Below are 56,727 nucleotides of genomic sequence, written 5' to 3'. Positions count from 1 at the left end.
CACCGTCACCCAGACGGGCTGGTAGGCGGGCCGGCGCACGAACACCTCCGTCGTCACGAGCCGCCGGGGCGCCAGCCAGCACGCGATGGCATCCAGGAAGGTGTCGGGCCCGGCCGCCTCCGGCGGATCCGGCTCGTAGCGGGGAATGGCCACCACCGTCACGGAGCCCGGCGCGTCGCCCGGCTCGTTGGGCGACAGCAGGGGATGGAAGGCCGGCAGCACCTCCACGCGCCCTACGGCAATGCCCGGCGTGCGCAGCGTCACCGCCTCGAAGTCCTGCGCCGTCACCAGCCGGTCGCGGTGCTGGAGGAAGCGCGAGATGTGCTTCTCCCCCTCGCTCACCCCTTCCGCGTCCGCGCCGCCCCAGGTGGGCAGCGCGTTCTCCACCTGCACGCCCGGCGGGAGCGAAGGGCCGCTGGTGATGGCGCCCGGCCCCACGTTGCCCGCGCGCCCCTCGCCGTGGTCGTAGTCCACGCGCAGCGTGGCCTCGAGCGGCGGACGCATGCCGTGCGCACCGTCACCGAAGCGCAGCTCGCCGGCCTCCGCGTCCACGGTGAAGACCTTCACCGGCGCGCGGACCTGCTGCTTCGAGCCCGGCGGCAGGCGCGGATCCGGCACCGCGACCTCCGGCCCCGCGCTCATCAGGTCGTCCGTCTCCGTCCAGTCCGGGTCCACCGTGCCGTTGGCCGCGATGACGGTGAGCCGCACGGAGCCCGGCACCACGGGTACACGCGCGAGCTTCACCACCTGGTCCGGCTCGCCCGTGCCCGTGGGCAGCAGCTCGCCCGTCACCCGCTCGCGCTGCGTCACCGGCGCGGCGTTGATGCCCGTCCACAAGAGCTGCGTGGCCGCGGGCGCGGAGCTGGTGATGCGCAGCCACGTGAGCACGCGCCCGGCCTGCTCCTCGTTGTCCAGCGCGGGCGGGAAGTCGCGCGTGCCCGCCTCCAGCGGATCCAGGTTCGACCACAGCGACAGCTCCGCCTCGGTGGCGGGTAGCGGGATGTCCACCACCACCGGCGCGGAGGGCACCTCGGCCGTGGCCAGCGTGCGCCAGCTCGCGTTGCGCAGCGCGGGGTCCTCCGGCAGCACGCCGCCCGGAGGCAGGCGCGGCAGCTGGAACTGGAGCACCGCGGCGCCCGTGGGCGTCGCCTGTCCGCCCGGAGGCAGTCTCCGCCCGTGGGCCGTCTCCGCGGGCACGATGCCCAGCGTCAGCACCTTGCCTTGAATGGCCTCGCGGGCGCGCTTCAGCGCCTTCGGCAGCTTCTTGTCGGCGGGGCGCAAGAGCAGCGCCACCCAGAGGGACTGGTCCAACGCGACCGTGCCCAGGTCCAGGGGCTCGGTGCCCCGGGGAGAGAAGGGCGTCGTCTCATAGAACTGGAGCGCGTCCAGCGGCGCGGGCGGCGGCTGGGTGGCGGTGAACGACGCGTAGAGCTGCTCGTAGTACGCCTTGACGCGGTCCTCGGGCGCGACGCGCCGCTTGTAGAAGAAGGCCGCCTCCACGGGCAGGACATCCAGCCCGCGCTCGGTGCGGAAGGGCACCTGGCCGGCTCGCACCTCCACGCCCTCCGTGAGGGTGAGGGCCTGGGGCGTGCCGCCGCGCTCGTTCTTCAGCACCACCATGCCCCGCGCGGAGGACGCGGGCTGGAGGGGGACGCCCAACAGCTGGAGGAACTTCTTCCGGTTGCGCTCCGGAATCTGGTTGGCGCGGTAGAGCAGGCTCTCCGTGAGGAAGGCGAACAGCTCCAGCAGCGTGACGCCCGGGTCGGACTTGTTGAAGTTGGTCCACTCGGGGTTGTGCAGCGGGATGCGCGCGAGCGCTTCATCCAGCAGCTGCTGGTACTTGCGGTCGTCGATGGGCGGGAGTGTGAGTGGCACGGTGGCTTACCCCGCGAGCGTGACGCCCAGGCTGATGCGCTCGCGCGCCCCGGTGGCGACGAGCTTGTAGGTGATGGTGGCGGTGGCGGTCCGGGCATCCCGGGGGTCCTCCTCCACGCTGACGGACTCAACGGCGATTCTCGGCTCCCACTGCGCGAGCGCGCGGGTGATGCGCTCCGCCATCTGGTGCCGTGTCGTCACGGTGTTCGGCTCGAAGAGGTACTGGCCCAGGCTGCCGCCGAACTCGGGCAGCAGGATGCGCTCGCGCTGCTGCGTGGTGAGGATGACCTGGATGGACTCGCGCACGTTGCGCTCGCCCTCGGACCACTGGAGGCGTCCGTCGGGGCCCACGCGGGGAGGGAAGCTCAGTCCCCGGCCCAGCAGTTTTCCGGCGTCCATGCGGCTAGCCCTCCTTCGCCTTCGGCAGGCAGATCTTCAGGAAGGGCATCCACCAGAAGATGATGTTGAGCAGGCTGAGGAAGATCATCAGCACCATGAAGGCGCACAGCGTGATGATGGGGATGGAGAACATGCACAGCTCGCCCAGGTTGAAGGACGTGCCCGCGTCGAGCTCCCCGTCCATCGTCTTCTTCAAGTCCCCCACGCGGGACATCTGCTTGCGCAGCCCGGACGACAGCGCGAAGCCGACGTTCTTCTTGAACTTGCGCAGGCCCCGGATGCTCGTGTCCACCGGCAGCACGATGCGCACCGGGCGGCCCGGCGCGTCCGGGTCGAAGAAGGGCGCCAGCCGGAAATCCTCCGTGGGCGCGCTCACCACGGGCGGGCACAGCGGCCCGCAGCCCGGCCGCAGGTACACGCACCGCAGCACGTAGCGCGTCTCGCCCGGGTCCTGGAGCTTGCCCACCGGCACCGGCTCCGATGGCAGCGTGTACGTGCCCGTCACCACCGCCTTCAGCAGCGCGGCGCGCAGCGCACCCGCCGTCACCGGCGAGCCGCGCAGGTTGAACGTGAGCCCCGCCGTCTGTCCTTGGGCCACCTGCGCGCGGTGCTCCCACGCGGAGAGGATGGCCTCGCGCCACGTCGCCGTCGTGCCGCCGGCCACGGGCTGGCCCTTGAGCAGCGTGTACAGGTCGCCGGTGGCGCCCGAAGGCGTGGTGTCGCCGGGCAGCGCGCTCCAGAAGCCAGGCAGCCGCGTGGACAGCAGCGACGCGAAGTCCAGCAGCAGGTATCGCGACACCTCCTGCTGCTTCGCCTCCTGCTCGTCGACGTCCGCCTGCGGGGTGCCGCCGGGCAGGGGCTTCCACAGCTTGAGCTGCTCGTAGGGGCCCGACACCTGCTGCTCGGCCTCGGACTTCAGCGCCTCCTGCGGATCCGCGGCCTCGAAGGAGCCCGCCGCCTCGAAGGTGGCCTGGCTGGAGGTGGGGACGAGCCCCACGGCCATGCGGCGGCGCTTGCCGTCCACGGTGAAGTTCACCGGGAACAGGGGCAGCAGCTCTTCTCCCGAGGCCAGCAAGGCGGACTGCGCGGAGGTGAGCGGAGCCCAGACGCGCCGCTGCTTCTTCGCGTCGGCCGGGTCCAGCACCCAGGCCTCCTCGGTGTTGCCCGCGCCCCGGCGGCGCATCACGAAGCCGGCCTTCTCCCCGCGCGCCGGATCCACGACGTGGTCGGGCAGGCCGGGCAGGCGGCACACGAGGCTCGCGGCCACGAGGTAGAAGCGGCCGTGCGCGGGCTGGTACAGCTTGAGCGGCGTGTTCGCCGGGTCCGCGGGTTCGCCCGGGAAGCGCTCGCGGTGGCTCTCGTACTTCGCCAGCAGGTCGCGCAGGTCCGGCCGCGCCTCGCCCTGGAGCCGCTCCGCCAATTCCTCCATGAAGCGGTCGGACTCGAACTGGAGGAGGCCGGGCGCCTGCATGCGCGACGCGTCCGTGCCCGCGCTCCCCCAGAGCGTGGACGCCGTCACCCACTGCACGGGATGGGGCAGGGTCGTGGCCATCACCACACGTTCCCCGCGCCCGGGGTGTACGAGGCGCTGACCACGCTGTTGGTGATGATGGTGTCCGCCTGCACCACGCCGCTGAACTTGGACATGCCCGCGTTGACGGTGAGCATGCCGGCGGAGATTTCGGCGGTGCTGGCGTTGACGGTGACCTTCGCGGACGCCGTCACCGTGACGCCGCTCGCCTCCAGCTTCACCGAGTTGCCGTTGCTGTCCTTCACCTCCACGGAGCCGGGCCCGTCCTTCAGCGTCACCGTCTGTCCGCCGGGCGTCTTCAGCTCCAGCGTCTCCTGGCCGTCGGTGTCATCCAGCGTGATGACGACGCCGTTGCGCGAGTGGATGACCTTCTTCGCGTTCTTCGCGTCCATGGACTCCGGCGGCGCGTCCTTGCCGTTCCACAGCGCGCCCACGACGTAGGGACGGCGAACGTCCCCGGCCTCGAAGCCGACGAGCACCTCGTCGTCCTGGTCCGGGATGAACCAGGTGCCGCGCCCGCCGCCCGCCATCAGCGTCGCCACGCGCGCCCACGCCTCGTAACGGTCGCTGCCCGCATCCGGCGCCCAGGGCAGCGCCACCTTCACGCGGCCCTGGCGCTCCGGGTCCTGGTTGTCCACGACCTTCGCCGGATAGAGGCCATAGAAGCGACCCCCCAGCCCGGAGGAGGAGCGCTCGTCGGTGAGCAGGTCCCAGGGGGAGTTCATGACGCCTTCCCCAGGCCGGGCCGCTCGGCGACGAACTCCGTGCGCAGCCCCTTGGCGCGGTCGAAGAGGTGCTTCACCTCCACCAGCGTGTACTTGCCGCTGAAGAGGGGGCCCACGCCCACGAACTCCACGCGGCCCCCCACGCGCAGCTTCGCGTCCGTCTGCGCGGTGCCCCGTCCCACGACGAAGCGGCGGGCCTGCTGCCGGAAGCACGCCTCCGCGTGGGCCCGGGCCTCGTCGCTGCTCAAGGGCACGGTGTGCACCACGGTCTCCTTGCGCTCCCCCAGCTTGGAGGACGTCAGCAGGCTCGCGCCGCTCTCGTCGCTGCCCAGCTCCGCGCCGAGCGCGGACGGTCCCGCCTCGCTCGCCAGCACGTCCTTGGCCTGCACGTCCCAGCCGCTCACCTTCACCGACGAGCGCTGCGTGGCCAGGTCCGCCGTCACCACCAGCTCGCGCAGCTCGTTGCCCAGCCCCAGCTTGTGGGCTTGAGCGCTCGCGCGCGCCGGACGCTGCTGCACGTGCAGCGTGCGCCCCTGCATCCACAGCTCCGCGTCCACCGCGCGGCACCGCTCGCGCAGGAAGGCCAGGTCGCTCTGGTTCACCTGCGCCAGCACCTTGTGCTTGGGGCCCGTCACCTTCACGTTGGGGGTGAGGCCGTGCTTGCCCGCGAGCTGCTCCATCACCTGCTGGTCCGTCACGTCCACGTACGTCGCCGTCCGCCGCGTCATCCGCAGGTCCTGGAGCCGGTCCTCCACCAGCACGGTGAGGGCGGGCGGGGTGCTCTCCAGGAAGGCGCCCTCCAGCGCGGTGATGCGGCCCTCGAAGAGGACGTCGGTGCCCAGGCGGACCTCGAAGGCCTTGCCGAAGTCGATGAGCTTCCGGTCGAAGTAGAGGAAGTCCGTGCCGCCGTCGCGCGGGCCCAGGTTGCCGAACATCACCTCGCACCGGTACAGGCCCTGCACCGTCTCCTCGATGCACAGCTCCAGCAGCCCGAGCCCGAGCGCGGCCTGCTCCTGTCCGTCCACCTTGAAGGTGGGCTGGGCGGTGCGCAGCTTCGTGACGGTTCCGTCGGCCATGGGTGGGTGCGTTCCAGGTCAGTGGGCGCGCACGCGCGACGCGCGCTCGCGGTGACGGGCCAGGGCACGGGCCAGGTCGGACGCCTGCTGCACGCCGGACGTGGAGGGCGCTTCGCCTCCGGCGCCCGAGCCCGAAGACGCGGGCGCGGCCGGTGCCGGCGCGGGGGTGATGTCCAGCTCGTTGATGACCACGGCCATGGTGTGTGTGCCTCCCCGGTGACGGTTACCGCTTCACTCCGATGTTCACGCCCACCTGCAGGTCGATGAGCTGCCCCGCCGCCAGCTGGCGCGGGTTCTCGATGCCGTTGGCGCTCGCGATGGACTGCCAGTCCCCGCCCTTGCCCTGACCCGCCGCGAGCCCCTGCACGGTGGAGCCCTGGGGCGCGGGCGTCATGGGCGACGTGCCCGGAGGCTTGCCGCTGGGGCCGCGCGGTGCCCCAGGAGGTGGCGCGTCCGTGGGCCGGAAGACGAAGGCGGTGATCTTCTGCTGCGTCAGCCCGAAGGAGACGCTCGCGCGCAGGGGCTTGCCCTCGGGCGAGAAGAACTCCAGCGACTCCTCCAGCGACTCCATGATGCCGTCGAACTGGAAGCTGCCCCACAGGAAGCGCACGGCGGGCGGGACGAACTTGTCGCCCTCCTTCTTCGGCGTGATGAAGAAGGCGACCTTCTTGGTGAGCTGCCGCACGTCGTCCACCGCGCCGGACTGCCCCTCCGGCTGGCCCGTCACGTCGAACCAGAGCTGCACGGCGAGCTTGGTGGTGCCGGCGCCCACGAACTGGCGCGCGGGCGTGCCGCGCTGGTCGCCGCCGCCCGAGGGCGTCTGCACCTGGTTGGCGAAGCTGACCTTGAGCGTCTCCGGGTTGAACTGCACCTTCGCCCAGGTGTCGCCCTCGATTTCGTTCTCGAAGTTGGCGTCCAACTGCCGCAGCTCGGCCTTCGCCAGGGGCGTGGGTTCGGGCATTACGCGCCTCCTCCGGACAGCCGCTTGCGGGTGAGCGACTCGTAGGCGATTTGCAGCTCCTCGATGGCCACCATGCCGTCCTTGGCGTTGAGGGGCGGCGCCTTGAGCTTCACGGGCAGGCAGCGAGACAGCACGAAGCGCGCGCGCTCCTTCTGCGCGGGGCCGGGCGCGAACACGATGACCTCCGCGTTGGCGCGCAGCCGGGGCCGGCGCTGCACTTCCTCGAACCAGTCCCACAGGTCGAAGCTGGCCGTCATCCCGCGCTTGAGCGTGAGCTGCCCGAAGTTGAGCGCGCCGGTGAGGCGCACCTGCCGCCCGTTGTTGCCGCCCTCGCGGATGGTCTTCACATCCATCGTCATCTCCAGGCCATCGCACTCGGAGAACGCGGCGCTGCACGCCTTGGTGACGACGTCGGGGATCTCGATCTCCACCGCGAACGCGAACGCTGTGAAGGGGGCGATGACGGTCTCGTCCTGCGTGTTGGCCATGGCCTAGCGCGCCTCCGTGACGAGTCCGCGGTCGCCGCTCTGCACGAGCCGCACGTTGAGGAAGGTGAGGGGCAGCGACGGCGCCACCTTGATGTCCACGAAGAAGCGCCCCTGCTCCATGTGCGCGGGCGTGTTGAGCGCGTCGCCCGTCACCACCTGGAAGGCGCCCTCGCGCGTGCGGCCCGCGAAGGCGCCGCGCACGAAGAGGTCCCCGAGCAGCGCCTCGAAGCCGCGCTGCACCAGCCGGTGGAAGCTCGCGTCGTTGGGCTCAAAGACATACGCGGCGCCCAGCTTCAGCGCCGCGCGCCGCAGCAGGCTCAGGAGCCTGCGCACGTTGATGGGCCGCACCTCTGGCGTCACCGCCAGCGTGTCCGCGCTCAGCGTGAGGAAGGCGCGAGGCTCCTGGCGCACCACGTTCACCTGCGCGTCCTGCAAATCCAACAGGCGCTCGCGGGACAGCGGCGGGGTGAGCGCCACCACCGCGCGCCAGGGCTCGTTGGCCGGGGCCACCCACGCGCCGCGCTCCACCGCGCGCCGGGCCAGCACGCCGCACGCCATGCCCTCCGGCGGCATGCGCAAGGGCACCGTGGGCTGCTGCTCCTCGGAGACGAACGCCCACGGGTGGTAGAGCGCGCCGTAGCTCAGCGCGTTCTCCTCCGCGAAGCCCAGGGCCGGCACCACGTCGGACGTGCCACCCAGCGGCGACTGGAGGGAGCCCACGTGCGCGATGGCCGCGTCCTCGCGGAAGTGCTCCGGCAGTCCCAGCACCGCGAGCACGTCCCCCCGGGCGCACGCCAGCCGCAGCAACGCGCGCTGCACCGCGAGCAGCGGCTTCGGCGAGTACGCGGACACATGCTCCAGGTTCCACCGCACCCGGGGCGCCACGGGGACGGCCACGCCCGGCGCGTACGGCCCGGAGACGGGGCCCTGCTGCACGCGCACGCGGTAGTACCAGGCCCGCGAGGTGCGCCCGTACAGCGTGCGCTCCCGCGCGGGGCCTCGGTACAGCTCCACCGCGTCGCTGAAGTCCGGGCGCGTGGCCTCCTCCAGCACGTAGACGAGGTCCGTCCCGGCCACGGAGGCCCAGCGCAGCGTGAACGCCTGTCCGGCCACGGGCTTCGCCGGGTCGGCCACCAGCGGCGTGGGCGCGGCCGGCATGACGAGCGCGCAGTCGAGGAAGGTCCCCCAGGCCGGAGCCGCCGGGGCCTCACCGGGCAGCGGCTCAGGCGGGGGGGGCGTGCTCGCGCGGACCCACGGGCGGTGCACGGCGTCCGGCACCGCCACCAGCGTGACGTCCTGGCGTCCCAGCAGCGAGTGGATGCCTTTGAGCGCCCGGGGCTCGCTGCTCTGGTAGCGCAGGAAGTCCGCCTGCGCGAGCAGCGCCTCCGTGCCCGTCTCGCGCACGTCCGCGTCCAGGAACAGGTCCGCGCTGAACGTCGAGAGCCCGTCGCGCTCCAGCGCGTCTCCCGGGGGAGGCGTGCAGCCGAGCCACCCTTCGGGCACGTCCGTGAGCCCGAGCGGGAACGAGAACGCCTCGGCGTCCGGCCCCGGCTTCGGCCCCGCGAGCGGGAAGCGCGACACGGGCACGCCCTGGCGCCAGTCCTCCGGCAGCCGCACCTCGGGGGCGCGTCCGGGCAGCGCCTCCGCGTCCTCATCCCGCGCACGCTCCACGTCCGTGGGCAGCGAGGCCCAGTGGCGGGGATGCGTGGGGCACAGCCCCAGCCGGTCCAACCTCGCGGGCTGCTCCGAGTCCCGCCGCGTCCACAGGTTCAGCGTCAGCCGCTCACAGACGACGGACAGGGCGGTGGGGTTCTCCGGCGCGGCCACCAGCACCCGCGACGCCAGCCCTGACACCCGCACGGTGCCCGTGCCGGGGCTTGCGCCATGTCCCAGCTCCAGCGACTCCACCACCAGCCAGCGCTCTCCCGGCGTGGCGCCCTCCACGCGCAGCACAGTGCCGGGCGCGGGCGCGGCTTCCGGCGGCGTGTCCAGCGTGAGCGTCAGCGTGCGGCGGCTGGCCAGCGGGCCGGGGTCCTCCACGTCCGTCACGTTCAGGGACACGGGCGGCCCCTCGCCGCGCGTCCACTTCGCGGTGAAGGGGGCCGTGCCCAGCCCCACGCCCGTCTGCAACCAGCGCGCGCGGGACGTGCGCACGCGCACCTTCACCCGCCGTGGCACGGACCCGGACGCGGGCAGGGCCTGCATCGCATCCAGCGCCTCCGCGGTGTCCACCGGCACGAGCAGCGCCATCGCTCCGTTCCCGAGCGTGAGCCGCAAGAGGTCGCCCGGCGCCACGCCTCCGGGCATCGTCACCTCCAACTGCACCACCGTGCCCAGGGCGCTCCACGGGCCCAGCTCCAGCAGCTCGCGGGTGACGGTGGCCGACACCTGCACGCCGTCGGTGCTGCTGCCCTCCGAGCGCGCCCGCGCCACGCCCGGCGTCACCACCCCGGCCTCCGAACAGCGCAGCACCCCTGGGACGGGGAAGGTGTTGGCGCGCGCCTGAGCACCGGCCACGCGCACCACCCAGCAGCGCCGGCCGCCGTTGCGGAAGAAGGCCCGCACGGCGGAGGCCAGGTGCGCCCGCACCGGCTCTCCGCGCTCGGCGTCCCAGGCCAGCAGGGGCGCCTCGCCGAACACCGCCTCGAAGTCCGCCGGATCCTCCACCGCCACGGGCACGTGCAGCGGCCCGGAGGCAGCGAAGCCCACGAAGGCCGCCACGTCCATGCGCGGCAACACGTCCTCGACGGGCGGTGCCTGCACCTCGAAGCGGATGCCGGGGAGGCGTCTGGCGGCCGGGCGGCTCACGTCACTCCATCTCCAGCCGCTCGTACGCGATGGTCAGCTCTTCCATCGCCACGTCCGTGCCCTTCGCGTTGAAGGGGCCGCTCACGTGCTTGATGATGCGCGCACGCAAGAGCTTCCACGTCTGCACCACCGCCGTGTGGTCCTCGTTCTGCAACTGGATGGTGACGGTGCGCAGCGCGTTGGCGTCGCCGTTGCGCAGCTGGTCCAACCACCGGTAGAGCGTGAGCGAACCAATCACGCCCCGCTTCATGGTGACGTCCGTCGCCTTGTTCAGGCCGGTAATCTTGCGGACGCTGTTCTCCTTCTCGTTGCCGTTGCGGTACTCCGCGACGGTGACTTCCATGCCCACGTTGGAGATTTCCTGGAAGCCGGCGTCGGCTCCGTCCGTGGAACCCGTGCCCAGGTCCACCAGGAAGTTGAACTGCACATAGGGTCGCTCTCTCAGGACAGCCATTGCCTAAACCTCCCGGGGGTTACTTCCGGTCTCCGGTCCACTGGCCGATGCGGAAGATGACGAACTCGGCCGGGCGCAGCGGCGCCACGCCGATGAGGCAGACCAGCCGCCCGTTATCCAGGTCGTTCTGGGTCATGGTGCTGCGGTCGCACTTCACGAAGTACGCCTTCTCCGGCTTGTCACCGAGCAGCGCGCCCATCTGCCACTCATTGAGCAGGAAGTCCTCGATGGTGCGCCGCACGCTGGCCCAGAGCTGGTCGCCGTTCGGCTCGAACACCGACCACTGGGTGCCCTTGTCGATGGAGCGCTCCAGGTAGGCGAAGTAGCGGCGCAGGTTGACGTACTTCCACTCAGGGTCGGAGCTGGTGGTGCGCGCGCCCCACAGCCGGTAGCCGCGCCCCTCGAAGTAGCGGAAGGCGTTGATGCCCTCGGGGTTGAGCACCTCCTGCTGCGACTTGCTCAGGTTGGACTCGAAGCCCAGCGCCAGGTTCACCACCTCGTTGGCGGGGGCCTTGTACACGGCGCGGTTGGTGTCATTGCGCGCGTAGATGCCCGCCACGAAGCCGCTGGGCGGCAGGAAGATGGGCTGCCGGGTGACAGGGTCCAACACCTTCACCCACGGGTAGTAGAGCGCCGCGTAGCTGGAGTCGATCTTCGCCCGCTGCGCCCGCACCTGTCCCAGCGTCTGCCCGTTGCCGCTGTCCAGCACCGCGATGCGGTAGTGCATCCGCTGGCAGTGGCTGATGAGCAGGTTGATGATGCTGTTGGCGTCCAGCGCGTAGCCGCCCTCGTAGTTGTAGGTGGAGCCCGGCGCCGCGACGATGGAGATGTCCTCCAGGTCCTCGAACTGCACGAGCCCCGTCTTGCGCGTGGTGTTGACCACCTGCTCGCCCTGGTACTCGTCCGCCGTGGGGCGCTCGCCGTCGTTGCCACCCTGGAGCAGCAGCTCCACCGTGCGCTGCAGGTCGGTGGAGTCCGGGTTCTTCAGCGCGTCCGACACCGTGGGCGTCACCCCCGAGGGCGTGGCCTTGAGCAGGGCGCTCAGCATCCCCAGGCCGTCCCCCAGGTCCGCCCCCGGCGCGAAGACGATGGGGATGTCCCGGTTGCGCTCCAGGTCCGCGGCGTCGATGGAGAAGCGCGCGTGCAGCGAGTCCTCCGCGCCATCGCGCGCGTGTACCTTGTCCAGCGCCAGCCCGGCCCACACCTGGGACGACCCCGGTTCATCCGTGGGGAGGACGGCGACCGACACCGTGATGATGCGAAGCTGGTTGCCCGTGTCGACGAGGGTGGACAGCGACGTGGCCGTGCCCGTGGCGGGCACCAGGTCCCAGTCCTGCTTCAGCTCGTTCCAACGCGCCTGGTAGAAGGCGCCAGGATCCGGGGTGGCGGGCGCGACGGTGGTGAAGTCGCGCAGCACCACCACGTCGCGCTCCTGCAGCGAGCTGACGCGCGGCTTGCCGCCTTCGAAGGACAGCACGTTCTGCCCCGCGCGCAGCGTGAAGCGCACGCGCAGGTTGCCGGCGGAGCCCGGGTAGCGGCCGTGGACGAAGAGCTGCTTCTTGGTGTCCGCGGCCTCGCCGGCCAGCAGCCCGCGCGCGTGTCCGTCGTCATAGGACGGGTTGGTGGCGGCGAGCGCGGTGGTGGACTCGAAGCCGCCGTACTTCCTGGACGTGCCGGCCTGCTTGCGGAACACCCGGCCCACGTAGAGGCGCTTGCCACCCTCCTCGAAGAAGGCGCGCACCGCGTGCCAGGTGTAGTTGTGCAGCGTGCCCGCCGCCTTGAAGCCGAGCTGCCGGCGGCTGCCGTAGACGCGCTCGAACTCCACCATGCTGGTGACCAGGTCCGGCTGCAGGTCCACCGGCCCGTACCGCGTGGGCCCGATGAAGCCGGTGGTGGTGGTGCTCACGCCCTCGATGGACTTGGCACGGAACGAGGTCTCTTCGACGAACACACCGGGAGCGAGATATTCGGGCATCGGTCTTTTCCTAGGGGAGTGAACCCGTGGAGGTGATCCACAGCCGGGAGCGCGGCGCGTCCTGGGTCTTCAGGACGAGCTCCTGGCCGTATCGCAGCGTCGGTTCGAGCAGCTCCACGGAGCTGTCCGTGTCCGTCCAGGCCCACGAGGAGGGTTGGGACAGGGTGTCGCAGAGGTCCGGCCGCGCGGGCACGGGCGTGCGGCGCGCGTAGAAGACGCGCACCTGGAGCGCCCACGTCTGCTCCAAGAGCGGCGGCCCCGGAGGCAGCGCGTCCGGGTCCTCGATGGGACCGGGAGGGAAGTCCACCGGTTCGGGGTAGGGGAAGAAGAGGGCCAGCCGCCCTTGCGCATCCGTCACGCCGCGCGCCGGGGTGCCGCCCGCGGGCGTCGCCTCCACGCACGCCCACGCTGCGGGCGCCTGCGCGTCCGCGTCCCACAGCTCCGCGCGCAGCACGGCCAGCGGGCCTCCGGACACGCGCGTGGGGGCGGAGAACAGCGGCACGGCGGGCGGGCCGGACAGCGGCGGCGCGGGCGGCAGGCCCGGGCAGGTGAGCTGGAAGAGGCCGGGGAAGGGCAGCTCCGCGCGGAATGAGCACGGCAGGAAGCGGCCCATCGCGTCCTCCACCTCCACGGTGAAGGGCTTGCGCGCGGGGAGGGACGCCCACCACGCCGCGTCGCCCGCGTCGCCGGGGGGCACGCCCTGGCCGCCGTACTCCAGGTCGCGCAGGCCCGGCAGGTCCATGAGGACGTGCACGCCGGAGCGGTTGACGATGGACGCGCGGCGCAGGCGGGGCTGGCCCTCCGGGAACGCGCTCACCTGGAGCCCGTCGCCCACCAGCGCTCCGGTGCTCTCGTCGCGGAAGCGCACGCCCAGCGGCGTCACGCGCGACAGCACCTCCAGCCTGTGCACGGGCGGCCTCACTCCGTGCGCTTCCCGAGGTCGAGGACGCGCGTCTGCACGGGCGGGCCCTGGGGGTCGGAGATGGCGGACTCGATGAGCACCATCCGCGCGATGTACGTGACGGACACCTGGAGGTTGGGCTTGCCCACCTCCCAGACGTTGAGCAGGTCCTGGATGGAGAGGGTGTCCTGCACGAACGTCACCGTCTCGTCCGGCAGGAAGGTGTCCGTCTCCGGGCGCCCGTAGTGGTTGAGGAAGCTGGCGGTGAGGGTGGGCGTGTCCTCCAGCGTCCGCATGCTCCAACCCAGCAGCCGGTGCTGCTTGGCGGCCGTCTTCGCCCACGGCGTCAGCATGAAGCAGAGGTCCACCGGCAGCGGCCTGCGGGTGCGGCGTCCTTGCGCGTCCTCGCGGCCGGTGAGGTTGCGGCGGGTGGTGCTGGGGACGACGCGGTAGAGGAAGAGGGACACGCCCTCCTCCATCGGGGCCTTGAAGTCGTTGGCCTGGTACAGCTCGAACTTCGCGTTCTCGAACTCAGGCTTCGGACACGACTGTTCCAGCAGCGCGAGGAGCGCCTGCCCCACTGCGGAAATGGCCGCGTACGTCGCCACTGATGGAAACCCCCGCTTGCGTCGCCCGCCGCCACCCCTGCCCAAAGGGATGGACGAACCGTCCAGGGGCCACAGCAACACTCGGACCAGGGGGTAGGAGCGCGAGAACCACCGTGATTCCGGGTGCTTGGGGACTCCCCCGCGGGGAGGGGGAGGCGTGGGGTGGGCGAATCCATCCACCCTCCGCCCGCGCAACCCCTTGTGATGTCTGGGAAGGGGGCGTGGACAAAAACATCCACCCCCTGGGCGGCTTCAGCGCTCGGTGAGGCCGTGCCGGCGCATCAGCTCGAAGAAGGCGCGGCGGTGCTTGCCGCTCGCTCGGGCCGCGGCGGCGATGTTGCCGTCGTGCGCCACGAGTGACTCCTGCAAGTAGGCGCGCTCGAAGGCGTCCACCACGCGGCGCTTCGCCTCCTGGAAGGGCTCACGCGCGGAGGTGGGCACGGCGGCGGCGGGGGCCGGCTCGGGCTTGGGTTCCGGCAGCAGGGGCAGGTCCGAAATGTCCACCCGGGCCCCTCCGTGCGCGCACAGCAGGTAGCGCGCGCAGTTCTCCAGCTCGCGCACGTTGCCGGGCCACGGGTAGGTGTAGAGCCGCTCCAGCGCCGCGTCGGAGAAGGTGACGGTGGGCCGGCCGTACTCCGCCGCGTAGCGCAGGAGGAAGTGCTCCAGCAGGGGCGGGATGTCCTCCGGGCGCTCGCGCAGGGGCGGCACCTCCAGCGGCACCACGCGCAGGCGGAAGAAGAGGTCGAAGCGGAAGTGGCCCGCGCGCGCCTCCTCCAGCAGGTCCGCGTTGGTGGCGGCGATGATGCGCACGTCCGAGTGCTGCATCCGCGGCGAACCCAGCGGCCGGTACTCCTTCTGCTGGATGAAGCGCAGCAGCTTCACCTGCGCGGCGAGGGGCAGCGCGTCCACTTCGTCCAGGAAGAGCGTGCCGTGCTCGGCCTCGGCCACCAGGCCCTGCGTGCGCGTCCGCGCGCCGGTGAAGGCGCCGCTGCTGTGGCCGAAGAGCTCGTTCTCGAAGAGCTCCGCGGGCAGCGCGCCGCAGTTCACCGGGATGAAGGCATGCGCGGCCCGCTGGCTCCGCTCATGGATGCGCCGCGCGTACAGCTCCTTGCCCACGCCACTGGGCCCCTGGATGAGGACCTCCACATCATGGGTCGCCGCCGCGGAGACCATGTCCAGCAGCCGGACATGGATGCGGCTTCGCCCGAGGATGTCGACCATGCTTCACCCCCCGTGAATCCTGACGGTACGCTAGTGGTGACCCCTGGAATCACGCAATGAGGGGTCTTCCCTGTAACGCCAGCGCCAACGGTAATTCTCGGGTGGGGCCTTGAAGAGGGCCGTGCCGGGGGGCTTCAGGGGCCCGGCGTGCCTGGGGACGTGGGCACCTTCAGCTCGCCGGAGATGATGCGGGCCCGGAGCGCGTCCACCGTGCGCAGCGCCTCTGCCTTGCCCGGGAAGTCCAGCCGCACGGGGGCGAGGCCCACGCCGCCCTCCTTCAGCCCGAGCGACAGGTTGCCGCCCTTGAGGCGTCCCTGGCGCTGGTCCCGGATGGCCTCGTACACCACCAGGTCCACGCGCTTGAGGACGGCGGACAGCACCGCCTGCGGCGCCAGGTGTGACGGATCCGAGTCCACGCCAATGACATACACGGACCGTCCCGCGTCGCGCGCCTCCTTCACGGCCTGGATGGCGCCCAGCCCATCCACGCCCGCGGCGGCGAAGAGGACGTCGGTGTTCTTGAGCAGCAGGTCCTGCCCCACCTGCTTGCCCAGGGCGAAGTCGGTGAAGCTGCCGGTGTAGTTGACGAGCACCGTGGCCTTCGGGTTCGTCGCGGCCACGCCCGCGCGGAAGCCGGCCTCGTAGCGCTTCACGAGCGGGATCTCCATGCCGCCCACCATGCCCACCCGGCCCGTCTTCGTCGCGAGGCCCGCCAGGGCGCCCGCGAGGAAGCAGCCCTCCTCCTCGCGGAAGACGACGGTGCGCACGTTGGGCAGAAAGAGGGCCCGGCCCTTCGCGTCCAGCAGCGGGCTGTCCACCAGCAGGAAGGGCAGGGACGGGTTTCTCCGGGCCACCTGCTCCACGGCGTTCTCCAGCATGAAGCCCACGCCCATCGCCAGCGACACCTGCTGCTCCGCGAGCAGCTGGAGGTTGGGCTCGTAGTCCTCGGCCACGCGGCTCTGGAGGACCATGGGCGTGATGCCCAGCGGGACCAATTCCCCCGCGCGCGGGGCCAGGTCGGGCCCCATCGAGGTCAGGCGGTCGGGGGCGGAGGCCTCCTGGTAGCCCCCTTGCGTGTATTGGAGCCCCGCGGCCCACAGCTCCAGTCCGCGCAGCGCGGAGTCGTTGAAGGCGTGGTCGCCCCGGCCTCCCAAGCCCAGCACGAGGCCGATGGTGGGCTTGGAGCTGGCGCTGGAAGGCTTCGCGGGGGCGGGCGCGGAGGGGGCTTCCTTCTTGCAGCCGGTGGAGGCCGCCAGCAGGCACAGGGCGAGGCAGAGGACGCGGCGGTGCGGGCTCATGGCACCGCCACGTCTACCATGCCTTCAGGAACGGCTCCCCGAGCGGGTGTGGAGCGTCACGGGCGGCTGTGGGCTGAGTCCGTGGTCCGCACGAAGTTCCGCCGCCTCCGAGCGCGCAGGCCCTGCTGACGCAGCAGGCGCGCCACGCGCTTGCGGGCCACCCGCTGGCCCCGTGCCTTCAGCTCCGCATGCACTCGGGGCGCCCCGTACGTGCCACGACTCTCCTGGTGGATGGCGGCCACCTCGTGGCGGAGCGCGCGGTCGCGCTTCTTCCTCTCGGCCTCGGGCCGCATGACCCAGGCGTAGTAGCCGCTGCGAGAGACGCCCAGGTGACGACAGAGGCACGCCACCGGGAAGCAGGCGTCGTCCTGGACGTCTTCAGCCGCTCCGTCGTCGGCTGGCGGGTGGCGCACCGCTCGTCGGCCGGCGCCGCGCGCGCTGCGTACTCCTCGGCGAGCGCCAGGCGCGCGTGGGGGCTGGTGCCGGCCTCGAAGATGCGGCCGTATGCCGCGCACGCGTACGCGAAGGTTTCGCGCTTCTGGAAGTCGATGTCGAGGAGCCACTCGCGCCGACGTGTCTCGGGCAGCCCAACCGTGCGGCGCTTGCAATCAGGCGCACTCAATCTGGAATTCGATGGCCGAAGAAGTAGCGGACGCCTGGCTGGTATCTGTCAGCGTCTCCCCGTTCGAGAAAGTCCTCGACGATGGTCGCCGCAGTGAGGTTTTTCAGCCGGCCGGAATCGTCGAAGAACGCGCGGCAATTCAGTCCGGTGGTCGCCTCAAGGAGCATCCTTCCCATCTCGATACGGTCCGGATGTGCGCCGGTCCGCACCCGGGCAAGGAGGCGCTGGGCAACGTTTCGGATATTCAATCGCTCCCCTTCGACGAGCGCCTCTTGCTCGTAGAGTCTCTGGCTGGAAACCAGTCCCTGAAAGGTCTCCTCTATCAGACTCAGATAGTCATCTACCAGGAAGACGGGGGTGGATTCCTCGAAGGGGGGAGGCAACCCGTTGGATTCCCACAGCACTTGTGGCCCGCTCAGGATAGGTCCTGGTTCGACCTCCAACACCTGCGATATATTGTATTCGACGTCATTTTCAACCTCGCGATTCTTCAGCCGCCTGTAATGGCGAATCAAATGAGGCACACCCCAAACGCCAGCTGAGCACGACAGAATCACGCAAAAATACTGTCGGGAGTGTGGGCTGTGTTTGACTGGCTCAAGCAGGCTCTCCGCGACGGCCTCGAACTCGCGAATGACAGAATAAGGGGCTGCATAGGACAATAGGTGGGCGCAGGCATTCCATATCTCCGCATCCCGCTTCTCGCGCATCAGTCCAATAAGGCTTCGTGAAACGTCGAACCTGCCTTGTTGGAGATTCGCGAGGATGCAAGAAAGAACGCGCCAGGAGTCGTCACTTGCGAGGTGTCGCAAGTCCGCAACATCGGGAGGGGGAGTGGAGGAGAAGTGGAATGTGTCACCCGAGATGAGGAGGCTGTCGCGAAGGTGGGGAGGACGCATGGGTTTACCCGAACACTTTGGCGCGCTCGTCGTTTTTGGGGGGAAGCATGTTCTGAATTCGAGTCTGAGTGTTCTCGATTTCTAGACACTCATCTTTGAGAACTGCGGTGGGGACAAGGTTCTGTAGAGAGAAAGGACAGCCCCCTGCATCAGCTGGGGTTTTGTGGTTTACCTTGTCATTATCTGGAACTTCATGTCCCTTCGTCTTCCATTCTTTGATTGACCGATCCCGAGCACGCGCCCAGCGCGTGGGGTGCTTCGCCTCGCCTGCCAGCCCAGGCTGCAGGACCTTGAAATGGACACCGCACCCCTGGTCCGGAGGGTTGTGCACGTTGGGGCAGTTGGGGTTCTTCTGTCGGAGTTTCTGGAGCTTCTTGAAGTCGCGCTCGCACTCGTCTCCCATGCGGATGATGTTGTCCTTGACGGGAAGGCCGGACTTCGGGTCGAGATTGTTCATCCAGGGGAGCATCAGCATGCTGCCCTCCTCGATCCGCTGGAGAATGCGCTGCATGTCCGCACGTCGATTCATCCGGTATTGCGCGATACGCCCGTAGAACTCCATCTCCGGCACTGTCTCAAAGGGCTGTCCGGTCACCGGGTCCTTCTGGTTGTCGTGCAGTGGTCCGTTGCAACACGGGCAGGCGTTGAGGGTGACCTGGCCTGGACTGCTCGTGGCGCTCTGCGCGAGGTTGGGGGTAGGAACGGCGTTGTTCGCGTTGCTGCCGTGATTGGAAGTCGTGAGGTCGATATGCCTCGGGACATTCTTGCCCTCGAAATGGACATCCATCGACCAGGAGATGAAGTGGGTCTTCCCCGTCATCTGATGGGAGATGATGCCCGCTCCGAAGTTACGGGTGGCGGCCTCGTTCCCCAGCGGGGACGTCGCGTAATAGGACTGGTCTCGCAACATGATGGGCTTGCCGTTGAGGGTGACACGCTTGCTGCCCTGCTTCATGTCGCGGGAGAAGGACGTGTTCGGGTAGGGCACCGGCACCGGCCCCGCTGGCGGTGGGGGAGGGCTCATGCACACGTCCGGGAAGGCCGCCACCACCTTCCCGTCCCCGTCAGCGCAGGCCACCTCGTTGCCATTGGCGAATACCTTCATCAGGGCATCCCTCGTGGAGTGTACGTGTCAGGACCGCGCAACAGTGCCGCTGCTCTCCCCCCGGCCAGGTCGGACGTGGAGATGAGGGCCCGGGGGCCGGGCGCATACCCGTGGCGCATGGCTACAGAGGCCCAGGCCAGGGCCACCAGGCCCGAGGCCGCCCCTGTCTCCCCCAGGGACTCCGCCGAGAGCCACAGCGGCGTGGACTCCCTGCGCGTGTGCAGCAGCCGAGAGAGGGCCAGGGAGAGTTCCTTGAAGCCATAGCCCTCTCCGGAGGCGTCAGCGACGCGGAAGTCCACCTCGGCCACGTCCACACCCCCCTCGGCCAGGGCTTCCCGGTAGGCCTGCGCCAGCCCCAACCCGCGCAGCGGTTCATCCGACTGCAGCGTGGCCCGCTCCTGTCCAAAGCCGAGGCCCGCCAGTCGCAGCGGGGATGCGTCGTCGCGACGAGGACTGCGCATCACCAGGAGGCAGGCGGCGGCTTCCCCGGGAATCACTCCATCCGAGTTGTCCGGGCGCAGCAGCCTCCCCTGCCGAAGCAGTCCGTCGAGACTCGAGGCGTTGATGAAGCCATCGACCGCGGCCACCAGGCAGCCGGGAAGCCGCGGGTGACGGGCCAGCAGGAGCCGGGCTTCGGCCAGCGCCTGGAGTCCCGCCGTATTCCCCAGGGCCAGGCTTCGAGACAAGCTGCCTTCCAATCGAAGCCCGTGTGCCTGCTGAAGGTGCTCGAGTGCCCGGGGAAACACCTCCGGGACACCGCCTGGGCGCTCCGGGGTTGACGTGCCCACCAGCAAGGGCAGTTGGGCGAGCTCGACTTCCTCCAGGCCCCTCACGGCGGTTGCCACCGCCATGCCCAGCAGTCCCAGGACGCGTTCCTCACGCCGCAACTCGGGGGTGAGCGTCGACACCTCCGAAAGGACAATGGGCGCTCCGTCGTCGTCGTGGTAGCGGCTCCTCTTGAAGCGGTTCATCCGCGCACGCAGGGCGGCCCCAGCCGACTCGGCGCTCAAGCCCAGTGGGCAGGCCATGCCCGCGGCGGCGACGTACAGGGGCGCGGCGCTCATGACGGCCCTCCCGGCCGCCGCGTGCGCTGCCTCCAGGAAACCAGGGCACCCAGCCCTCGAAAGTAGGGCTTGCCGCGCAGGTATCTCACTGGCCCCTCCTTCACGCTCGGGCGTGGCAGGCCCACCTGCACCTCGCGAAGGTGGGAGAGCTTCTTGCCCAGCGGCACGGAGGCCCGCCATGTCACCACCACTTCGCGGGCATCCGCGTCGAGTACCACCGTGTCCAGGCGTGCCTCCGTGCTGACGTCGGACTCGCGGAAGCGGAAAGCCACTGGCACCTGGAGGCGCGGCAGCGTCACTGCCCAGGGGCCGGACTCGGTCAGGCCCAGGCACCGGAACACCTCACCCCCTCGCAGGGCCGGCAGTTGCTGGTCCTCGGGCGCGCACTGGAAGTAGCGCGGGTTGAAGTCCCGAGGGAGAAACGGGTAGTCCTCCGCCAGCCAGCGCTCGTCATACGTGCCGGCGTGGGCGAGGCGAGGCTGCCAACCACGGCCCACGGGCCCCAGGCCCACCGGCACCGTCTTCCCCTCCCACCTGTCGAGGAAGTGCCGGGGGTGCTCCAGGTTGGGCAGCGGCGTCCCCACCGCATCCGCGGCACGAGGGTTCTGCCGGAAGCCTCTGCCGACCGGGTTGCGCAGCTCCGCACCGTGGTGCTTCGGCTCCGGGTGGGAGGTGTCTACCCCACCGAAGGCGAGTTCATAGCGCAGGGGCATGCGGACGAAGGGTTGGGGAGGCGTGGGTTTCACGCCCATCATCCCCTTGTCCCAGTAGCGGTCCCCCGTGACGCGGAGGTCCTTGTGCCGGCCCGGCATCTCCACCCGCACCAGCATCGCTTCCGTCGCGCGCCCGTGGGGTGCGACGGCATGGCCCTGCAAGAGGAGGTCTACCAGGGGCTTCGTCAATGCGAAGTCATTCTCCCGGAGGAGGCTCGTCGTTTCGGGGGCCCCGTGGTGCTCGTCCGTGTACGCCACTGGGCGTTGCACTTCCGCCAGTTTGGGCTCGCCGCGGCTGTCCATGAGGAAGGTGCCTTTGACGGCGACGACGCAGTGCTCGCGGGCCTGGGCGTCCGTCGCCACGGTGAGGCCCGCGGACATGCCCGTGGTGTTCTCGCTGATTTGCATGGCGGTCCTCGCGTCAGCGCAGCGTGCGCTCCAGGGGCAGGAGTCTCAGTTGCTCGCAGGCCACGCGGGCCTGGGCCAATGCCGCCCACTGGCGCTGGGTGAAGGCCCGGGTAGGAATGCGGTGCTGGCCCCTGCTGCGAATGGCCAACTCGCGCGCCAGCACGTGCCGGCGCCGCATGGGGCCGTGCGTGAGGGACTCCAGTAACACGGGCCCCTCGAGAGGCTGGCCGTTCAGGTAGCGTCGTTCAGCATGGAAGCGAGGGCGAGCCTCCTTCCACCAGTACCTCACCGCACCAATGCACGGCCAGGGCAGGTCATCCTCGGGTCTGGGCACCAGGTCGGCGTCCAGGTCCTCCTGGAGTTCGGGTGACAGCGGCGCTCCTTCGGGTTGCTCTCCGGGAGGGAGGGCATGGAGGCCCTCTAGCTGGAGGCCCGTCATGGCCGAGAAGGCTTCCCCCGCCAGCCGTGCCACCAGGGGGTCCTCCAGAAGTGCGAGACAGGCCTCCATGGCTCCGAGGCGCCCGCTGAAGCCCAGGGCCCAGAGGGCATGCGGGCGCATGTCCCGCGCCCCCAACATGTCCACCAGCAGGGCCGTGTCGGTGTCGGCTCCGAAAAGGGCGAGCAGCACCATGGCCTGGGGCGTGTGGGCATTGCACGCGCGCACCGCCTGACGGCAGGCCTCCCAGGCCACCCGCGCGCCCGAGGTGAGGCCCGCCTCCATCGCCGCGGCGCGAATCCCCGGGTGCCCGGACTCCAGGAGTCCTGGGAGGAGCCGGCGCAGGGTGGCCTCGGGAAGAGGCGGGCTGGCGCGTAACGCCGCCATCCGCGCCTGCGGCTCATCGTGGAGGAAGTACTCCGCAAGCAATTCAGGAGGCGCTTCGTGGCGGAAGGCCATCGCCTCCAGAAGCTGGGCCTGAAGGGAGGCGTCATCCCGCCTCAGAAGCGGGAACAGGTGCTCACCCACGTTGGGGGCCGCAGTCAGCTCCACCGCGCGTCGGACAGCCGCCCTCGCCTCGAGCGCGTCACCGGCCATGAAGTTGAGGAGGGCCTGGACGTGTCCCTGGCCCAGCAACGCATAGGCGGCAGCGGTGATTCGCGTTGCTTCTCCGGAGTCCAGGGCGGGCCAGAGCAAGGACTCGGCGGCCTCCGCGCCGCCCAGCACCAGTCCATGCAGGTGTGCCGCCAACTGCTCCTCCTGTCTCGCCACGTCCGAGAGGGTGAAGTCCGGAGCCTCCAGGGCTCGCTCCCATTGCAGCCACCTGAAAGTTGCCTCGTCCAGGTGCTCTTCCAGCACGTCCTCCAACACCATGGCACGCCCCCTAATTGATTTGGATGGAGCCGCCCTGGAGACGGACGACGCCCTTAGCGCACGTCTCCACGTAGGTCCCCTCCAGCAGGATTCGCCCGTTGCGCAGGAGCGTCAGGCGCGCCCTGCCACACCGTAGGACGAGGCTCTCCCTGCTTTGGATGACCTGGATGTCCGCCGTGCCGTCGCCAGAGCGGTAACATGCCGCTGGATGGCTTTCTGCTTCGGACTGGCCCCCGCGTGCATCCAGAGCGACCGGCGTATGGACTTGAACCGCCATGCCCTTGATGCGCACGGTGCCCTCCGCCGAAGTCTCGACGGACGTTCCCTGCAGGGAGACCTTCCCGTTGCGCAGCAGGGTGACGGCAGCGTCCCCGCAGCGCAGCACGAGCCCGTCTCGGCCTTGGATGATGTGAGTGGGCGACTCGGCGGCCTCAACCCGCGCGCCCGGAATTGCATCCGGATGTGAGGCCCGAGGAGCAACGGGCAGCAGGGCGGTGATGATGGGAAGCCGCGGGTCTCCCTCCTCGAAGCGGAGTTCCACCGGTTGACGTGACTCGACGGCAGCCTGAATTCCCTCTGCGTCCAACCGCACGGCCTTGCGTGCCACGCGCGGGCCCACCGGATTGCTGTCGAAGTCCACCACGGGCCGGCCTTCGCCGTCCGTCCCGACGATGCGCCCCAGGCGACTCTCCCAAAGAGGTTCCAGCATCACCTCGGGGGAGGTGACGTGCAAAGGTAACAGGTGACTCATGGAGACTCCCCCCTCCTCGAAACGCAACCACAGGGCGCTGGATGGACAGCGTGAATGGGTAAAGCTTCCGGCCCTCGCGGAGGCTGAACTACCCGATGGCGCGCAGCGATTCAAACCGCCTCACTTGTCTCTACATCGCAACCCTACCGGCCCGGGCTGACTCGCAATGCATGAGGCGTGCTCGGTGGAAGGACCACACCCAAAGTACAACCGCGCTGCAAGTCCGAAGCGAGGCCAAGGTGGCCGGCTGCATGTAGACGCTCGGCACACTCCCTGCCCTCCGCCTTCGCCCATGGACATGGCGAAGCGGAGGGCGCTCGGGGAGCGCCTGAGGAGGGTGTCATGGGCCGCCCCATCGGATCGCTCGTGGGTCACCTCCTCGGATCGCAGTCCCGATCAGTCCGACCAGCCCGCGTGCTCGGGAGCGTCAAGGGTCGGCTACGCCGAAACCTGAACGGTTCTGCGCCCTTGACCCTCCCTCTGCGCGCGGGCAGAGGGCAACCGGCTGCAAGCGGCCAGCCCTGAGCGGTCAGGAGTCGCGATCCGCTTGGCCGACCCGGATGCGGTCCGTTGACCCGGCCCCTGACACTGGCCTGGCTGTGCGTGAAGAGGCCCTGCGAGCTGACCTCCGCGGAGACCGCGACGTTGGCGCGCATCGAGCAGGACGAGGAAGCTGCGCGTGTCGTCGCATTGACTCGACGCTTCTGTGAGCTCGTGCGCTCGCGAGGCGTTTCACAGGGAGCAAGGCCAACGAAGTCCTGTAGGTCCTTCGAAGCGTGGCTGGGCGAGGCTCGCGCGTGCGGAGTGCGCGCGGTGGAGACCTTTGCGGAGGGACTCGAACAGGACGGCGATGCCGTCCGGGCTGCACTGACCTCTTTCTGGAGCAATGCCCAGGCCGAGGGCCAAATCACAAAGCTCAAGCTTCTCAAGCGTCAGATGTATGGCCGCGCCAGCTTCGACCGGCTGCGTCGTCGCGTGCTGCTCACCGTCTGAACCTACGGTCCACACGAAGTGCGGGAGAGCCACCGAATCGGGCCAAGCTCACTGGCCATCCCCGCACCGCCCTGGACAGCGACGGCCCGCCGGGGACGGCGGGCCGCTGAGGCCCGGGAGGAGTGGCTACAGGGGCGTGCAGGTCCTGGTGGCCCCGCAGACCAGCTCAAGCTCGCGGTCGCAGTCCTGGTTGCCCACGCACTCCGCGTCCAGCGGGCAGTCGAAGCCGCCGCCGCCCTTCATCCCGAGCACCTTGAAGTTCGGGTCCGCGACCGTTTCGGTCAAGGCCTGGTTGCCAATCGAGCCCTTCAACTTGTGGGTGAGGGTCACGACGTTCGTTCCGGAGGCGACCGATGCCGTGAGCTCGAAGGGAGCAGTCACCCCAGTGATCGCGGTCCGGATGATCACGGCGATCTGCTCCGCTGGGGTCCCATTCACGACGTCGACAGCCTGATTGGCGCTGTTCTTGAGGCTGTTATTCCTGTCGATCTCGAAGGTGACGGGCGGGTTGATGCCGTCGCTGAGGGTGAAGGTCTCCTCGTCCTTCAGACCTGAACTCGCCGTGGTCGTGAGGGTGCCCGTGGCCTCCTTCAGCGTCGCCACCTTGCAGTCGGCACTGCAGGAGCCGCAGGCCAGCGTGTTGCCGTCGTCACACACCTCGTTGGCGGCGTTCGAGTCCTTCATGCCATCACCACAGACGTTGCCCTGGAGGTCGAGGACGGTCTGGCAGTCGTTGCTGCACCGCTTGCAGCTCGCGGTGCCATAGGGGCATGCGGTCTCGGTGGTCTTGTTGCCGTCGTCGCAGGTCTCGTTGAGCGGGTCCACCACGTTGTCGCCACAGACGTTGCCCTTGGTCGGCACGAGCGCCTTGCAGTCGTTGCGGCACACGTTGCAGTTCGCGGTGCCGTAGGCGCACGAGGTCTCGGTGTCGGTGTTTCCGTCGTCGCAGACCTCGTTCGCCGTGCTCGGGTCCTGCGTGCCATCCCCGCAGACGTTGCCCTGGAGGTCGAGAACCACCTTGCAGTCGGCCTTGCACTTCTGGCAGCTCGCGGTGCCGTAGGGGCACACGGTCTCGGTGGTCTTGTTGCCGTCGTCGCAGGCCTCGTTCGCCGGGTTCGGGTCCTGGACGTTGTCACCACATACGTTGCCCACGCGCGTCAGGCTCTCCTTGCAGTCGAACCGGCACACCTTGCAGCTCGCGGTGCCGTAGGGGCAGGCGTCTTCGGTGGCGATGTTTCCGTCGTCACAGGCCTCGTTCGCGGTGTCCACCTTGGTGTCGCCGCAGATGTTGCCCAGGAGGTTGAGGACGGTCTTGCAGGTGTTGTTGCACTTCTGGCAGCTCGCGGTGCCGTAGGGGCACGTCAGCTCAGTGACGGTGTTGCCATCGTCGCAGGCCTCGATGTTGTTCGGGCCGGAGACATTGACGTAGGTGTCTCCGCAGACGTTGGGCTTGCAGCTGTCGAGGCACTCGTCGTCGTTGCTGGAGTTGCCGTCGTCGCACAGCTCCTTCGCCGCCGTGTTGGTGACGCTGTCACCGCAGGCCACGGGCGTGCAGTCGATGTCGCAGACGGCCGAGGCCGGACCGTCGTCGCACTGCTCGTTCGCCGCGGTGTTGAGGAACTTGTCGCCGCAGGCGGCCGGGGAGCAGTCGGAGTCGCAGGTGAGCGAGTTGCCTCGCGTGTCGCACACCTCGTTTGCCATGTTGTTGGCGTAGCCGTCGCCACAGAAGGCGATGGTGCAGTCGGCGTCACAGAGGTTGTTGTTGACGGGGCCCTTGTTGTCGCACTGCTCGTTGGAGGAGGTGTTCACGACGGCATCGCCACAGGCGCTCAGCGTGCAGTTGGCGTTGCAGGCGGCGGACTCACCCCGGGTGTCGCACTGCTCTCCGGCGGTCATGTTCGTGACGCCGTCACCGCAGACGCGCACCGTGCAGTCGTGGTTGCAGGTGGCGGACTCGCCCCCGGTATCGCACTGCTCCTCGCCGTCGCGGACGCCGTTGCCGCAGCCTTCGGACGAGCGGCAGTCCGCGCTGCACCCGTCCTTGCTCACGTTGTTGCCGTCGTCGCAGATCTCACCCTTGACGGTGTCGATGACGGAGTTGCCGCACGTCTCGTCGGACTTGCAGTCGGAGCTGCACCCATCGCCGCTCAGGTTGTTGGCGTCGTCGCACTGCTCGCCCTTGGTGGTGTCCTGGTAGCCATTGCCGCAGCTCTCCAGGGAGCGACAGTCGGCGCTGCACCCATCGCCGCTGACGGTGTTGCCGTCGTCGCAGCGCTCTTCCTTGGTGGGATCGGTGTAGGCGTTACCGCACACCTCGTTGGACAGACAGTCGGCGCTGCACCCGTCGCCGCTCGTGTTGTTGCCGTCGTCGCACTTCTCGCCCACGGCCACGTCCAGGATGCCGTTGCCACACACCTCGCTGGAGAAGCAGTCGGCGCTGCACTTGTCGCCACTGACGGTGTTGCCGTCGTCACACTTCTCGCCCCGGGCGATGTCCACGATGTTGTTGCCGCACACCTCGCCGGAGGCACAGGTGCGGTTGCAGCCGTCGCCGTCGAGGATGTTGCCGTCGTCACAGGCCTCCCCGGCCTGGACGATGCCGTCGCCACAGTCCGTCGGGATGCAGACGTCCTGCTTCGCGGCGCACTGCTGGCCCGCGGGACAGACGAGCCCCGAGGGGCAGTCCACGGTCGCGGGCTCGAAGCAGGCGGAGAGGAGCAGCAGCGGCGCGGCCAGCAGCACCCACAGGCGCGCCAGGGAGGAACCGCCGGGAAGCGGGGATGCGAAGACGCGAGGCATGGGGTGACCTCTCAGAAACGGAACGTGGCCAGGGCACCGCCCGAGCCGCCGCCAAGAAGGGGGGTGACGTCCACGGTCGTCGCCTCCTCCTGGCCCGGGTCGATGCGATACGGCTGGGGTTGATTGAGGATGGCCAGCACCGCGCCGGTGATGAGTGCCGCGCCGCCCACGGCGTACCCGGCGAAGGCTCCGCGCTGCATCAGGTTGCCCTGGGAGCGCTGGTCGGCGACCTGCGTCGGCGGCACGCAGCCGCCGCACTCGGCGATGCCGGATTCAAAGGCGCGGAAGCGGTCGCGGGACTGGAGGTGGAGATAGCCGCTGCCGCCCGCCACGGCCACGCCCGCGCCCATCACCAGCCAGGGCATGGCCGCGGACCAGCGGCGCTTGTAGCGGATGAGGTCATCGGAGGTGAACAGCTTCAGGTCAAGCTTCGTGGTCTCGCCGGGCAGCAGCGTGCGGTTCTGGTCGCTGGAGACGTAGCCTTCCAGTGCCGCGACGACGCGGTGCGCGCCGGGGCGCACCAGGCCCTCGTAGCGCCCGGGTGCCACGAAGAGGGGCTTGCCGTCCATCGTCACCGTGGCGCCCGGCGCGTCGCAGGAGATGTCCACCCGCGCGAGCTGCTTCTCCACGAGGGTCTTGTAGTTGCGGGCGTACTCGAACCGCTCCTTCTCCAGCGGCTCCGGGCCGTAGCGCAGCGCCGCGATGAGGTGCTCGTGCACCTCCAGGGGCTGGTCCAGGTTCATCAGCGCCAGCGCGAGGTTGTAGTGGATGGCCGGGTGGTTCCAGCGCGCGAGCGCCAGGCGGTACTTCTCCACGGCGCGCACGAAGATGGACTCCTTGAGCAGGGCGTTGCCCTCGCTGAACTGCACGAGCGCGGCATCCTGGTCCTGCTTCGACACCCCGCCCGCCCACGGGCGCCCCGCCGTGGCCTCCAGCACGTTGCCGGCCTGCTCCTGCTTGGGCTCGGCCTGCGGCGTGGGAGGCGGGGGCATGGGGACGGACTCGGAGAGGGGCGCGTCCTGGGCGGGCTCCGGTGCGATGCCAGCCTTCGACTTGCCCCGGCGCTTCGAGGTGCCGGCCTGCTTCGAGGTGCCAGCCCGCTTCGAGGTGCCGACGCGCTTCGCGCCGCCGGACGTCTTCCCCGTGCCTGACGCCTTCGCGGTACCGGACTTCCGCACGGTGCCCGTCCGCCGCGTGGGCTGTGGATCCTGCGCGGCGGCGGGCAGGGACCACGACGTCAGCAGCACCGCCGAGACGGCGATGGCGACCCTGGACCTGTTCATCACCCTCTTCACGATGCTTCTCACTTCAGGACCTCGATGACCGGGCTGCCCAGCTGGGATTGAAGGCGCTGGACGCGTTCCTTCTCGCGGTCCAGCAGCGTGGAGAGCTTCTTCGCCGCGCGGATGGCTTCTTCGCGGGCCTCGCGCTCGGACTCCGCGCTCTCTTCGGCGCGCTTCTTGGCGAACCGGGCGCGCAGCTGCGCCTCCTGGGCGCGCTCCAGCGCGGAGCCCAGCTCGTCGTTCTTGCTGAGCAACTCCTGGTTCGCGAGCGCCACCTGCGCGTTGGCCTCCTCCGCCGCCTGCTGCGCCTTCTGACGCTCCAGCTCCTTGGCCTGCACTTCGGCCAGGCGCTGCTTCGCCTCCGTCTCCGCGCTCTGGGCCGACTCCGCCGCGGCGCGCGCGATGATCTCCGCTGCCTGGGCCGCCTGGGCCTGACGCTCGGCCTCCTGCTGCGCGTTGCGGATGACGACGAGCGCCACCACCGCGGCCACCACCAGCAGCCCCAGGAACGTCGCGCTGCCCATGAGCAACGCCCGCTTCAGCCGTTTGCCCTTCTTCGCCTGCGCGAACACCGCCGCGAGGAAGTCCTGCTGCAACCGGGGCAGCTCGCCACGGTAGCGGCGCTGGAAGCGCTGCGCCTCCTCCACCAGCTCACCGCGCCACAGCAGGTGCGGGTCCATGTTCTTGCCCTGCCACTGCCGGGCCGCGTTGCGCAGCTGCTCCAGGAAGGCCGAGTCCTCCTGGCCCTCGTCCAGCCACCGCCGCAGCGTGGGCCAGCTGTGCAGCAGCGACTCGTGGACGATCTCCACCGTCGCGCCCGTGGCGCCGCCACCGGTCTGCACCACGAGCAGGCGCGCCTGCACCAGGTGGTCGATGAGGCGCTGCATCTCCCCCGTGTCCTTCGTCAGCTCGCGCAGCTCATCCAGCGACACGATGGCGCGCGTGCGCTCCGGGGTGACGAGCCGCAGGAAGAGGGCGCGCACCAGCGTGCGCTCCTGCGGGGACAGGCTCTCCAGCACGCTGTCGGCGTGGCTCGCCAGCGCACCGGCGATGCCGCCCATGGCCTCGTAGGCGCCCTGGGTGAGCAGCCGGTTCGTCGTGTCGCGCGCCTCCCACAGCTGCGTCGCGGCGAACTGGAGCAGCGGCAGCGCGCCCTGGGTGGCGTCCAGGTGCTCCAGCATGCTGTCCACCATCGCGGGGGACTCGAACTGGTAGCCGGCCCGCTCCGCCGGCTGCACCAGCGCGTCCCGGAGGCCTTCGCGGTGGGGCGCGGTGAGGAAGTAGAGGCCCTGGCCCAGCTCCGCCATGAAGCGCTCGTCCTCCGGCACCCGGTCCAGGAAGTCCGAGCGGATGGAGAGGATGACGCGGATGGGCGACGTGGCGTCGTCCGCGATGCCGGACAGACACGCGGTGAAGGCCAGGCGCTCGCGCGCGTCCGGCACCAGCGTGTACAGCTCCTCGAACTGGTCCACGAAGAGGAGGATCCTCCGGCGCTCGTGCCGGGCGCGGCTGCGCAGCACGTTGCCCACGTAGCCGGGCTCCGCGTGCAGCCGCTCCACCAGCCGTTGCTGCTCCTGGAGGTCGTCCTCGATGGTGGTCGACGAACTCAAGAGCGGCGCGACGATGCTCGCCAGGGCCGACAGCGGGTTGCGGCCGGGGCGGATGACGAGCGCCTCCCAGGCGATGCCGGAGCGCTTGAGGACGGGCACCAGGCCCGCGCGCACGAACGACGACTTGCCCGTGCCCGAAGGGCCCACGACGGCCAGCAGCGGCCGGTCGTTGATGCGGTTCACCAGGGCCGCGATCTCCCGGGTGCGGCCGAAGAAGCGGTCCGCGTCCGCCTCCTGGAAGGAGCTGAGGCCCGCGTAGGGGCTCTCGTCCACGCGCAGCTCGCGGCTGAAGCGGCCGGGGAGGAAGGGCTCCAGCGCGCGCAGCAGCGAGGCCGCGTCCGGGAAGCGCTCCTCCTTGCGCTTGAGCAGGCAGCGGTCCACGACGGCGGCCAATTCCTGCGGCACGTCCGGCGCCATGCTGCGCAGCTTCGGCATGGGCTCATCCAGCATCCCGGTGACCATCAGCTGCGGGCCGCGCAGCGGATCCAACGGATGCTTGCCCGCGAGCATGCGGAACAGCATCAGGCCCACGGCCCAGATGTCCGTGCGGTTGTCGATGGGCACGCCGATGCCCCACTGCTCCGGGGACATGAACGCCATCGTGCCCATGATGGCGCCCTTGCGGGTGAGGTTGGACACGTCCTCGCCCAGCCCCTCCACGGAGTGCAGGCGGGGCTGCTGACCTTGGGGCATGGGCGCGGGGGCGGCCTCCGCGGGCTCGTTGCCCTGGAGCACCTTGGCGATGCCGAAGTCGAGCACCTTGATGGCGCCCGAGTCCGTGACGACGATGTTCTCCGGCTTGAGGTCGCGGTGGACGATGCCCTGCTCGTGGGCGCACGCGAGCGCCTTCACCACCGGCACCATCAGCTCCACCGCGCGCGCGGCAGGCAGGCGCTGCTTGCCGAGCACCTTGTTGAGTGGCTGGCCCTGGAGGAACTCCAGCACCATGAAGGGGCTGCCGCCCAGCTCGCCCACCTCGTAGATGATGACGATGTTCTCGTGGCTGCAGCGCGCGGTGGCGCGGGCCTCCAGGATGAAGCGCCGCGTGATGTCGGCGTCCTCGCTGTGCAGGAACTTGATGGCCACGCGGCGGCCCAGCCGCACGTCGCGCGCGAGGTAGACGGTGCCCATGCCGCCGCTGCCCAGCTCGCGGATGAGCTCGTAGTGCTGAAGGCGCAGGCCGGGCCGAGGCCCGTTGCCCGCCGCCGACGCATCACCCGTCCCGCGCTTCGACGGTCCATCCCACGTGGACGACGAGATGCCCGACGACGAGATGCCCGACGACGAGATGCCCGACGACGAGATGCCTGACGAGGTGGAGGACGTGGTGCCGGGGGGCCCTGTGGGCGACTCCACCGGGGCGGCCCCGAAGAGGGACTCCACGTCCGCCGCCTGCGTCCGGTCCGACAGGTCTCCTGCCATGCCCGCTGCCCCCACCGCGGCGGGAGTCCACTGCATGGCACCTGCTTCGTTCTTCGTCATGTCCGGCCACTCTTCCCGCGACGCGTGCACGTCCACGGGGAGCGACCCAGGCACTCAGTTCCGGTTCACGGAAGAATCCTGGGCGCGCCCCCCCGGTCGTGTCACCACGGGCCGGAATCATACACGGACACTGAAGCGCGGATAGTTCACGCCCCCCAGGCAGGCGTGTCTGGTTTGTCCTTGGTGGGCAGGCAGGCGAGCCGAGTGCTCAATGACTCTCGAACACGAGGAGTCGGTTGTTACCCGCGTCCGGGACGACGACGTGGGGCCACGCCAGCAGCAGGCCGCTGGGGCGCGAGAGGCTCCGGGCGCTCGGGGCGGAGGTGTCTGGATCGACCTGCCGCGCGGAGTTGGAGTCGGCCTGTCCCAGCACGAGGTCGGCCGGGGTGCCGTTCGTCTGGGGGAGTTGATTCCAACCCAGCACGCGGTGGTTCTGGTTGTCGGCGACGAAGAGCTGCAGGCCGGTGGAGGTGACGAAGTAGGGCGCGTTCATCCCGGACGCGGAGGTGGAGGGCTGCCGCGAGGTGAAGCCCGGCTGGCCGAGCACGACATCGGCGGGCTGTCCGTTCGTGGTGGGAAAGGTGTTCCAGAGGAGGACGCGGTGGTTCGCGAAGTCGACCACGGCGAGCCGGGTCCCATCGGTCCACACGCCGGTGGGGGTCCACAGGGTGGCGGCGGAGGGGGCGGCGTCCCGCACCCGGTCGCCGTTCGCGTCATTCGCGGTGCAGGTGGTGAAGGAGCCCTGCCCGAGCACGAGGTCCGCGGGCGCTCCGTTCGTGGTGGGGAGCGTGTTCCACACGAGGACGCGGTTGTGCCCGCTGTCCGCCACGACGAGCTTCCCGTGGCCGACGAACACGTCCTCCGGGCCCTGGAGCGTCTGGCTGTCGCAGTCGATGCGGCTGGCGCCCTCGAAGCCCGCCTGCCCGACGACGAGCGTGGGCACGCTCGCGGGGAGCGGGGCGTGGAGGAGGACGCGGCTGTTGTCCGGGTCCGTGACCGCGAGCCGGCTCCCATCGCTGGAGAGGCCCTCGGGGCCGGAGAGCCCGGCCTGTCCGGCGCCGGTGTTGGTGGTCACGAAGTCGGGCTGGCCGAGGACGATCATCGCCTCCGCGCCGCTCGTCGTGGGCACTCCGTCGAAGCCGAGGACGCGACGGTTGCCCTGATCCGACACATAGAGCCGCCCGCCCGCGAGCGCCGGGTTGCCCCAGGGGACCGCCAGGGTGGCAGGGCCCGCGGGGCCATCCCGGTTGGGCTCGTTGCTCGTGAAGTCCACCTGACCGACCACGGTCCGGGCCGCCTGGAAGCGGTCCAGCGCGTACCAGTGGACGCAGCGGACGAAGAGGTCCTCCACGTTGCCCGCCACCGTTCCCTGCTCGCGGCTCACGGAGCAGCGCTGGCCGGTGGGCAGTGAGACCACGCTGACGGCGTAGGCGCCGCCCCGGGGCAGCCGCCTCTTGAAGGCGAAGCGGCCGTTGCCGGTGACCTGGAGTGTCTCATCGCCGAGTCCCAGCGTGAGCGTCCCGGCCAGGCCCTCCACGGTGCCGCCAATCGAATACGTCCGCGCCGCGCATTGCACCAGCACGGGGCCGGCGTCCTCGCCGGTCACCCTTCCCGCGCCGTCCTCGACGGTGCACTCCTGCTCTGGGGGCGACGCGGTCACGATGACCGAGTAGTCGGTGCGGTCCTCCAGCCGGGTCTCGAACGTGAACGGCCCATCCGCAGCGAGGGTGAGCTGCTCCCGGCCGTTGAGCTGGAGGGTGAGCGTGCCATCCAGCCCGCTGAGTCTGCCTCCCACGAGGAAGGTCTGGGGAGGGGGCGAGGGCGTTGTCTCTCCGCCGCACGCGGCCATCAGCGTGAACAGACCCAGGAGACAGAGACGGTGGATGCGCATGGTCTGTCTTATGTCATGGCCATCGCATCGGTGACCACTGGACGCCTGGGCCGAGGCAGGCTGGTGTGCGTGCGACCCGTCTCCCCAGGAGGTCTCCCATGGCCGACATCCAGAAGATCGTCACGTTCTTGTGGTTCAACGACAACGCAGAGGAGGCGGCGCGCTTCTACACGTCCGTCTTCAAGGACTCGAAGATCCTGGCCCTCACGTACTACGGAGACGCGGGGCCGCGCCCGAAGGGGTCGGTCATGACGTGTGACTTCCAGCTCGCGGGGCAGCGGTTCACCGCGCTCAACGGTGGGCCGGTGTTCCCCTTCACCGAGGCCATCTCGCTGTCGGTGAACTGCGACACGCAGGAGGAGATCGACGACCTGTGGAACAAGCTCACGGCGGGCGGAGGCAAGCCGGTGGCGTGTGGCTGGCTCAAGGACCGCTTCGGGCTGTCCTGGCAGATCGTCCCCACGGTGCTGCCGGAGTTGTTGAATGCCAGGGACCCGGAGCGCTCGAACCGGGTCATGCAGGCCGTCCAGAACATGGTGAAGCTGGACCTCGCCACGCTGAAGCAGGCGGCGGACGGCCGGTAGTCCAGGCTACGCCGGCCGGGCCCCGTCGCTCCCGCGCTGGCGTGAACGCACCCACCTCCTGGAGGAGTGGAGCCCGCGCAGTACTCCTCTCAGGACCGACTGCTGACTGGCCAGGAGGAGCAGGTAGCTCCACGCCGAGCTGCCGCGGCGGTTGAGCAGGGTATGGGCGAACTGGAGCGCGCTCTGGTTCACGTAGCTGGGGACGTTCTCGAACCACTCGGCGCTGCTGCGCGCCGCGAGCTGGATGGCGAGCAGGGCCTGTCGCCGCTCTTCGTCATACGCCTTGAGCGCGGTGGGGAGGTCGGTGTGTTCGCGCAGCTGCCGCGCGAGCCCGATGGCGTCCTGGATGGCCAGCTTCGTGCCGGAGCCAATCGAGAAGTGGGTGGTGTGGGCGGCGTCGCCCATGAGCGCGATGTTGTCGTGGTACCAGCGCTCATTGCGGATGCGTTTGAAGTTCAGCCACGGCGCCTTGCCCAGCCCGCGCAGCTGGTTGAACAGGGAATGGCCCGCCAGCCGTCGTTTGAAGATGTCCTCCAGGCGCCGGAGCGTTTCGTCCGGCCCCAGCTTGCCGAAGCCCAGGGCCTCCCAGGTCGCCTGCGGACACTCGATGATGCAGGTGCTGGTCTCCGTGTTGAAGCGGTAGGCATGGAACCAGATCCACCCGGCGGGTGGCTGCTCGAACGCGAACGTGAAGGCGTCGAACACCTTGTCGGTGCCCAGCCAGATGTACTTGTTCGTTCCCTCTTCGACCTGGGTCTGGAAGTGGGGGGCGTGCTGGAGGCGGAGGCCGCTGTTGACGCCATCGCAGGCGACGATGAGGTCCGCATCCGCGTACGCGGACAGGTCCTGGACCTCGCATTGGTAGCGGATGTCGACCCCGAGTCCCCCCGCCCGGCGGGTGAGGATGTCGAGCAGCCGGTCGCGTCCCAGGCTGAAGCCATCCCCGCCCACGCGGGTGGCCAGCTCGCCGCGGAGGTACACCTCCTGCGTGTCCCAGCGGGCCGCGGCCTCCGCGATCTCCCGAGCGCTCACCGGGTCGTTCCGGTAGAGGTCGTCCACCAGGTCGTTCCAGAACACGACGCCCCAGCCATATGTCACCCCCGGGGCGTTGCGTTCGAGGACGGTGACGTCGTGCTTCTCCCGGGACAGCTTCGCCAGGATGGAGAAGTACAGCCCCGCCGGCCCACCGCCGACACAGACGATTTTCATGTCGTTCCAGGTACGGAGCCGGAGGGGAATCAGCAGTTGTTCCCAGGCGCGAAGAGACATTCGCGCCAGGACAGAAGGACGGCGGGGATGCTCCCGGGGCTGAGGGTGTGGTCGCAATCAGACACAACCACGCACGGGAGTGAACAAGTGCGTCAGTAGCCGTAGGTGCCCGTGTGCCAGAGCGCGGTGACACCATCCTTGTCATAGATGACGACGTTGCCGTCATCCTGCACGGTGAGGAAGGCGCCCGGATGCCCATAGGTGTTGCTGGACCAGACCGCGTAGCCAGCCGTTGGGACGGTCGTGGAATAGACCGCGAAGTTGCCGTCGGACTGCATGAACGCTGACTTCGCCCCCATGCCCCACGTGTTTGCCGTCCACAGGCTGGAGTAGCCGTTCCGGTAATGGACGAGGTTCCCGTCGCCCTGCAGGACGAGCGTGAACCGGCCGTCAATGGACGAAACGCCCTGCCCGAGGGTCAGGCCCTGGTTGGCGACGAGCTGGTTCGTCCCCACGCCCACGGCTTGCCAGGCGGCGGTCACGGCGGCGATGTCACTCGCGCTGTACCCGAGCTGCGCGGCGGCCTGCTCGGTGGCGATCTTGGCTTCGGCGAAATGGGTGAAGTACTTGCCGAGCAGCATCACGGTGTTGGCCCGGTGGAAGATCTGGGCCGCCTTGGCGATGCCGATTCCAGGCACGGTGATGGTGGAGCGATTGCGTGGGTGTCGCCCGCCCACGGACAGCAGGTGGAACGCCAGGTTCGGGATCCCCGAGCTGAGATGGACGTCGGTGAACTGGCTGAAGGTTGAATCAAAGTAGTCAATCGACTGACCATCTGCCTTGGGGTCGTTCATGTAGCGAAGGGCATCGCCGGGAGTGCCGGGTGTATAGATGTCCTCCGCGCACTTCCAGGTATTGGCGGTCACCACCCGGCCGTTCCGGTACCATTCGCACACACTGCCCATGATGTCGGACATCGACTCATTCAGGGCGCCCGGCTCGCCGTAATACATCAGGGTGGACGTGGCGGCAGTGAGACCATGGGTGATTTCGTGGGCCGTCACGTCCAGCGCATCGGTCATGGGGCCGAACGTCACGCCGTCGCCATCTCCATAGATCATCTGCTTCTTCGAGTTCAGCCAGCCCGCGTTCGCGTAGTTGTTTCCATAGTGGACCGAGCTCACGAGCGGGGCCCCCGCGTTGTCATAGGAGTCCCGGCCGAAGACGCTCTGGTAGCAGTCGTAGACGGTGCCGAGCATGTTGTAGTTGGTATTGACCACGGCGTCGGAGGACAGGGGGCCTCCCTCCGCCCGGATGGTGGGCCCCGGGAGCCCCGCCGCGCTCGTGGCGTGGAGGGCGTCGTGCACCTCCCGGTTCTTGAGCGTATGGATGTTCGAGATCCGCTGGACGATCGCCCCGCTCATGGCGTTGACAATCACTTCGTCATCCACCGGCCCGCCCTCCTGGCTCAAGCCCATCACGTTCACCCGGTACACGAGGTCCAGCGTGTCCCCCGAGGGCCAGTAGGCCCGGCGCGGGAGCTCCTCGACCCTGAGCTGAACAACGTGGGCGGAGTCCTTCTTCGCCAGTGTGATGGCGTCATCGGCGGAGAGCCGGGCGTCTCGCGGCGCGGGAAGGTCAGCACGCGCGTTGCCGTGAACCGCGTAGACGACGTCGCTCCGCGTGTGGAGGACGAGCACGCCGCCCACGACCTCGATGCCGTTCTTGCGCTGCTCATAGACGAAGTGCCGGTCGCCGATGTTGTCCGCCACCACCTGCTTGAAGGAAAGCTCGGTGGGGTCCACGCGGAACACCTTCTCCAGCGCGGCGAGGGTGGGGCGCAGGGCCCTGACTTCCGCCTCCTCGGTGCGCTTCTCCGCGCCCAGGCGGAGCTGGCCGAAGTTCCCATTGGCGAACGTGGGCACGTGGGCCGGGTCGGTGCTCACCACCTGGAGGTTGGAGATGACGACATCTTCATCCAATCCCTGGCAGGACGTTTGGAAGGCCAGGAGGCCTGCGAGTGCAAGACGAGGAAAGCGTTTCAGGGTTCGCATGTGAGGCCGCATCCATGGAAGGAGTGGGAAACGACAATGCGCCCATCCGCGAACGGGTGCGTCAGCGGGCAGGCCCTTGCCGGACGGAACGGTCAGGTTCCGGTCGAATCAAGGGAGCCGCCACAATGGAAATCAATGCAAACCAATCTGCGGGCTGCTCGCTTTACTCCGAAGTCTTTCCAGTCCTGCAAGCATTCACCGCCTGAGGCGGACAGGCATCAACCTGGTGACCGCCCGCCGATCTCCGGGAAGCGCTCGTAGGCCCGCAGCAGCGCGTCCAGGTGTGCGGGGTCGTCCAGGTCGAGGGGGGCATCCGTGAGCTGCACGACCCAGCCGCCCGATGCCGTGCGCCGCGAACGTGAGAGCAGGTCCGCATCACGCGCCGGGTCTGGGAATCCGATGGCCTTCGCGGTAGCGGCCGACCAGTAATTCAGCCACCCAAGGTAATAGGGAATCTCAGGCGCGCGGATGTGCTTGAAGAGCTTCAGGGCGGGCAATCCCCGGCGTGGGGATGGCGGCCCTTCCGGCGTGGGGGCAGTCTGATACGCGATGTCCACCGCAGCAGCGTAGGGCGTCGCTCGGCCCCATTGCGCACGAGCTCCTTCCGCCACTCCCTCAAGTACAGCCGCCGCTGACGCGATCACAGGTCCGTCCAGGGGCAGTTTCGCGTGCACCTCAAACTGGTCCTGACCGCCTGCGCTGAAGAGTCCCGAGTTCTCCCTTCCCCAGACGGTCACGGGGTAATTTTCGTCCCCGTTGCATACGAGCGGGAATCCTCCGTCGTCAATGTTATCCATGATCCATGCGTCACGCTGCGGCAATGCGATAGGGCGCCCGCTTTTGGAGATCTGCCACTCCAGGCGCAACCCGGGAAGCGCCTTCTCCATCCCATGAACGCTATCAATTGCGCGGCGGTCTTTGCCCGCAAGCGCAGGCGCGTAGACGATGAAGGCGAGTCTTTCTTTCTTGGTCATCGCTTGCATCCCGTAATGACAACATTCAGGGGCTGATCCACTTGGGCCAGCGCATCTTTGTGCACTTGAGTGCTTAGCCCAACGACAAAGCCATGTCCGCATGCCGCCGCAGCTTTTCGTTTCTTGTCCAGCTGTTCAATTTCTTTCTCGATCTCCCGGTTCTGGACAAAGTCATTGTACAAGTCGAATTGATGGGTCTTGATCTCCCACAGTCTGGGCACACCGACTTGCAGCGCATCGAAGCGCACGCCGCCCACGAACACGTCCATTCCAGGGTAACGGTTGGGCGGGAACGTGTCGGCGCATTCATCATGCGGGTCGTCCTCGCCCGCGTGCGGCACTGGAACAGGCTCGCAACTGGCACGGCCCGTCGGGTCCACGGGCACAGGCGGCGCTGGGGGCTGCCAGGCCTGCCCCGCGAGCGCGGGGCTTGAGGCAGCGGCCAGGAAGGAGCGGATGAAGGAGAGGACACCGCGAGTGGACTGACGCCGGGTTGTGATGCGCCTCGGCTGTGCAGGGGGCTTCACACCCGTGTGTCAGGCGCTGCACGAGGGGCTGGGCGAGCGAGGTTGCGTCCGGGCGGGAGCGGGGCCTTCCCGGCTGGCCTCAAGGATGCATTGCTGGCGCACATGGGCCGGGACCGAGCTGTTTCCCTGATGGACGACCTTCGCGCCGCCAACCCCAGCGAGCACACGCGCTGGCTGGCCGAGCCCGATGAGCCGGCCTTCCGCGAGCTGCTTCACGCGCGCTACGCGCAGACGTATTCCTACCCGTTCCTCTACGAGCCCGGCGGCGCCGTGCGGCTCTGGAGGGACGGGGCGCTGCTGAGCTTCGGCGAGTTCGACGCGCGGGGGGCGCTGCTGTGGCACACGGGCCTGTGGAGCAAGCCGGGGCGGGACTCGCTGGACTCGGGGCTCTCCGTGGCGCTGCCGAGCCGCCGCACCCTCATGGGCCGCGCCGAGCACGAGGCGCTGTGGGGCTCGCTGCTGGAGCGGCTCGGGCGCCAGGTGGGCTTCCTGCACCAGAACACCTCCACGCTGCACGTCATGGCGCAGCGCTACGCCTCGCGCTTCATGCGGGCAATGCCCATGGGCCTCGTCGTCAACTACACGCGGGGCGAGACGGTGATGGGCGTGGAGGAGGGATCGGGCGTGCCCATGCAGGCACTGGCGATGACGACGGTGCTCGCGCCCCCGCCGCCACGCCGGCGCTACCTGCCCGAGGGCCCGTGGGGGGAGTGGCTCGCGTCCATCCTGGCCGGGGTGGGGCTCGCGGAGTCGGTGGCCTTCACGCCGCTGGAGCGCCGGGCATGGAGGGAGGGCGCCGTGCTGCGTCCGCTCGACTGGAACGCGTCGCTGCGTCTGGAGCGGCGGGGCCTCGTGGGATTCAGCGCGGAGGGCACCCCGGCGCTCACGTCGGAGCGGGCGCGCGTGGACCTCATCCACCTGCCCATGGGCGAGCCCCAGCGGGTGGCCGAGGGGACGCCGGTGCTCCTCGCGGCCGGCTTTCTTCCGACGGGCATCCGCCTCCACCAGCACGAGCCGGATGAACTCGTCTTCCAATACGTGGCGGACCCGAGGGCCGCCTGCGAAGCCGTGAGCCGCGCCCGGCTGGACGGTGCGCGGGCCCGGGAACTCTTCGCGGGATGGAGGGAGCGATGCGCGCGAACTTCGTAGACACGCTGATGGCGCGGCTGGACGGCGAGGTCGCCACCCTCTGGGCCACGGTGCTGCTGCGGCTGGAGGACAGGCCCGACGTGGCGCTCCTGCGCCGGGGGCTGCGCGCGCTGGTGCGGGAGAGCGAGCGCCTCAACGTGGCCTGGAACGACGCGCGCCGCGCATGGGTGCCCGCCGTGCGCGGGGACGCGCAGGTGGACGCGGCCCTGGTGGAAGGCGCGGAGCCCCTGTCCGAGCCCGACGCCGTGGCGCGAATCATCAACACGCGGGTGGACCTCACGCGCGACGTGCCGCTGCGGCTGCACTTGCATCCCATGGTGGACGCGGCCCAGGGGCCCTGGCTGCTGGGCATCCAGTTGCACCACGCCATCGGGGACGCGAAGGCGCTGGCGCACCTGCTGGAGCGGCTGTGGTTGCTCTGCGTGGGACGCGGGTCGGAGTCGCGCCCGCTGGAGCCCTCGACGCTCACGGATGGCAAGGTGCTGCTCGCGGCGCTGCGCCAGCCGGGCGTGGTGCTGGGGCTCACGAGTCCGCGCCGGCGGCTCCTGGCGCAGCGGGGAATGGGGCTGCGCCGAAGTGGGGACACCGCCGGACACGCGCTATCGGCCACGGCGCGGCTCACGCTTCCCCAGGGCGCCACGGACCTCCAGGCGTCGGAGGTCTTCTTCTCCGCGCTGCTCGCGGGCGTGGCGCTGCGAGAGTCCCCGGCGGACGGACTCATCCGCCTGCGCATGCCGGTGGACCTGCGGCGGATGCTGGGGCTCGGGCGGACGCTGGGCAATGGCTGCTCCACGGTGCCGATTGAAATCTCCCTGAAGGAGGTCCGCGCCCGGCTGGAGGCCCCGCGCGAGCTGGCCCGCCTCCTCCGCTCCGAGGTGCAGCGGGTGCTCGATGAGGGCGTGCACTGGACGACGGCGCTGGAGTGCATGGCGGTGGCCCGGCTCGCACCGGCGCGGGTGCTGCGCAAGAACGCGCGTCCCGGGCTCATCGCCGAGCCCCGGACGAACACGCTCGTCGTCACCTACCTGGGACGGATGGACAAGCACTTCACGGAGGCGCCGCTGCGCATCCGCTCCATGCGCAGCCACACGGCCACCTGGGGCGCCACGGGCCTGGCGTTCGCGGACACGCTCAACATCAACACGGCGGCCTTCGAGGGCCTCTGGACGCGCGAGGAGTTGCGCGACTTCACGGAGCGCGTCGCCGGGTGGGCGTCCTCGGGCTTCGGCCTGCGGGCGGAGGTGCTCGCGCCATGATGGGGCTGCGCGAGGCGCCCGGGGTGTACCTGGGCTTCATCTGCCTGCACGTGCTCGCGGGGCACCTGGGCTCCAGCCTCGTCTACCGCCTGCGCTTCGGGCGCAGCCCGCTGGCCTACCGGAGCGCGGCGGCGGATTCCGCGCACACGCGCGTCACGCGGCGCATCAGTGGCGTCTCGCTGCTCTGGGCCGGCTCCGTGCTCGCGGCCGCGTTCTGGCCCGCGTGGTCCGCCATGTCCTGGGGACGGCCGCTGCTGCCCATTCCTCCGCTCGCGGGTTGGGTGCTCGGTGTCGTGGGGCTCATGGGCATGCTGTGGGCCCAGTATGGAATGGGCCCGGCGTTCCGCATCGGCGTGGACGCGGGGGAGGCCCGGCCCGAGCTGCACGAGGGGGGACTCCACCGCTACTCGCGCAACCCCATCTACGTGTTCTCCTACCTGTACCTCGTAGGGGCTTCGCTCTGGGCTCCGTCCGTGGTGACGCTGGGCGCCTGTGCGGCGCTCGGGGGGCTCTTCCATCAACTGGTGCTCCAGGAGGAGCGGTTCCTCGCGGACCGCCTCGGTGAGCCCTACGCGCGCTATTGCCAGCGCGCACCTCGCTACTTCTGACGCGCCATGCAGCCAGCCCTCTTGAGTCCCGCTGATTCGCCCGATGCCGTGCCCCCGGAGCCCGGCCTCTCCCGCGCCGAGCTGGTGGAGCTGCTCCGCATCCGTCCCCTGCGCGCGGTGGGCATGGTGGCGCTGCACCTGGGTGTCTGGGTCGCGGCGGCCGTGGCCATTGCCCACGCGGACAGCGTCTGGGTGAAGCTGCCGCTGTGGATGCTGGCGGGTGGGGCGGTGATGGGGCTCATCCAGCTCGACCACGATGCGTGGCACGACAATCTCTTCCCGAGGCCGTGGCAGAACCGCCTCTTCGGCAACGCGCTCAGCCTGCTCGTGGGCATCGCCTACGAGCCCATGCGCCATGACCACCTCGCGCACCACCGCTGGAACCGGACGCAGAAGGACCCTGACGCCTACAACGCGGGCCGCCGCTCGCTCGGGCTGAGCGCGCTCTTCTACGCCACCGTGCTGCTCGGCATCCCGCTGAGCCTCATCTACTTCAACGTCCTCTATCCGCTGCAGCACTTCTCCCGCGCGCGATTGCGCCGCCATGGCGCGGTGCTGCTCTGCTACGCGGGCTTCTACGCGGGGCTCTTCTGGCTGCTGTCGCGGCACGGGCTCGTCCCCGGCGCGGTGGAGTGCTGGCTGCTGCCGGTGCTCTTCGCCAGCCCCCTCAACGGCCTCAAGTCCATCGCGGACCACTACGCCAACACGTGGCGCGGGGACCGCTTCCACACCGCGACGACGGTGCGCGGCACGCGACTCGTCACCTTCCTCTGGAACGGGCTCAACTACCACCTGGACCACCACCTCTATCCGCGCGTGCCCGGCTACAACCTCGCGAGGCTGCACACCCACCTGCGCCCCGGGCTGCTCGCGCGCGGCGCCCCCGTCTTCGACAGCTACCTCGACGTCATGGGACGCGCGCTGCTCGCCGGGCCCACCGTCGTGGACGAGGACGTGCGGCTCGTCACCCTGGAACGAAAGCGCCCATGAACGCCCTGCGAAAGCTGTACGCGGACATCCGCTACGAGGACGGCCGCTGGCCGCTGTCCCGCTGGGACCTCAACCTGCGCTACATCGCCAAGAGCCTCCTCCACGTCCCCGAGCCGCGCCGCACCGAGGACGTCGAGCACTTCGCGCGCGTCGCCCGGCACCTCGCCTCCGGGAGCTGGAAGCCCGACGCGCCCGCGGCGCTCAACCTGTGCGCCGTGGGCGATGTCATGTGGATTCGCAGCGGCTTCCGCGAGGCCCTCTCCCCGGGCGTGCGCGCGCTGATGGCGGACGCGCACGTGGCCTTCGCCAACCTGGAGACGCCCGTGGACCCGGCGCGGCCCGTGCCCCGGCTTGTCTACGAGACGCTCCACTACAACGCGCCGCCGGGCTACCTGGACGCGTGGGAGGGCACCGCGCGCCACCGCGTGTTCTCGCTGTGCAACAACCACGCGCTGGACCAGGGCGCGCAAGGGCTGGAGCGCACGCGCCAGAGCGTGCTGGCCCGCCCGGAGCACCGCTGCGTCGGAGGCCCCCGGGCGGAGGACGCGGTGGCGGGCCTGGAGGTGGCCGGGGTGCGCCTGGGCATTGCCGCGGTGACGTATGACATCAACCACCTCGCGGGGGCGCCGCCCGAGGGCGTTCCGGTGACGCGCCTGGGCAACCCGTGGCATGCGCCCGACTGGGAGCGGCTGGGCGCCCTCATTGACGCGGCGCGCGCGGTGGGGCCGGACCTCGTGGTGCTCATGCCGCACTGGGGCTTCGAGTACGAGTACTGGCCCGAGTCCCTCCAGCGCGAGCACGCCTACCGCCTCATCGAGCGCGGGGCGGACATCCTCCTGGGCTCCTCGCCGCACGTGCTGCAGCCCGTGGAGCTGGTCTCCATCGACGGTGGGGACCCCACGTGCCCCGCGCAGGTGCGCCGGGGAGGGCCGCCGCGAGTGGGGCTCATCGCGTACTCGCTCGGCAACTTCCTGAGCATCATGCCCACGCGGGCGTGCCAGACGGGCGCGGTGCTGAAGCTCGCGCTCGCGCGGGACGCGGGGGGCCCCCTGCGCCCCGTGGACGTGCGCGCGGTGCCCACGGCGTGCGGGCGGGGCCTGGGCGGCGAGGGCTTGCTGGACGCGGGGGTCGTGGCGGTGGACGAGCTGGGCCTGGAGCGCGCGGCGCCGCACCTCGCGCACGCGCGGCGCACCCTGGGCGGACTGATTTCAACCCGGAGGGACTGAAGATGGTGTCGATGCGGGAGCAGTTGGAGGCACTCACCGTGGGCATGGCCCGGCAGGTCGCGGGCTGGCTGCCGGCCGTGACGCCCGAGCGGTACGTGGCCTTCCTGGACATGATGTACCACTACACGCTGCGCAGTGGAGACCGGCTGCGGCTCGCGGCCGAGCGCGCCACGCTCCCCGAGCTGAAGGCCTTCTTCGCGGAGCTCGCGGCGGACGAGCAGTCCCACTACCAGCTCGCGAAGGCGGACCTCGCGGCCTTCGGGCGCACGCCGTCGGACGCCACGCCCCGCGAGGTCTCCGCGTTCCACGCCTTCTGGGAAGGCATCCCGGCGGAGCGCCAGCTCTCGTTCCTCGGCGCGCTGTACGTGCTGGAGGGCGTGGCGCGGCACCTCGGGGGCGACACACGCCAGGGGTTGGGGCGGCTCGGCCTGGACAGGACGCGGGCGCGCTTCCTGCTCGTGCACCTGGACGTGGACGTGGAGCACGGCGCGCGGGCCCAGGCGCTCTGCGAGTCGCTCGGTGCGCACGGCCCCGAGCCCCTGCTGGACGGCGCGCGCCAGGCGGCGGACTTCTGGGTGGCCATCCATCGCCGGGCGCTCGCGGAGGCATAGGCCGGGCCCCCGCAGGCCAGCCAGGGTCGAGCCCCTCCCCGAGTCTGGGCTGTAACCGTCCGGCCAACGACGTGCCGGAGGGCTTGAAGGCGGACGGGTGTCGTGCTCGACGAGCGGCACGACGGATGGAGACGCGGGGCCGGCTGAAGGACGGGGTGACGCCCAGCCACTGAAGCATGGCCCGCAGCGTGGCGCCCTTCATGGGCCCGCCATTGTCCGAGTGCAGGACGAGGCCCTGGGGACGGCCTGCGGCCTGTCACCCTGAGCGTTGGAACCGCGACACGCGCGACTGGACGCCTGCGGGCCCCGTGCGCCTCAACCCCTCACCGGAAGTGCAGGAACTGAAGCGTATCGGCTGAATCCTCTCACGCGACAACGACCTTGACGCTCACCGGAAATGGCCGGAGTTTGGCGCCCGACAAGGCGCGTTGCTGTGTATTGCTAAGGGATATCCCTTGCAAAACCTGACTGGCGCACGACGCCGATGATGGTGCTCGCGTCGATGTAGCCGAGCTGCCGCGAGTCCTGGCTGCGGCCGGCGTTGTCCGCGGACACCACCACCTTGCCGGGCGGCACGCGGGTGTGCTCGTCCGCGCCGAGCGCCTCGCGGGCCCAGTCCGGCACCGCGTCTCCCGCCACCGCGGCGACGCGCTTCACCCGGTGGACCGGGTCATCCCCCTGCGCCATCGCCTCCCGCTGCTCGGGCGTCAGCAGGAAGACGATGATGTCCGAGCGCGCATGGCCGGAGCCATGCAGCCTGCGGGCCACCACCCGCTGGCCATGGTGCAGCGTGGGCGACATGCTGTTGCCCTCCACCGTCACCACCATCCACTGCCGCCGCGCCCAGACAACTCCTCCGGCACCGGCCAGCAGCACGGCACCCAACGCCAGCAGGTAACTCATGCCGCATCCTCCGTGGCCCGCGCGGCGACCCGCTCGTCCTGGTAGCCGCTGGCCTGCAGGCAGAACAGCCGCGCGTACTCGCCGCCGGCCGCCATCAGCTCGTCATGGGTGCCCTGCTCCACAACCTGCCCGTCGGAGAGCACGGCGATGAGGCCCGCGCTTCGCAGCGTGCTCAGCCGGTGGGAGATGAGCAGCCGCGCCCGGCCCGCGCCATGGCGCTGCAGCGTCTGGTGGATGCGGTACTCGGCGCCCGCGTCCAGCCCGCTGCTGGGCTCGTCCAGAATCAGCAGGTCCACGTCCTCGCGCATCAGCGAGCGCGCCAGCGCCACCCGCTGCCACTGGCCCCCGGACAGCGAGACGCCGCCCGTCCCGCCGCCCTCCTCGTCCGTGAGCGTCCGGCTCAGCAGCGTCCCGTAGCCGGAGGGCAGCGCGCAGAGCGTGTCGTCCATCTCCGCTAGCTTCGCCACCGCGCGCACCCGCGCCGCGTCCTGGAAGCGGGCGACATCCCCCAGGCCGATGTTCTCCGCCGCGGTGAAGTCGTAGGCCATGAAGTCCTGGAAGGTGACCGCCAGGCGCAGCCGCAGCGCGCGCGGGTCCAGCTCTCGCACGTCCACCCCGTCCCAGAGCAGCTGCCCCTTCTCCAAGTCATAGAAGCGGCACAGGAGCTTCACCAGCGAGCTCTTGCCCGCGCCGTTGACGCCCACGAGCCCCACCGAGCCGCCAGCGGGGATGAAGAGGTTCACCCCCTTGAGCACCCAGGGCCCGTTGGCGTCGTAGCGAAACCAGGCGTCGCGCAGCTCCACGCCCTTGCGCAAGGCCGGCACAGGCTGGAGCGGCGCGCCCTCGCGGCCGGGGAGGGCCAGCAGCTCCAGGTAGCTGCCGAAGGCCAGCACGCTGCGCCCGGCGCCTTCCAGCTGCATCACCACGCCGTTGAAGGCCGCCTGGATGCCCGCGACGGACGAGAGGAAGAGGGCCACGTCGCCGATGGCGAGCCGCCCGGCCACCGCGCCCCGCACGACGATGAAGGTGCCCACCACCGTCACCGCCGCCGTCAGCAGCGACAGCCCCACCTGCAGGACGGCGCCCCGGCGTGCCACGTTCAGCTCCTGGGAGGACGCCTTGAGCAGCGCCGCCAACATCCGGTCCAGCAGCAGCTCCCCCGCCCCGAAGAGGCGGATCTCCTTCGCGGCCCGCACGTCCACCAGCAGCGAGCTGTAGAAGCCGCGCCAGCGGTACGTCTGCACCAGCGTGCGCGACAGCTCCGCCCCCCAGCGGCTGCGCACCAGCTGCGCGGTGAGCCCCACGCCCCCCGCCAGCAGCAGCAGCAGCGCCATGGCGGGCGCCACCGTCAGCACCACCGCGCTCAGCGTCCCCACCATGACGGTGGAGCGCAGCAGCGTCTGCACCAGCTCGGTGAGCTGGTACGGCGCCTCCTGCGAGGCCTCGTGCGCCAGCTTCAGCCGGCCGTGGAAGGCGGGGTCCTCGAAGTACTTGAGGCCCTCCAGCTCGATGACCTTCCCGAACAGCGAGCGCTCCACGGCGAGGGTGACACGCCAGCGGATGGCCGACACCAGGTACTCGGTGACGTTGAGCACCGCCATGGCCGTGCCCGCGATGGCCGCCGCGCCCACGCCCAAAGCCAGGGCCCGCCCGGAGTCGGCGGCGGCGCCCTTCGCCAGCTCGTCCAGCAGGTGCTTGGTGAGCCAGCCGCCGGTGGCGGCCACCGAGCCGGTGCAGACGGTGAGCGTGAGCGAGAAGGCCGACAGCACCGGCGCGCCCCGCCACTGGAGCGCCAGGGCCGCGCCCACGGTGCGCAGGGCCCGCCGGAACAGGCCCCGGGCAACAGCCTCCCCGGTCATGGCAGGACGTCGCTCAGCCGGTTGCCGGCGGCGGCCACCTTGCCGTCCTCCACGCGCACCAGCAGGGGATAGCCGGGCGGCTCGAACGCCTTGTGGGCGGGGCCATCCACCGTGGTGAAGGCCACCTTGGCCACCCGCTTCAGCGCCTCCGCCAGCTCGCGCGTCTCGGGGTCCTGGGGGCTGCCCTCGACGAAGGCCATGAAGGGCAGCGTGGGTGGGCGCTCCAGCAACTGCTGGCGCGCCGTCGCGCAGGGCTTGCAACTGGAGGTGAAGAAGCCCACCAGCGACACCCCGGTGCGCAGGGCCTCGTCCGACAGCTGCACGCCCTCCTCGGTGAGCGCCTGGAACGGGCGGACCGGATCGCCGGGCTGGGGCAGGTTCGGGTCCTTCATCACGCCGCCCCGGGACACCATCTCCTGCAGCACCCGCAGGCGCCCGATGAGCGCGAAGGACAAGAACAGGTTCACCACCACCAGCACGGACAGCACCGCTACCACCACGGCAAGCAACGACATCAGCGCCTCGACTTCTTCAAGGCCGCCCCGGAGGCGGCCGGATGGAGAGCCCGGATGAGCAAGACAGCAGGCACGGCCTCAGCGCCTCGACTTCTTCAAGGCAGTCGGCTGGGGACCCCGGAGGAGGAAGACAAGGTCATCCCACCGTGTGACAAACACGCCGGCAAGCCCACCGACCGCGCCCGCCAGGAGCGCGGCCTCGAGCGGCGCCGGGCCGGCCTGGTGGCCCAGCGCGCCCAGCACGCCCACCGAGAGCAGCAGGCCATTGCGCACCAGGTGCCCCGGGCCCACCGGCGTGGCACTGGCGCCGAAGCACCGGCAGCTCACCGGCGCCGCGCCGCGCCATGCGCGCACCAGCCCCAGGGTGAACCCGCCCAGGAGCATCAACGCCAGCGCATAGCCCGCCGGCGCGGCGGCCAGCAGCAGCAGCACGCACAGCGCCTCGGCCAGCACCACCGCCGCTGCCAGCGGCGCGCCCGCCAGGGCCTTCGGAACCCCGAAGCTCCCGAGCGTCCGCGTGAAGTCCTTGAATGACTCGCGGCTGCGCGCCTTGCTGCCCGCGGCGAGCGCGAACACCACGGCCAGCAGCAGCCGGCAGCCCCAATCGACAGCGCTCACCACAACCTCCTCGACAGCAGGCACGGCTGGACACCCGAAAGCGTATCCAGCCGTGGACTCAATCCTTGATGACCAGACGCACGCCTATCGCGATGGGATGGAAGCGGCTGGAGTCCTACCCGTAGCAGCCACTGCCGCTGCCGGAGCGGCAGCTGCCCAAGATGCAGGCGGCGTAGCAGTTGAGCCGCTTGGTGCGGGCGGCGTTGCAGCAGCAGCCGGCCTCCGCGATGCACGCACCTGCGGACACGTCGGCCAGGAATAGCCGCAGGAAGCGCTGGCTCAAGGCGGTGAGGGTTTTCATGGTGTCTTCTCCTTGCGCGCGTTCCCGGGCAATCCAGAAACTCCCGCGCGCTCGGATCGTACAGGAGGTTTTTTCTCAGTCAATGAGACACTGGGAAAGCTGTGCTTCCGGACTTCCCCCCTCGTCTTAGCGCAGCCAGAGAAGCATGGAGGCGACGTGCAGGACGGCGAGGTCGCTGGTCACCGTCTTGTCGTAGCGGGTGGCGGCAGCCCGAAAGCGTTTGAGGTCGGGGAAGAAGCATTCGACCCGGTAGCGCAGCCGGTAGAGGGACCGGTCCAAAGGCAACGGGCGCTTGCGGCTCGGGTTCGGGTGGAGCGGCTTACCGCCCGTCGTTGTGACGGCGTGAACCTTTGTTGAAAAACCTCCTCGAGAACGCCCCAGAGCATTGCTTCGGATCTCCCTTTTCCGCCCGCTGCGTCTTGGTGCGCCCGGACGACCGATGCGTCGACGAGGGAGCCGAGCTCATCCACGTCGAGCCGAAGCGCCTGGAAGATGGCTTCCCAGCGCCCCGTTTTCGCCCATCGGTGGAAGCGGTTGTAGACGGTCTTCCAGTGGCCGAATCGCTCCGGCAGATCCCGCCACTGCACCCCGGTCTTCACGCGCCACACCCCGGCGTTGATGAAGTCACGGTCCCCTCGCTTCGAGGGAGGGCCGCTCCGGGAGCCCAGCAGGGGCTCGATGCGGCTCCACTCGGCATCGCTCAGTTCATGTCGGCGCACAGCCCGCGTTGATCATGCCTGACGCGGGCTGGCAACCTCCTGATGCCCCCGAAGCCAGGCCCAACCTCGATGTTCAATCCAGCAGGTTGAATTTTCGGACCGGAGATCAGGGACAGCCCCTAGCGTGGGCTCGGTGTCGACGTCGCGCAGGCTGAGAAAAGCAGGAAAGGAGGAGGCAAGCTCGGGAGCGTATGGTGATGTCCCCTCAATACAGGATCCCACGCAACGGTATCCATGGCGCGAGCCAGGGGCCGTGAGACTCCGGAGGCCACCCACCGCTCAGGATTGTTGGCCTTTCCATCGCGAGGAGCATGGAACTTGCGATGAGCGTCAAGGTCGCTGCCGCGCAAGAGGGCTCAGCCGACGCGTTTCAACTCCTGCACTTCCGGTGAAGGGTTGAGGCGTATGGGGCCCGCGGGCGTCCAGTCGCGCGTGTCGCGGCTCCAGCGCTCGGGGTGACGGGCGCGAGCGCGCTGGTACACCGGGTGGCGCTGGGCGAGCCGCGCGACCCCCTCGGGGCAGCCCGCCTCGCGCCAGCTTTCGCGGAGGAGGTCCGCGCCATGCGAGGACGACTCCTCCTGGGTTCCAGCCCAGCGCTTGAAGTTTTTCGAGCACGCGCAACTTCAACTCGGGCGTTCGTGTACGGCACTGCGTCCTGCCTGCTCTCGTCCCCTGGGCGTGGTCATCCCGGCCGCTCTGCCGAGGCGACACTCAGGGCTCTTGCGGTCTACGGAGCCCTTTCAATGAGAATCTTGGACACCTTGCCGTCAAGGCCGTTGAAGGAATGCCAGAAGACGTCCCGGTAGTAGCTGATGCTCTGGGTGACCGGCATCCAGGCACCAATATCCGGGTCATAATAGGGAGGGGGCGCCTCGAACGTGCTGATGCACTCCCCGCTCGTGGCCTGCTTGATGCGATAGTCCGTCCAGTCATCACTGGTCGCGCAGTTGGGGTCGTCGCAGAGGCGGATGCGCACGCCGGCAGGCCAGTAGAGGAGCTTCATCGAGCGAGCCTCGTCATTCTTCCATCCCGACACGGCGACCCGGCCAGCGGAATCGTACGGGATGCTGATGGGATTGCTTGGATCCGCACGAGGTTCGGTAAAGAGCGCGGTGCCGAAGCTATCGGAGCAATTGTTGTCCGCGTAGAACACGAGATACGGACTGTAGTGGGTGGGAAAGGGCGGAAGGTCCGGAATGATGACCCCGGTGTTCTCGGCACCGTCGTCCGTCGGAGTGCACCCCTCGCAGGTGACGTTCTGCGTCTGGGAATCCAGCGCCTCCGGGGCAGGAACAGGGGGCTCCCCGGGACCACAGGCCGTGAACAGCAGGAGCGCGCACGCAGCAGACCATTTCTTGAAAGGCATCTTCACTCCTGGGTTGGGATGGGTGAACGCGATGTCAGCCCTGGCGCCGTGGGCTTCCTGTCGCAAACACAGCTGTCATGTGGCCAGGGTGTGGCACCGACGATTCGCCCGGCTGTTGCTGTGTCCATGACGAATACGAAGCGACGGGCGTCCCCTGGTTGTCAGAGGCCGGATTTCCCCGCGGCCTGTCGAGCAACGCCGACGCGCTCGTCCGTCATGGGCACCGAGGTCCTTCCGGAAGGTACCTTCCTGCGTTTCCAGGCCCTTCTCATGGGCGAGGAGTACGGGACTTGAACCCGTGGCCCTCCCGTGACGCAGGACCCTGGATGCGGGCAGCGCGTCGCGTGCGCAACACTGGAAACACCCCCAGGGGTTCAGGCGTAGGCAACGCGGCGCTAGACCATCGCATCCGGCCCGGCTGCCGGTTAATCGTGGGGACTCGACTTCCAGGGTGGGACCCCTCAGGGACTTCATGCTCAGCACGACCCGTCACGACACCACGCCATCGCCTTCCTTGAGCGCGGTGGGGCGCGCGCTTCCGCCGCACTACGCCAGCCAGGACCAGCTCATCGGGGCGCTGCGCGACCTGTGGGCGACGAAGCACTTCAACCTGGAGCGGCTCGAGGACCTCCACCGCAACGTCCAGGTGGGCGGCCGGCACCTGGCGCTGCCCCTGGAGGAGTACCCGGCGCTCGCGACCTTCCAGCAGCGCAACGACGCGTGGATCCGCGTGGCCACGGACCTCTCGGAGACCGTCGCGCGCCAGGCGCTGGAGCGCGCGGGGCTCACGCCGAAGGACGTGGACCACGTCTTCTTCGTCACGGTGACGGGCATCGCCACCCCCAGCGTGGACGCGCGGCTGGTCAACCGGATGGGCTTGCGCGAGGACGTGAAGCGCACCCCCATCTTCGGCCTGGGCTGCGTCGCGGGCGCGGCGGGGCTGGCACGGGCGTCGGACTACCTGCGCGCGTTCCCGAAGCAGACCGCGCTGCTCATCGCCACGGAGCTGTGCTCGCTGACGCTGCAACGCGAGGACCTGTCCATTCCCAACATCATCGCCTCCGGCCTCTTCGGCGATGGCGCGGCGTGCGTGGTGCTGCGCGGCGCGGAGGCCTCCGGGGCCACGGGGCCCCGCGTGGTGGGCTCCCGCTCGGTCTTCTACCCGGACACCGAGCGGGTGATGGGCTGGGACGTGGTGGACACGGGCTTCAAGGTCGTGCTGTCCGCGAAGGTGCCGCAGCTCGTGAAGGACCACATCCGGGGCAACGTGGACGGCTTCCTCGCGGAGCACGGGCTGACCCGCAAGGACGTGCGGCACTGGGTGGCGCACACCGGCGGGCCCAAGGTGCTGGAGGGCTTCGAGTCCGCGCTGGAATTGGAAGCGGGCGCGCTGGAGCGCTCGTGGAAGTCGCTGCGCCAGGTGGGCAACCTGTCCAGCGCGTCGGTGCTCTTCGTGCTGGGCGAGACGCTGGAAGAGGCGGGCGCGAAGCCGGGCGACTGGGGTGTGGTGATGGCGATGGGACCGGGCTTCTGCGCGGAGATGGTGCTGGTGCGATGGTGACCGTGACACAGACACTGTTCCTGGGCTTCATGGCGCTGCTCATCGCGGAGCGGCTGCTGGAATTGGTCCTGTCCAAGCGCAACGCGGCGCGGGCCTTCGCGCGGGGCGGCGTGGAGACGGGGCAGGGGCACTACCGGTTCATGGTGGTGTTCCACACGCTGTTCCTCTTCGCGTGCGTGGCGGAGGTGTTCGCCCTGCACCGGCCCTTCTGGGGCGCGTGGAGCGTGGCGGCGCTGGTGGGCGCGGTGGTGGCGCAGGGGTTGAGGTACTGGGCCATCGGGACGCTGGGCGACCGGTGGAACTCGCGCATCATCGTGGTGCCGGGGCTGGCGCCGGTGACGGGCGGGCCGTACCGGTTCCTGCGGCATCCGAACTACGTGGCGGTGGTGCTGGAGCTGTTGTGCGTGCCGCTCATCCACGGAGCGTGGGTGACGGCGGTGGTCTTCACGGTGGGCAACGCGGTCCTGCTCTTCGTGCGCATCCGCGCGGAGGAGGCGGCGCTCGGCGCGATGTATTCCGAGGCGTTCGCCGACCGTCCCCGCTTCATTCCGGAGGTACGCCGTGGCTGACACCGTGACGGAGGCGATGGCGGAGATCCGCCGCATCGCCCGTGAGGAGTTGGAGTTCGAAGGCGCGGTGGAGCCCTCGCACGATCTGCTGCGCGACCTGCACCTGGACAGCCTGGGGCTGACGGTGCTCGCGGTGGGCCTGGAGAACCGCTTCCGGGTGCTGCTGTCGGAGGAGGACGCGCAGGGCGTGCGCACGGTGGAGGACCTGGCGCGGCTGGTGGCCACGCGGGTCGCGGCCCGGGCGTCGGGCTCGGAAGCGGGGGCGCACCCATGAAGGGTCCGCCCCTGCCCGCGCTGAAGCACGCCACGGTGAACGCGATGCTGAAGGCGACGTCGCACACGTCGCTGGGGCTCGTGTTCGTGGATGCCTCCGAGCGCGAGACGTCACTGCCCTGGTCCCATGTGTACCGGCGCGCGAAGCGGGCCGCGGCGGGGCTCGCGAGGCTGGGAGTGAAGCCGGGGGACCGCGTGGCCCTCCTGCTGCCCACGTCGCCCGCGTTCATGGACGCCTACTTCGGCACGCTGCTGGCGGGCGCGGTGCCGGTGCCGCTGTATCCGCCGGTGCGGCTGGGCCGGCTGGACGAATACCACCGCGCGACGGCGCGCATGCTCCAGGTGACGGGCGCGAGCGCGGTGCTGACGGATACGCGCGTGCGGCTGCTGTTGGGCCCCAGCGTGGAGCAGGCCCGGCCCCGGCTGGGCTGCCACACGGTGGACGCGGTGATGCACGGCGACGAGGACCTGGAGGTGGAGGTGAGCCCCGACGCGCTGGGGCTCATCCAGTTCTCGTCAGGTTCCACGGTGGATCCGAAGCCGGTGGCGCTGACGCATGGGGCGCTCGTGGCGCAGGTGGCGGCGCTGGAGGCAGCGATGCCGCTGGCCGCGGGCGTGACGCCGGTGGGCGTGAGCTGGCTGCCGCTGTACCACGACATGGGGCTCATCGGCTGCGTGCTCTCCGCGCTGTACTACCCGGGCAGCCTGGTGCTGATTCCGCCGGAGACGTTCCTGGTGAAGCCGGCGCTGTGGTTGCGCGCGCTGTCGCGGCACCGGGGCTTCGTGTCTCCGGCGCCGAACTTCGCCTATGGGCTGTGCCTGAAGCGGGTGAAGGACGCGGACATGCAGGGCGTGGACCTGTCCGGGTGGCTGCACGCGCTCAACGGCGCGGAGCCGGTGTCCGCGGACACGCTGCGCCGCTTCGCGGAGCGCTTCGAACGGTGGGGCTTCTCCGCGCGGGCGCTGCGGCCGGTGTACGGGCTGTCGGAGGCGTCGCTCGCGGTGACGTTCCCACCTGCGGGCCGGGGACCGCGCGAGCTGGGCGTGGATCCGAACGTGCTGGCGCGCGAAGGACAGGTGCACGATGGGACGCGGACGCTGGTGAGCGTGGGCGCGCCGGTCGCGGGCTTCGAGGTGCAGGTGCGCGGCGAGGATGGCGCGGAGCTGCCGGAGCGCCGCGTGGGGCGCGTGTTCGCGCGAGGGCCGTCGGTGATGCACGGCTACTTCGAGGACGCGGAGGCGACGGGGCGCGCGCTCACGGGCGATGGCTGGCTCGACACGGGGGACCTGGGCTTTGGCGCGGACGGAGAGCTGTACCTGACGGGCCGCGCGAAGGACCTGGTCATCATCCGGGGCGCGAACCACGCGCCACAGGCCTTCGAGGAGCCGCTGGGCGCGGTGGAGGGCGTGCGCACGGGCTGCGCGGTGGCGCTGGGCTTCACGCCCGAGGGCAGCGAGGACGAAGCGCTGCTCATCCTCGCGGAGCGCGCGGCACCGGGAAACGAGGCGTCACTGGAAGCGGACATCCGCGCGGCGGTGGTCGTGGCGACGGGCGTGCAGCCGCACACGGTGCGCATCCTGGAGCCGGGCACATTGCCGCGCACGTCCAGCGGCAAGCTGCGCCGGAACGAGGCGCTGCGGCGCTATCTGTCGGGCGAGCTGACGGCGCCGAAGAAGGTGGGCGCGGTGGGGCTCGCGGTGGAGATGGCGAAGAGCGCGCTCGCGATGGTGCGCGCGGAGCATGACTCGTGATGGGGCAGGGCGGGTGAGACGCCACGACGTGGTCGTGGTCGGTGGGGGCCCGGCGGGGCTCGCGGTGGCCATCACCGCGGCCCGGCGCGGGCTGGACACGGTGGTGCTGGAGCGCTCGTCTACACCCGTAGACAAGGCATGCGGTGAGGGCTTGATGCCCTCGGGGCTGGAGGCGCTGGAGCGACTGGGCGCGCTGTCGCATCTGGACCGGCGAGAGAGCGCGCCCTTCGTGGGCATCCGCTACGTGCAGGAGGACGGCAGCTCGGCGGAGGGGAAGTTGCCGGCGCCCGGTGGCCTGGGCGTGCGCAGGCTGGCCCTGTCCTCGGCGCTCGTCTCCCGCGCGAGAGAAGTGGGCGTGGACCTGCGCGAACACACGCAGGTCGTGTCGCATCAGCGCACGGACGCAGGGGTGACGCTGGAGACGCCCACGGGACCCGTGCAAGCGCGCTTCCTGGTGGCGGCGGACGGGCTGGCTTCACCGCTGCGCCGCGCGGAGGGCCTGGACGTGGTCCGCGAAGGTCCCCGTCGCTTCGGGCTGCGGCGGCACTTCCGTCGCGTGCCGTGGACGCCCTACGTGGAGGTGCACTTCGCCTCCGGCGTCGAGGCCTACGTGACGCCCGCCGGAGCGGAGCGCGTGGGCATCGCCTTCCTGTGGGAGGCCGGCACCGTGACGGAGCGCGTGGGCTTTGAAGCGTTGCTGGCGCGCTTCCCGAAGCTCGCGGAGAAACTCGCGGGCGTGGAGACGGACTCGCAGGTGCGCGGCGCGGGGCCCCTGGCGCGCGTGGTCCGGAGGCGGGTGGCGGACCGCTTCGCCCTCGTGGGAGATGCGGCGGGCTACGTGGACGCGGTGACGGGCGAAGGCCTCACCCTGGCCTTCACCTGCGCGGAGTCCCTGGGCGCGCTGCTCCCGGACGCCTTGGCGAAGGGCGCGGGCCGCGACACCCTGATGCCCTACGAGCGCACCTTCCAGCAGGTGTTCCGCAAGTACTCCTGGACGACGCACGGCCTGCTGATGCTCACGCGGCGCCCGCGACTGCGAAGGTCCGTGGTGCGCCTGTTGGGCCGGGCCCCGTGGCTCTTCGAGCGCATCCTCGCCACCGTGGTGACCTGACCCTCGCACCACCCGGCCCTTGTTCCACCGCCGCGCGCCGGGGACACTCCGGCCCATGGCACCTGGCCCCGCGGCTTCGCGTCCCTGGTTCGCGTTCTCCCTCGACCTGGCCCCGGCCGCGGCGAGCCGGCACCTGCACGGCCTGCCCCCCGTGCCCGACTTCCCCGAGGGCGAGCTCGCCGAGGCCCTGGACGTGGACGTCGTCTATGACGTCCACGTGCCCAACTGGAACGGCCGCGTGGCCCGCCTCGTGGACGCCCCCGGACACAGCGTCGTCGGCCGGCTGCGCCCCGTGGACCCCGAGTCCTGGCCCGTCCTGGCCCGCCTGGAGACCGCCCTCGCCCTGGCCACCGAGGAGCGCCCCGTGCAGGTGCGCACCGCCTCCGGCACCGTGGTGGACGCCCACGCCTTCACTCCCAGTGACCGCAACACCTCCACCCAGGGTCCCGTCAGCGAGGCCTTCCTCATCACCCTCGCCGTCGCCGCCGAACGCGCCCGCCTGCCTGCCGATGTCGTTGAAAAACTCCAGGCCGAGGCCCGCATCGTCCACGCCGTCCAGCACGCCCGCCCCGACGGCCACCGCCCTCCAGCCCCCTCGAAGCCCGGCATAAAGTGACAGCCGGGCTGATCCAGCCCGAAAAAAGCCCTGCCTGCTGAGAAAAAGGGAGGCGCGACGCAACCGGGCGCCGCGTCGCGCCGACGATGGGTGGAAGGGGTCCCCCCTCTTCCGACCGTCTCCCCCG

General features: G+C 70.0%; 49 protein-coding genes and 2 pseudogenes (1 of these 51 only partly in view). 14 read left to right on the top strand and 37 right to left on the bottom strand.

Annotation, left to right across the window (positions count from 1 at the left end):
* The 22 genes and pseudogenes from D7X12_RS04290 to D7X12_RS04185 form a co-directional block, all read right to left on the bottom strand.
* Window positions 1-1,875, bottom strand: partial view of a baseplate J/gp47 family protein gene (locus D7X12_RS04290; protein WP_120623989.1) — the 5' portion only. Its footprint begins 408 nt before the window's first position; the window shows 1,875 of its 2,283 coding nt (coding positions 1-1,875); it begins with the start codon at window positions 1,873-1,875; its stop codon lies off the left edge, out of view.
* Window positions 1,876-1,881: 6 nt separating this feature from the next.
* Window positions 1,882-2,274 carry a GPW/gp25 family protein gene (locus tag D7X12_RS04285; RefSeq protein ID WP_120623988.1) on the bottom strand — a complete coding sequence of 131 codons (393 nt, stop codon included), beginning with the start codon at window positions 2,272-2,274 and terminating at the stop codon, window positions 1,882-1,884.
* Window positions 2,275-2,278: 4 nt separating this feature from the next.
* On the bottom strand, window positions 2,279-3,826 hold the full coding sequence (locus D7X12_RS04280; RefSeq protein WP_120623987.1) for a hypothetical protein: 1,548 nt from the start codon (window positions 3,824-3,826) through the stop codon (window positions 2,279-2,281).
* The gene (locus D7X12_RS04275) at window positions 3,826-4,530 is read right to left on the bottom strand and encodes a phage baseplate assembly protein V (protein WP_120623986.1); all 705 of its coding nucleotides are present in this window, start codon (window positions 4,528-4,530) and stop codon (window positions 3,826-3,828) included. Before D7X12_RS04275 ends, D7X12_RS04280 begins: the two co-directional genes overlap by 1 nt.
* On the bottom strand, window positions 4,527-5,606 hold the full coding sequence (locus D7X12_RS04270; protein ID WP_120623985.1) for a phage late control D family protein: 1,080 nt from the start codon (window positions 5,604-5,606) through the stop codon (window positions 4,527-4,529). The genes D7X12_RS04275 and D7X12_RS04270 overlap by 4 nt, the downstream gene beginning before the upstream one ends.
* Window positions 5,607-5,624: 18 nt before the next feature.
* On the bottom strand, window positions 5,625-5,804 hold the full coding sequence (locus D7X12_RS04265) for a hypothetical protein (protein WP_120611816.1): 180 nt from the start codon (window positions 5,802-5,804) through the stop codon (window positions 5,625-5,627).
* Window positions 5,805-5,829: 25 nt separating this feature from the next.
* Entirely contained in the window at window positions 5,830-6,567 is a 738-nt protein-coding gene (locus D7X12_RS04260; RefSeq protein ID WP_120623984.1) for a CIS tube protein, read from the bottom strand.
* Window positions 6,567-7,055 (bottom strand): phage tail protein, encoded by a 489-nt coding sequence (locus D7X12_RS04255; protein WP_120623983.1) that lies wholly within the window; start codon window positions 7,053-7,055, stop codon window positions 6,567-6,569. Before D7X12_RS04255 ends, D7X12_RS04260 begins: the two co-directional genes overlap by 1 nt.
* Window positions 7,056-7,058: 3 nt before the next feature.
* Window positions 7,059-9,863, bottom strand: coding sequence for a hypothetical protein (locus D7X12_RS04250; protein WP_120623982.1), 2,805 nt, complete (start codon window positions 9,861-9,863; stop codon window positions 7,059-7,061).
* A gap of 1 nt (window position 9,864) precedes the next feature.
* On the bottom strand, window positions 9,865-10,317 hold the full coding sequence (locus tag D7X12_RS04245) for a phage tail protein (protein ID WP_120623981.1): 453 nt from the start codon (window positions 10,315-10,317) through the stop codon (window positions 9,865-9,867).
* A gap of 19 nt (window positions 10,318-10,336) precedes the next feature.
* Entirely contained in the window at window positions 10,337-12,292 is a 1,956-nt protein-coding gene (locus D7X12_RS04240; protein ID WP_120623980.1) for a phage tail sheath family protein, read from the bottom strand.
* Between the two features lie 10 nt (window positions 12,293-12,302).
* Window positions 12,303-13,202, bottom strand: a complete 900-nt coding sequence (locus tag D7X12_RS04235; RefSeq protein WP_147443517.1) for a hypothetical protein — start codon at window positions 13,200-13,202, stop codon at window positions 12,303-12,305.
* Between the two features lie 8 nt (window positions 13,203-13,210).
* On the bottom strand, window positions 13,211-13,801 hold the full coding sequence (locus tag D7X12_RS04230; RefSeq protein ID WP_158619957.1) for a Pvc16 family protein: 591 nt from the start codon (window positions 13,799-13,801) through the stop codon (window positions 13,211-13,213).
* Window positions 13,802-14,053: 252 nt separating this feature from the next.
* Window positions 14,054-15,022: a sigma-54 interaction domain-containing protein gene (locus tag D7X12_RS04225; RefSeq protein ID WP_120623977.1), complete on the bottom strand. Its 969-nt coding sequence runs from the start codon at window positions 15,020-15,022 to the stop codon at window positions 14,054-14,056.
* Between the two features lie 134 nt (window positions 15,023-15,156).
* Complete coding sequence (locus D7X12_RS04220; protein WP_120623976.1) at window positions 15,157-16,320, bottom strand: BMP family lipoprotein; 1,164 nt, start codon at window positions 16,318-16,320, stop codon at window positions 15,157-15,159.
* A gap of 59 nt (window positions 16,321-16,379) precedes the next feature.
* Window positions 16,380-16,682: pseudogene (locus D7X12_RS04215) on the bottom strand (IS3 family transposase); the annotation flags it as partial.
* A 256-nt stretch (window positions 16,683-16,938) separates the two neighbouring features.
* The gene (locus D7X12_RS42265; RefSeq protein ID WP_147443516.1) at window positions 16,939-17,652 is read right to left on the bottom strand and encodes a hypothetical protein; all 714 of its coding nucleotides are present in this window, start codon (window positions 17,650-17,652) and stop codon (window positions 16,939-16,941) included.
* Window positions 17,653-17,845: 193 nt separating this feature from the next.
* Window positions 17,846-18,946, bottom strand: a complete 1,101-nt coding sequence (locus D7X12_RS04205; RefSeq protein ID WP_120623973.1) for a PAAR-like domain-containing protein — start codon at window positions 18,944-18,946, stop codon at window positions 17,846-17,848.
* Window positions 18,946-20,010 (bottom strand): hypothetical protein, encoded by a 1,065-nt coding sequence (locus tag D7X12_RS04200; RefSeq protein WP_120623972.1) that lies wholly within the window; start codon window positions 20,008-20,010, stop codon window positions 18,946-18,948. Before D7X12_RS04200 ends, D7X12_RS04205 begins: the two co-directional genes overlap by 1 nt.
* The gene (locus tag D7X12_RS04195) at window positions 20,007-21,131 is read right to left on the bottom strand and encodes a DUF2169 family type VI secretion system accessory protein (protein ID WP_120623971.1); all 1,125 of its coding nucleotides are present in this window, start codon (window positions 21,129-21,131) and stop codon (window positions 20,007-20,009) included. Before D7X12_RS04195 ends, D7X12_RS04200 begins: the two co-directional genes overlap by 4 nt.
* A 13-nt stretch (window positions 21,132-21,144) precedes the next feature.
* On the bottom strand, window positions 21,145-22,440 hold the full coding sequence (locus D7X12_RS04190; RefSeq protein WP_120623970.1) for a TIGR02270 family protein: 1,296 nt from the start codon (window positions 22,438-22,440) through the stop codon (window positions 21,145-21,147).
* A 10-nt stretch (window positions 22,441-22,450) separates the two neighbouring features.
* Window positions 22,451-23,149 carry a DUF6484 domain-containing protein gene (locus D7X12_RS04185; RefSeq protein ID WP_279637143.1) on the bottom strand — a complete coding sequence of 233 codons (699 nt, stop codon included), beginning with the start codon at window positions 23,147-23,149 and terminating at the stop codon, window positions 22,451-22,453.
* A gap of 645 nt (window positions 23,150-23,794) precedes the next feature.
* Between D7X12_RS04185 and D7X12_RS04180 the strand changes: the two genes are divergently transcribed.
* The gene (locus tag D7X12_RS04180) at window positions 23,795-24,184 is read left to right on the top strand and encodes a transposase (protein WP_439329346.1); all 390 of its coding nucleotides are present in this window, start codon (window positions 23,795-23,797) and stop codon (window positions 24,182-24,184) included.
* A 126-nt stretch (window positions 24,185-24,310) separates the two neighbouring features.
* Here D7X12_RS04180 and D7X12_RS04175 read toward each other — a convergent pair whose 3' ends face one another.
* From D7X12_RS04175 to D7X12_RS04160, 4 genes are all read right to left on the bottom strand, one after another.
* On the bottom strand, window positions 24,311-26,983 hold the full coding sequence (locus D7X12_RS04175; protein ID WP_120623968.1) for a DUF4215 domain-containing protein: 2,673 nt from the start codon (window positions 26,981-26,983) through the stop codon (window positions 24,311-24,313).
* Window positions 26,984-26,994: 11 nt separating this feature from the next.
* Entirely contained in the window at window positions 26,995-28,266 is a 1,272-nt protein-coding gene (locus tag D7X12_RS04170) for a PEGA domain-containing protein (RefSeq protein WP_120623967.1), read from the bottom strand.
* Window positions 28,267-28,286: 20 nt separating this feature from the next.
* Window positions 28,287-31,358, bottom strand: a complete 3,072-nt coding sequence (locus tag D7X12_RS04165; protein WP_244224337.1) for a serine/threonine-protein kinase — start codon at window positions 31,356-31,358, stop codon at window positions 28,287-28,289.
* 208 nt (window positions 31,359-31,566) lie between these two features.
* On the bottom strand, window positions 31,567-33,249 hold the full coding sequence (locus D7X12_RS04160; protein WP_120623965.1) for an NHL repeat-containing protein: 1,683 nt from the start codon (window positions 33,247-33,249) through the stop codon (window positions 31,567-31,569).
* A gap of 98 nt (window positions 33,250-33,347) precedes the next feature.
* On the opposite strand from D7X12_RS04160, the gene D7X12_RS04155 reads away from it, so the two are divergent.
* Entirely contained in the window at window positions 33,348-33,833 is a 486-nt protein-coding gene (locus D7X12_RS04155) for a VOC family protein (RefSeq protein ID WP_208718808.1), read from the top strand.
* 6 nt (window positions 33,834-33,839) lie between these two features.
* Here D7X12_RS04155 and D7X12_RS04150 read toward each other — a convergent pair whose 3' ends face one another.
* The 4 genes from D7X12_RS04150 to D7X12_RS04135 form a co-directional block, all read right to left on the bottom strand.
* Window positions 33,840-35,042 (bottom strand): FAD-dependent monooxygenase, encoded by a 1,203-nt coding sequence (locus D7X12_RS04150; RefSeq protein ID WP_120623964.1) that lies wholly within the window; start codon window positions 35,040-35,042, stop codon window positions 33,840-33,842.
* Between the two features lie 152 nt (window positions 35,043-35,194).
* Window positions 35,195-37,096, bottom strand: coding sequence for a M4 family metallopeptidase (locus D7X12_RS04145; RefSeq protein ID WP_158619955.1), 1,902 nt, complete (start codon window positions 37,094-37,096; stop codon window positions 35,195-35,197).
* A gap of 218 nt (window positions 37,097-37,314) precedes the next feature.
* A complete protein-coding gene (locus D7X12_RS04140; RefSeq protein WP_120623962.1) occupies window positions 37,315-38,070 on the bottom strand; it encodes a DUF5953 family protein in 756 nt (251 codons plus the stop codon).
* A complete protein-coding gene (locus tag D7X12_RS04135) occupies window positions 38,067-38,411 on the bottom strand; it encodes a DUF6310 domain-containing protein (protein ID WP_439329345.1) in 345 nt (114 codons plus the stop codon). Before D7X12_RS04135 ends, D7X12_RS04140 begins: the two co-directional genes overlap by 4 nt.
* A 315-nt stretch (window positions 38,412-38,726) precedes the next feature.
* Between D7X12_RS04135 and D7X12_RS04130 the strand changes: the two genes are divergently transcribed.
* The 6 genes from D7X12_RS04130 to D7X12_RS04105 are packed head-to-tail and all read left to right on the top strand — an operon-like array spanning window position 38,727 to window position 44,437.
* Window positions 38,727-39,746, top strand: a complete 1,020-nt coding sequence (locus D7X12_RS04130) for a hypothetical protein (RefSeq protein ID WP_120623961.1) — start codon at window positions 38,727-38,729, stop codon at window positions 39,744-39,746.
* A complete protein-coding gene (locus D7X12_RS04125; RefSeq protein ID WP_120623960.1) occupies window positions 39,728-41,002 on the top strand; it encodes a condensation domain-containing protein in 1,275 nt (424 codons plus the stop codon). The genes D7X12_RS04130 and D7X12_RS04125 overlap by 19 nt, the downstream gene beginning before the upstream one ends.
* The gene (locus D7X12_RS04120; RefSeq protein ID WP_120604279.1) at window positions 40,999-41,610 is read left to right on the top strand and encodes a methyltransferase family protein; all 612 of its coding nucleotides are present in this window, start codon (window positions 40,999-41,001) and stop codon (window positions 41,608-41,610) included. Before D7X12_RS04125 ends, D7X12_RS04120 begins: the two co-directional genes overlap by 4 nt.
* Window positions 41,611-41,631: 21 nt before the next feature.
* Window positions 41,632-42,600: a fatty acid desaturase family protein gene (locus D7X12_RS04115; RefSeq protein WP_158619954.1), complete on the top strand. Its 969-nt coding sequence runs from the start codon at window positions 41,632-41,634 to the stop codon at window positions 42,598-42,600.
* Entirely contained in the window at window positions 42,597-43,826 is a 1,230-nt protein-coding gene (locus tag D7X12_RS04110) for a CapA family protein (RefSeq protein WP_120623958.1), read from the top strand. Before D7X12_RS04115 ends, D7X12_RS04110 begins: the two co-directional genes overlap by 4 nt.
* Before the next feature lie 2 nt (window positions 43,827-43,828).
* On the top strand, window positions 43,829-44,437 hold the full coding sequence (locus tag D7X12_RS04105) for an iron-containing redox enzyme family protein (protein WP_120565734.1): 609 nt from the start codon (window positions 43,829-43,831) through the stop codon (window positions 44,435-44,437).
* A gap of 441 nt (window positions 44,438-44,878) precedes the next feature.
* Here the strand turns inward: D7X12_RS04105 and D7X12_RS04100 are convergent, their stop codons facing one another.
* The 7 genes and pseudogenes from D7X12_RS04100 to D7X12_RS04070 form a co-directional block, all read right to left on the bottom strand.
* Entirely contained in the window at window positions 44,879-45,340 is a 462-nt protein-coding gene (locus D7X12_RS04100; protein ID WP_120623957.1) for a S26 family signal peptidase, read from the bottom strand.
* Window positions 45,337-47,199 carry an ABC transporter ATP-binding protein gene (locus D7X12_RS04095; RefSeq protein ID WP_120623956.1) on the bottom strand — a complete coding sequence of 621 codons (1,863 nt, stop codon included), beginning with the start codon at window positions 47,197-47,199 and terminating at the stop codon, window positions 45,337-45,339. The genes D7X12_RS04100 and D7X12_RS04095 overlap by 4 nt, the downstream gene beginning before the upstream one ends.
* Window positions 47,196-47,714, bottom strand: coding sequence for a hypothetical protein (locus tag D7X12_RS04090; RefSeq protein ID WP_120623955.1), 519 nt, complete (start codon window positions 47,712-47,714; stop codon window positions 47,196-47,198). The genes D7X12_RS04095 and D7X12_RS04090 overlap by 4 nt, the downstream gene beginning before the upstream one ends.
* 78 nt (window positions 47,715-47,792) lie before the next feature.
* Complete coding sequence (locus D7X12_RS04085) at window positions 47,793-48,332, bottom strand: MauE/DoxX family redox-associated membrane protein (protein WP_244224336.1); 540 nt, start codon at window positions 48,330-48,332, stop codon at window positions 47,793-47,795.
* Between the two features lie 115 nt (window positions 48,333-48,447).
* Window positions 48,448-48,633: a hypothetical protein gene (locus D7X12_RS04080; RefSeq protein WP_120623954.1), complete on the bottom strand. Its 186-nt coding sequence runs from the start codon at window positions 48,631-48,633 to the stop codon at window positions 48,448-48,450.
* A 126-nt stretch (window positions 48,634-48,759) separates the two neighbouring features.
* Window positions 48,760-49,352: pseudogene (locus D7X12_RS04075) on the bottom strand (IS5 family transposase).
* 727 nt (window positions 49,353-50,079) lie between these two features.
* A complete protein-coding gene (locus tag D7X12_RS04070; protein ID WP_120623953.1) occupies window positions 50,080-50,718 on the bottom strand; it encodes a hypothetical protein in 639 nt (212 codons plus the stop codon).
* A 472-nt stretch (window positions 50,719-51,190) separates the two neighbouring features.
* On the opposite strand from D7X12_RS04070, the gene D7X12_RS04065 reads away from it, so the two are divergent.
* Genes D7X12_RS04065 through D7X12_RS04040 form a run of 6 tightly spaced genes read left to right on the top strand, consistent with a single transcriptional unit; the run spans window position 51,191 to window position 56,600 of the window.
* Complete coding sequence (locus D7X12_RS04065; RefSeq protein ID WP_120623952.1) at window positions 51,191-52,279, top strand: type III polyketide synthase; 1,089 nt, start codon at window positions 51,191-51,193, stop codon at window positions 52,277-52,279.
* Entirely contained in the window at window positions 52,273-52,848 is a 576-nt protein-coding gene (locus tag D7X12_RS04060; protein ID WP_120623951.1) for an isoprenylcysteine carboxyl methyltransferase family protein, read from the top strand. Before D7X12_RS04065 ends, D7X12_RS04060 begins: the two co-directional genes overlap by 7 nt.
* Window positions 52,841-53,122 (top strand): acyl carrier protein, encoded by a 282-nt coding sequence (locus D7X12_RS04055; RefSeq protein ID WP_120623950.1) that lies wholly within the window; start codon window positions 52,841-52,843, stop codon window positions 53,120-53,122. The genes D7X12_RS04060 and D7X12_RS04055 overlap by 8 nt, the downstream gene beginning before the upstream one ends.
* Window positions 53,119-54,873, top strand: coding sequence for a fatty acyl-AMP ligase (locus D7X12_RS04050; protein ID WP_120623949.1), 1,755 nt, complete (start codon window positions 53,119-53,121; stop codon window positions 54,871-54,873). The genes D7X12_RS04055 and D7X12_RS04050 overlap by 4 nt, the downstream gene beginning before the upstream one ends.
* Before the next feature lie 13 nt (window positions 54,874-54,886).
* A complete protein-coding gene (locus D7X12_RS04045; protein ID WP_120623948.1) occupies window positions 54,887-55,984 on the top strand; it encodes an NAD(P)/FAD-dependent oxidoreductase in 1,098 nt (365 codons plus the stop codon).
* A 55-nt stretch (window positions 55,985-56,039) separates the two neighbouring features.
* Window positions 56,040-56,600 (top strand): gamma-glutamylcyclotransferase family protein, encoded by a 561-nt coding sequence (locus D7X12_RS04040; protein WP_120623947.1) that lies wholly within the window; start codon window positions 56,040-56,042, stop codon window positions 56,598-56,600.
* The last annotated feature ends 127 nt before the right edge of the window (window positions 56,601-56,727 follow it).

This window comes from Corallococcus sicarius (assembly GCF_003611735.1).
GTDB lineage: Bacteria > Myxococcota > Myxococcia > Myxococcales > Myxococcaceae > Corallococcus > Corallococcus sicarius.
Note: the sequence above shows the minus strand (reverse complement) of the source record. Positions and strands in the feature narration are given on the sequence as shown.

Bases quoted from the DNA above. Each gene is read 5' to 3' on its own strand.
- D7X12_RS04260 (WP_120623984.1), bottom strand. From the start codon at position 6,567: ATGCCCGAACCCACGCCCCTGGCGAAGGCCGAGCTGCGGCAGTTGGAC.
- D7X12_RS04200 (WP_120623972.1), bottom strand. From the start codon at position 20,010: ATGAGCGCCGCGCCCCTGTACGTCGCCGCCGCGGGCATGGCCTGCCCA.
- D7X12_RS04280 (WP_120623987.1), bottom strand. From the start codon at position 3,826: ATGGCCACGACCCTGCCCCATCCCGTGCAGTGGGTGACGGCGTCCACG.
- D7X12_RS04110 (WP_120623958.1), top strand. From the start codon at position 42,597: ATGAACGCCCTGCGAAAGCTGTACGCGGACATCCGCTACGAGGACGGC.
- D7X12_RS04245 (WP_120623981.1), bottom strand. From the start codon at position 10,317: ATGGCTGTCCTGAGAGAGCGACCCTATGTGCAGTTCAACTTCCTGGTG.
- D7X12_RS04165 (WP_244224337.1), bottom strand. From the start codon at position 31,358: ATGACGAAGAACGAAGCAGGTGCCATGCAGTGGACTCCCGCCGCGGTG.
- D7X12_RS04205 (WP_120623973.1), bottom strand. From the start codon at position 18,946: ATGAAGGTATTCGCCAATGGCAACGAGGTGGCCTGCGCTGACGGGGAC.
- D7X12_RS04265 (WP_120611816.1), bottom strand. From the start codon at position 5,804: ATGGCCGTGGTCATCAACGAGCTGGACATCACCCCCGCGCCGGCACCG.
- D7X12_RS04050 (WP_120623949.1), top strand. From the start codon at position 53,119: ATGAAGGGTCCGCCCCTGCCCGCGCTGAAGCACGCCACGGTGAACGCG.
- D7X12_RS04240 (WP_120623980.1), bottom strand. From the start codon at position 12,292: ATGCCCGAATATCTCGCTCCCGGTGTGTTCGTCGAAGAGACCTCGTTC.
- D7X12_RS42265 (WP_147443516.1), bottom strand. From the start codon at position 17,652: ATGCGCGAGAAGCGGGATGCGGAGATATGGAATGCCTGCGCCCACCTA.
- D7X12_RS04185 (WP_279637143.1), bottom strand. From the start codon at position 23,149: ATGCTGGAACCTCTTTGGGAGAGTCGCCTGGGGCGCATCGTCGGGACG.
- D7X12_RS04090 (WP_120623955.1), bottom strand. From the start codon at position 47,714: ATGTCGTTGCTTGCCGTGGTGGTAGCGGTGCTGTCCGTGCTGGTGGTG.
- D7X12_RS04125 (WP_120623960.1), top strand. From the start codon at position 39,728: ATGCGCGCGAACTTCGTAGACACGCTGATGGCGCGGCTGGACGGCGAG.
- D7X12_RS04120 (WP_120604279.1), top strand. From the start codon at position 40,999: ATGATGGGGCTGCGCGAGGCGCCCGGGGTGTACCTGGGCTTCATCTGC.
- D7X12_RS04080 (WP_120623954.1), bottom strand. From the start codon at position 48,633: ATGAAAACCCTCACCGCCTTGAGCCAGCGCTTCCTGCGGCTATTCCTG.
- D7X12_RS04145 (WP_158619955.1), bottom strand. From the start codon at position 37,096: ATGCGAACCCTGAAACGCTTTCCTCGTCTTGCACTCGCAGGCCTCCTG.
- D7X12_RS04150 (WP_120623964.1), bottom strand. From the start codon at position 35,042: ATGAAAATCGTCTGTGTCGGCGGTGGGCCGGCGGGGCTGTACTTCTCC.
- D7X12_RS04225 (WP_120623977.1), bottom strand. From the start codon at position 15,022: ATGGTCGACATCCTCGGGCGAAGCCGCATCCATGTCCGGCTGCTGGAC.
- D7X12_RS04175 (WP_120623968.1), bottom strand. From the start codon at position 26,983: ATGCCTCGCGTCTTCGCATCCCCGCTTCCCGGCGGTTCCTCCCTGGCG.
- D7X12_RS04190 (WP_120623970.1), bottom strand. From the start codon at position 22,440: ATGGTGTTGGAGGACGTGCTGGAAGAGCACCTGGACGAGGCAACTTTC.
- D7X12_RS04155 (WP_208718808.1), top strand. From the start codon at position 33,348: ATGGCCGACATCCAGAAGATCGTCACGTTCTTGTGGTTCAACGACAAC.
- D7X12_RS04270 (WP_120623985.1), bottom strand. From the start codon at position 5,606: ATGGCCGACGGAACCGTCACGAAGCTGCGCACCGCCCAGCCCACCTTC.
- D7X12_RS04130 (WP_120623961.1), top strand. From the start codon at position 38,727: ATGGACGACCTTCGCGCCGCCAACCCCAGCGAGCACACGCGCTGGCTG.
- D7X12_RS04040 (WP_120623947.1), top strand. From the start codon at position 56,040: ATGGCACCTGGCCCCGCGGCTTCGCGTCCCTGGTTCGCGTTCTCCCTC.
- D7X12_RS04170 (WP_120623967.1), bottom strand. From the start codon at position 28,266: ATGAACAGGTCCAGGGTCGCCATCGCCGTCTCGGCGGTGCTGCTGACG.
- D7X12_RS04195 (WP_120623971.1), bottom strand. From the start codon at position 21,131: ATGCAAATCAGCGAGAACACCACGGGCATGTCCGCGGGCCTCACCGTG.
- D7X12_RS04105 (WP_120565734.1), top strand. From the start codon at position 43,829: ATGGTGTCGATGCGGGAGCAGTTGGAGGCACTCACCGTGGGCATGGCC.
- D7X12_RS04220 (WP_120623976.1), bottom strand. From the start codon at position 16,320: ATGAGCCCGCACCGCCGCGTCCTCTGCCTCGCCCTGTGCCTGCTGGCG.
- D7X12_RS04095 (WP_120623956.1), bottom strand. From the start codon at position 47,199: ATGACCGGGGAGGCTGTTGCCCGGGGCCTGTTCCGGCGGGCCCTGCGC.
- D7X12_RS04100 (WP_120623957.1), bottom strand. From the start codon at position 45,340: ATGAGTTACCTGCTGGCGTTGGGTGCCGTGCTGCTGGCCGGTGCCGGA.
- D7X12_RS04285 (WP_120623988.1), bottom strand. From the start codon at position 2,274: ATGGACGCCGGAAAACTGCTGGGCCGGGGACTGAGCTTCCCTCCCCGC.
- D7X12_RS04275 (WP_120623986.1), bottom strand. From the start codon at position 4,530: ATGAACTCCCCCTGGGACCTGCTCACCGACGAGCGCTCCTCCTCCGGG.
- D7X12_RS04070 (WP_120623953.1), bottom strand. From the start codon at position 50,718: ATGCCTTTCAAGAAATGGTCTGCTGCGTGCGCGCTCCTGCTGTTCACG.
- D7X12_RS04065 (WP_120623952.1), top strand. From the start codon at position 51,191: ATGCTCAGCACGACCCGTCACGACACCACGCCATCGCCTTCCTTGAGC.
- D7X12_RS04140 (WP_120623962.1), bottom strand. From the start codon at position 38,070: ATGACCAAGAAAGAAAGACTCGCCTTCATCGTCTACGCGCCTGCGCTT.
- D7X12_RS04160 (WP_120623965.1), bottom strand. From the start codon at position 33,249: ATGCGCATCCACCGTCTCTGTCTCCTGGGTCTGTTCACGCTGATGGCC.
- D7X12_RS04255 (WP_120623983.1), bottom strand. From the start codon at position 7,055: ATGGCCAACACGCAGGACGAGACCGTCATCGCCCCCTTCACAGCGTTC.
- D7X12_RS04060 (WP_120623951.1), top strand. From the start codon at position 52,273: ATGGTGACCGTGACACAGACACTGTTCCTGGGCTTCATGGCGCTGCTC.